Annotated in this window: 46 protein-coding genes (1 of these 46 running past the window's edge); 13 read left to right on the top strand and 33 right to left on the bottom strand. The window is 75.9% G+C overall.

What is annotated here, in order from left to right:
- A protein-coding gene (gene miaB, locus AAHH18_RS13115) for a tRNA (N6-isopentenyl adenosine(37)-C2)-methylthiotransferase MiaB (protein ID WP_343301918.1) crosses the window boundary here: on the bottom strand, positions 1 to 618 show its 5' end (the start). Its footprint begins 993 nt before the window's first position; the window shows 618 of its 1611 coding nt (coding positions 1-618); it begins with the start codon at positions 616 to 618; its stop codon lies off the left edge, out of view.
- A gap of 155 nt (positions 619 to 773) precedes the next feature.
- Here miaB and AAHH18_RS13110 point away from each other — a divergent pair, with 155 nt between their 5' ends.
- From AAHH18_RS13110 to AAHH18_RS13095, 4 genes are all read left to right on the top strand, one after another.
- Entirely contained in the window at positions 774 to 1562 is a 789-nt protein-coding gene (locus AAHH18_RS13110; RefSeq protein WP_343301917.1) for an amino acid ABC transporter ATP-binding protein, read from the top strand.
- A gap of 149 nt (positions 1563 to 1711) precedes the next feature.
- Positions 1712 to 2587 carry a glutamate ABC transporter substrate-binding protein gene (locus AAHH18_RS13105; protein ID WP_343301916.1) on the top strand — a complete coding sequence of 292 codons (876 nt, stop codon included), beginning with the start codon at positions 1712 to 1714 and terminating at the stop codon, positions 2585 to 2587.
- Between the two features lie 75 nt (positions 2588 to 2662).
- A complete protein-coding gene (locus AAHH18_RS13100) occupies positions 2663 to 3313 on the top strand; it encodes an amino acid ABC transporter permease (protein WP_283320016.1) in 651 nt (216 codons plus the stop codon).
- Between the two features lie 49 nt (positions 3314 to 3362).
- Positions 3363 to 4259, top strand: a complete 897-nt coding sequence (locus AAHH18_RS13095) for an amino acid ABC transporter permease (RefSeq protein WP_343301915.1) — start codon at positions 3363 to 3365, stop codon at positions 4257 to 4259.
- 38 nt (positions 4260 to 4297) lie between these two features.
- Here AAHH18_RS13095 and rny read toward each other — a convergent pair whose 3' ends face one another.
- The 6 genes from rny to AAHH18_RS13065 all read right to left on the bottom strand — a co-directional run bounded on the left by rny (position 4298) and on the right by AAHH18_RS13065 (position 12002).
- The gene (gene rny / locus AAHH18_RS13090; RefSeq protein ID WP_343301914.1) at positions 4298 to 5851 is read right to left on the bottom strand and encodes a ribonuclease Y; all 1554 of its coding nucleotides are present in this window, start codon (positions 5849 to 5851) and stop codon (positions 4298 to 4300) included.
- A gap of 197 nt (positions 5852 to 6048) precedes the next feature.
- Complete coding sequence (locus AAHH18_RS13085) at positions 6049 to 7329, bottom strand: RecX family transcriptional regulator (protein WP_343301913.1); 1281 nt, start codon at positions 7327 to 7329, stop codon at positions 6049 to 6051.
- Positions 7329 to 8369: a recombinase RecA gene (recA, locus tag AAHH18_RS13080; RefSeq protein ID WP_283320013.1), complete on the bottom strand. Its 1041-nt coding sequence runs from the start codon at positions 8367 to 8369 to the stop codon at positions 7329 to 7331. The genes AAHH18_RS13085 and recA overlap by 1 nt, the downstream gene beginning before the upstream one ends.
- 238 nt (positions 8370 to 8607) lie before the next feature.
- The gene (locus AAHH18_RS13075) at positions 8608 to 9432 is read right to left on the bottom strand and encodes an MBL fold metallo-hydrolase (RefSeq protein ID WP_343301912.1); all 825 of its coding nucleotides are present in this window, start codon (positions 9430 to 9432) and stop codon (positions 8608 to 8610) included.
- The gene (locus AAHH18_RS13070; protein WP_343301911.1) at positions 9429 to 11702 is read right to left on the bottom strand and encodes a phage holin family protein; all 2274 of its coding nucleotides are present in this window, start codon (positions 11700 to 11702) and stop codon (positions 9429 to 9431) included. The genes AAHH18_RS13075 and AAHH18_RS13070 overlap by 4 nt, the downstream gene beginning before the upstream one ends.
- 66 nt (positions 11703 to 11768) lie before the next feature.
- Positions 11769 to 12002: a DUF3046 domain-containing protein gene (locus AAHH18_RS13065; RefSeq protein ID WP_283320010.1), complete on the bottom strand. Its 234-nt coding sequence runs from the start codon at positions 12000 to 12002 to the stop codon at positions 11769 to 11771.
- A gap of 124 nt (positions 12003 to 12126) precedes the next feature.
- On the opposite strand from AAHH18_RS13065, the gene AAHH18_RS13060 reads away from it, so the two are divergent.
- Both AAHH18_RS13060 and AAHH18_RS13055 read left to right on the top strand, forming a co-directional pair.
- On the top strand, positions 12127 to 17211 hold the full coding sequence (locus tag AAHH18_RS13060) for an Lhr family ATP-dependent helicase (protein WP_343301910.1): 5085 nt from the start codon (positions 12127 to 12129) through the stop codon (positions 17209 to 17211).
- Positions 17212 to 17355: 144 nt separating this feature from the next.
- Positions 17356 to 18165: a DNA-formamidopyrimidine glycosylase family protein gene (locus AAHH18_RS13055; RefSeq protein WP_343301909.1), complete on the top strand. Its 810-nt coding sequence runs from the start codon at positions 17356 to 17358 to the stop codon at positions 18163 to 18165.
- A 93-nt stretch (positions 18166 to 18258) separates the two neighbouring features.
- Here the strand turns inward: AAHH18_RS13055 and AAHH18_RS13050 are convergent, their stop codons facing one another.
- The 11 genes from AAHH18_RS13050 to AAHH18_RS13000 form a co-directional block, all read right to left on the bottom strand.
- The gene (locus AAHH18_RS13050; protein WP_222172749.1) at positions 18259 to 18597 is read right to left on the bottom strand and encodes a helix-turn-helix domain-containing protein; all 339 of its coding nucleotides are present in this window, start codon (positions 18595 to 18597) and stop codon (positions 18259 to 18261) included.
- 170 nt (positions 18598 to 18767) lie between these two features.
- A complete protein-coding gene (locus AAHH18_RS13045) occupies positions 18768 to 19316 on the bottom strand; it encodes a CinA family protein (RefSeq protein ID WP_343301908.1) in 549 nt (182 codons plus the stop codon).
- A complete protein-coding gene (pgsA, locus tag AAHH18_RS13040) occupies positions 19313 to 19969 on the bottom strand; it encodes a CDP-diacylglycerol--glycerol-3-phosphate 3-phosphatidyltransferase (RefSeq protein WP_343301907.1) in 657 nt (218 codons plus the stop codon). The genes AAHH18_RS13045 and pgsA overlap by 4 nt, the downstream gene beginning before the upstream one ends.
- A 58-nt stretch (positions 19970 to 20027) precedes the next feature.
- Positions 20028 to 22589 (bottom strand): FtsK/SpoIIIE family DNA translocase, encoded by a 2562-nt coding sequence (locus AAHH18_RS13035; protein ID WP_343301924.1) that lies wholly within the window; start codon positions 22587 to 22589, stop codon positions 20028 to 20030.
- A gap of 214 nt (positions 22590 to 22803) precedes the next feature.
- Positions 22804 to 24942 (bottom strand): acyltransferase family protein, encoded by a 2139-nt coding sequence (locus AAHH18_RS13030; RefSeq protein ID WP_343301906.1) that lies wholly within the window; start codon positions 24940 to 24942, stop codon positions 22804 to 22806.
- Positions 24943 to 25018: 76 nt separating this feature from the next.
- On the bottom strand, positions 25019 to 26704 hold the full coding sequence (locus tag AAHH18_RS13025) for a ribonuclease J (RefSeq protein WP_283320004.1): 1686 nt from the start codon (positions 26702 to 26704) through the stop codon (positions 25019 to 25021).
- 15 nt (positions 26705 to 26719) lie between these two features.
- Positions 26720 to 27640, bottom strand: coding sequence for a 4-hydroxy-tetrahydrodipicolinate synthase (dapA, locus tag AAHH18_RS13020; protein ID WP_283320003.1), 921 nt, complete (start codon positions 27638 to 27640; stop codon positions 26720 to 26722).
- A 58-nt stretch (positions 27641 to 27698) separates the two neighbouring features.
- Entirely contained in the window at positions 27699 to 28523 is an 825-nt protein-coding gene (locus AAHH18_RS13015) for a glycerophosphodiester phosphodiesterase (RefSeq protein ID WP_343301905.1), read from the bottom strand.
- Positions 28520 to 29890 (bottom strand): ABC transporter substrate-binding protein, encoded by a 1371-nt coding sequence (locus tag AAHH18_RS13010; protein ID WP_283320001.1) that lies wholly within the window; start codon positions 29888 to 29890, stop codon positions 28520 to 28522. Before AAHH18_RS13010 ends, AAHH18_RS13015 begins: the two co-directional genes overlap by 4 nt.
- Before the next feature lie 111 nt (positions 29891 to 30001).
- Positions 30002 to 30973 (bottom strand): carbohydrate ABC transporter permease, encoded by a 972-nt coding sequence (locus AAHH18_RS13005; protein ID WP_343301903.1) that lies wholly within the window; start codon positions 30971 to 30973, stop codon positions 30002 to 30004.
- Positions 30970 to 31929, bottom strand: coding sequence for a carbohydrate ABC transporter permease (locus AAHH18_RS13000; protein ID WP_459349132.1), 960 nt, complete (start codon positions 31927 to 31929; stop codon positions 30970 to 30972). The genes AAHH18_RS13005 and AAHH18_RS13000 overlap by 4 nt, the downstream gene beginning before the upstream one ends.
- 222 nt (positions 31930 to 32151) lie before the next feature.
- Here AAHH18_RS13000 and AAHH18_RS12995 point away from each other — a divergent pair, with 222 nt between their 5' ends.
- Entirely contained in the window at positions 32152 to 33024 is an 873-nt protein-coding gene (locus AAHH18_RS12995; RefSeq protein ID WP_459349133.1) for an AzlC family ABC transporter permease, read from the top strand.
- Complete coding sequence (locus tag AAHH18_RS12990; protein WP_343301902.1) at positions 33021 to 33341, top strand: AzlD domain-containing protein; 321 nt, start codon at positions 33021 to 33023, stop codon at positions 33339 to 33341. Before AAHH18_RS12995 ends, AAHH18_RS12990 begins: the two co-directional genes overlap by 4 nt.
- A 26-nt stretch (positions 33342 to 33367) precedes the next feature.
- Here AAHH18_RS12990 and AAHH18_RS12985 read toward each other — a convergent pair whose 3' ends face one another.
- From AAHH18_RS12985 to AAHH18_RS12970, 4 genes are all read right to left on the bottom strand, one after another.
- Positions 33368 to 34186 (bottom strand): thymidylate synthase, encoded by an 819-nt coding sequence (locus AAHH18_RS12985; RefSeq protein WP_283319998.1) that lies wholly within the window; start codon positions 34184 to 34186, stop codon positions 33368 to 33370.
- Between the two features lie 362 nt (positions 34187 to 34548).
- The gene (locus tag AAHH18_RS12980; RefSeq protein ID WP_343301901.1) at positions 34549 to 35691 is read right to left on the bottom strand and encodes a P1 family peptidase; all 1143 of its coding nucleotides are present in this window, start codon (positions 35689 to 35691) and stop codon (positions 34549 to 34551) included.
- Positions 35692 to 36046: 355 nt separating this feature from the next.
- Complete coding sequence (locus AAHH18_RS12975; protein WP_343301900.1) at positions 36047 to 36721, bottom strand: DUF6518 family protein; 675 nt, start codon at positions 36719 to 36721, stop codon at positions 36047 to 36049.
- A gap of 168 nt (positions 36722 to 36889) precedes the next feature.
- On the bottom strand, positions 36890 to 38320 hold the full coding sequence (locus AAHH18_RS12970) for an HNH endonuclease signature motif containing protein (RefSeq protein WP_343301899.1): 1431 nt from the start codon (positions 38318 to 38320) through the stop codon (positions 36890 to 36892).
- 739 nt (positions 38321 to 39059) lie between these two features.
- Here AAHH18_RS12970 and AAHH18_RS12965 point away from each other — a divergent pair.
- From AAHH18_RS12965 to AAHH18_RS12955, 3 genes are all read left to right on the top strand, one after another.
- Entirely contained in the window at positions 39060 to 40532 is a 1473-nt protein-coding gene (locus AAHH18_RS12965; protein WP_343301898.1) for an NAD-dependent succinate-semialdehyde dehydrogenase, read from the top strand.
- Positions 40533 to 40538: 6 nt separating this feature from the next.
- Entirely contained in the window at positions 40539 to 41099 is a 561-nt protein-coding gene (locus AAHH18_RS12960; protein WP_343301897.1) for a GNAT family N-acetyltransferase, read from the top strand.
- A 225-nt stretch (positions 41100 to 41324) separates the two neighbouring features.
- Positions 41325 to 43103 carry an EAL domain-containing protein gene (locus AAHH18_RS12955; RefSeq protein WP_343301896.1) on the top strand — a complete coding sequence of 593 codons (1779 nt, stop codon included), beginning with the start codon at positions 41325 to 41327 and terminating at the stop codon, positions 43101 to 43103.
- A gap of 75 nt (positions 43104 to 43178) precedes the next feature.
- Here AAHH18_RS12955 and AAHH18_RS12950 read toward each other — a convergent pair whose 3' ends face one another.
- The 7 genes from AAHH18_RS12950 to AAHH18_RS12920 form a co-directional block, all read right to left on the bottom strand.
- Positions 43179 to 43637: a hypothetical protein gene (locus AAHH18_RS12950; protein WP_283322012.1), complete on the bottom strand. Its 459-nt coding sequence runs from the start codon at positions 43635 to 43637 to the stop codon at positions 43179 to 43181.
- A gap of 95 nt (positions 43638 to 43732) precedes the next feature.
- Complete coding sequence (dapB, locus tag AAHH18_RS12945) at positions 43733 to 44500, bottom strand: 4-hydroxy-tetrahydrodipicolinate reductase (RefSeq protein WP_343301895.1); 768 nt, start codon at positions 44498 to 44500, stop codon at positions 43733 to 43735.
- Positions 44501 to 44511: 11 nt separating this feature from the next.
- Positions 44512 to 45348 carry a helix-turn-helix domain-containing protein gene (locus AAHH18_RS12940; protein WP_343301894.1) on the bottom strand — a complete coding sequence of 279 codons (837 nt, stop codon included), beginning with the start codon at positions 45346 to 45348 and terminating at the stop codon, positions 44512 to 44514.
- Between the two features lie 114 nt (positions 45349 to 45462).
- A complete protein-coding gene (locus AAHH18_RS12935; protein ID WP_283319989.1) occupies positions 45463 to 46791 on the bottom strand; it encodes a M16 family metallopeptidase in 1329 nt (442 codons plus the stop codon).
- 1 nt (position 46792) lies between these two features.
- Positions 46793 to 49027 (bottom strand): polyribonucleotide nucleotidyltransferase, encoded by a 2235-nt coding sequence (locus AAHH18_RS12930; protein WP_343301893.1) that lies wholly within the window; start codon positions 49025 to 49027, stop codon positions 46793 to 46795.
- A gap of 216 nt (positions 49028 to 49243) precedes the next feature.
- Complete coding sequence (gene rpsO, locus AAHH18_RS12925; protein WP_154730160.1) at positions 49244 to 49513, bottom strand: 30S ribosomal protein S15; 270 nt, start codon at positions 49511 to 49513, stop codon at positions 49244 to 49246.
- 93 nt (positions 49514 to 49606) lie between these two features.
- Entirely contained in the window at positions 49607 to 50611 is a 1005-nt protein-coding gene (locus tag AAHH18_RS12920) for a bifunctional riboflavin kinase/FAD synthetase (RefSeq protein WP_343301892.1), read from the bottom strand.
- A gap of 195 nt (positions 50612 to 50806) precedes the next feature.
- On the opposite strand from AAHH18_RS12920, the gene AAHH18_RS12915 reads away from it, so the two are divergent.
- Positions 50807 to 51247, top strand: coding sequence for a YdeI/OmpD-associated family protein (locus tag AAHH18_RS12915; protein ID WP_343301891.1), 441 nt, complete (start codon positions 50807 to 50809; stop codon positions 51245 to 51247).
- A gap of 64 nt (positions 51248 to 51311) precedes the next feature.
- On the opposite strand, the gene truB is transcribed toward AAHH18_RS12915, so the two are convergent.
- Together truB and AAHH18_RS12905 are read right to left on the bottom strand one after the other, a co-directional pair.
- Positions 51312 to 52268 (bottom strand): tRNA pseudouridine(55) synthase TruB, encoded by a 957-nt coding sequence (gene truB / locus AAHH18_RS12910; protein WP_343301890.1) that lies wholly within the window; start codon positions 52266 to 52268, stop codon positions 51312 to 51314.
- Positions 52265 to 52894, bottom strand: a complete 630-nt coding sequence (locus tag AAHH18_RS12905; protein ID WP_343301889.1) for a TetR/AcrR family transcriptional regulator — start codon at positions 52892 to 52894, stop codon at positions 52265 to 52267. The genes truB and AAHH18_RS12905 overlap by 4 nt, the downstream gene beginning before the upstream one ends.
- A gap of 74 nt (positions 52895 to 52968) precedes the next feature.
- Here AAHH18_RS12905 and AAHH18_RS12900 point away from each other — a divergent pair, with 74 nt between their 5' ends.
- Positions 52969 to 54441 (top strand): DHA2 family efflux MFS transporter permease subunit, encoded by a 1473-nt coding sequence (locus AAHH18_RS12900; protein WP_343301888.1) that lies wholly within the window; start codon positions 52969 to 52971, stop codon positions 54439 to 54441.
- Between the two features lie 164 nt (positions 54442 to 54605).
- On the opposite strand, the gene rbfA is transcribed toward AAHH18_RS12900, so the two are convergent.
- Both rbfA and infB read right to left on the bottom strand, forming a co-directional pair.
- The gene (rbfA, locus tag AAHH18_RS12895) at positions 54606 to 55052 is read right to left on the bottom strand and encodes a 30S ribosome-binding factor RbfA (protein ID WP_283319982.1); all 447 of its coding nucleotides are present in this window, start codon (positions 55050 to 55052) and stop codon (positions 54606 to 54608) included.
- Positions 55053 to 55145: 93 nt separating this feature from the next.
- A partial coding sequence (gene infB / locus AAHH18_RS12890; RefSeq protein WP_343301887.1) for a translation initiation factor IF-2 occupies positions 55146 to 57671 on the bottom strand: 2526 nt, incomplete at its 5' end.

Raw genomic sequence — 57671 nt, 5'->3', positions numbered from 1 at the left:
GCCCGGACGCCGGTCGCGCTCCTTGCCCCGCAGGTGCGGCACGATGCAGAACGTGCACGTGTTGTTGCACCCGACGCTGATCGACACCCAGCCGGCGTAGACCGACTCGCGGCGGGTGGGCAGCGTCGAGGGGAAGACCTTGAGCGACTCCTCGATCTCGACCTCGGCGGCCCGGTTGTGGCGCGCCCGCTCCAGCAGCACCGGGAGCACGTCGAGGTTGTGGGTGCCGAACACGACGTCCACCCAGGGCGCGCGCTCGACGATCCCGGAGCGGTCCTTCTGGGCGAGGCAGCCGCCCACGGCGATCTGCATCCCGCCCGGGCGGGTGCGCTTGGCCCCCGCGAGCCGGCCGAGGTTGCCGTACAGGCGGTCGGCGGCGTTCTCGCGCACCGCGCAGGTGTTGATGACGATGACGTCGGCGTCCTCCGCGGCCGCGGCCTCCGGCGACGCGGCGACGTAGCCGGCCTGCTCGAGCATGCCCGCCATGTGCTCGGAGTCGTGCACGTTCATCTGGCACCCGAGCGTCTTCACGAGGTAGGTGCGCGGGGCGGCGCCGGCGGTCGGGACGGCGAGGTCCGCGAGGCCGGTCGCGGCGGGGGGCGTGGTCGTCGTGCTCATCGCGGACAAGGGTACGTCCGTCCCCCGCGGGCCCTCGCGAGCGGCGGCGAGCCAGTGCGCGGACGCCGCCCGACGGACCCGGTCACGGCGATCCTGTGACCGTCCCGTGACCTGAACGGGTGGCGGCTGTCACATCCGCCGCCTAGGTTCCGAGGATGGCGCAGCCCGACCCGGCCCCGGCCCCCGCAGCAGCACGCCCGCACGGCGGCGAGCCCCTCGTCGTCCTGGACCACGTCAACAAGCACTTCGGCGACCTGCACGTGCTGCAGGACGTCAGCCTCACCGTGCACCGCGGCGAGGTGGTCGTCGTCATCGGCCCGTCCGGCTCCGGCAAGTCGACGCTGTGCCGCACGATCAACCGGCTCGAGACCATCGAGTCCGGCACGATCACCCTGGACGGCCAGCCGCTGCCCGCGGAGGGACGCGACCTCGCGCGGCTGCGCGCCGACGTCGGCATGGTGTTCCAGTCGTTCAACCTGTTCGCGCACCGCACGGTCCTGCAGAACGTCACGCTCGGCCTGCGCAAGGTGCGGCGCCTCGGGGCGTCCGAGGCCCGGGAGCGCGCGATGGAGCTGCTCGAGCGCGTCGGCGTCGCGAGCCAGTCCCGCAAGCTGCCCGCCCAGCTCTCCGGCGGGCAGCAGCAGCGCGTCGCGATCGCCCGGGCGCTCGCCATGGAGCCGAAGGTCATGCTGTTCGACGAGCCGACCTCCGCCCTCGACCCCGAGATGATCAACGAGGTGCTCGACGTCATGGTGTCCCTCGCCGGCGAGGGCATGACCATGGTCGTCGTCACGCACGAGATGGGGTTCGCCCGCCGTGCGGCCGACCGGGTCGTCTTCATGGACGGCGGCGCGGTCGTCGAGGAGGCCGACCCCGAGACGTTCTTCACGGCCCCGCGCAGCGACCGCGCCCGCGACTTCCTGTCGAAGATCCTCACCCACTGACCGGCCACCGCGTCCTGCGCGGCCCGGCAGCCCGTCCCCCGCCCCTGCGACCCGACCACCACGGCACCACCGCACCGACCGCACCGAGAGCACCGACCGGAACCGACACGACACCGACCGACACGCACGCGACGCAAGGAGACAGCCCGATGAGAACCCGCACCGCAGGACCGATCGCCCTCGCCGCCGCCTCCGTCCTCGCCCTAACCGCCTGCGGCGGCTCGGACGACGGCGACGGGGCCAGCCCGGAGGTCTCCGACGTCGAGGCCGCCGACTTCCCCGAGGGGTCCACGATGGCGGAGCTCGCCGAGGCCGGCTCCATCACGATCGGCACCAAGTTCGACCAGCCGCTGTTCGGGCTGGTCGGGCCGGACGGCACGCCCGAGGGCTTCGACGTCGAGATCGGCCGGATCATCGCCGGTGCGCTCGGCATCCCCGAGGACGGCATCCAGTGGACCGAGACCATCTCCTCCAACCGGGAGTCGTTCATCCAGTCCGGCCAGGTCGACATCGTCATCGCGACGTACACGATCAACGACGAGCGCAAGGAGGTCGTGTCGTTCGCCGGCCCGTACTACGAGGCCGGGCAGTCGATCCTCACGCTCGCGGAGAACGAGGACATCCAGGGCCCGGACGACCTCGCCGGGAAGAAGGTCTGCACCGTCTCCGGCTCGACGCCCGAGGCGAACCTGCTCGAGAACTTCCCGGACACCGAGGTCGTGCCGTTCGGCGCGTACTCCGACTGCCTCGAGCCGCTGCGCGGCGGCCAGGTCGACGCGATGAGCACGGACAACGTGATCCTCGCCGGGTTCGCGGCGGACGACCCCACCTTCGAGGTGCGCGGCGAGCCCTTCACCGAGGAGCCGTACGGCATCGGGCTCGCGCTCGACGACACCGACTTCCGGATGTGGATCAACGACGTGCTCGAGGAGTCGTACGAGGACGGCACGTGGACCGAGGCGTGGGAGGCCACGGCCGGCACCGTCCTGCCGACGCCGGAGCCGCCGGCGGTCGACCGGTACTGACGCCGCGGGTGGCGCCGGGCGACCCCGCCCGGCGCCACCCGGCCCGCTCCCCGACGCCTCCCTGGAGGGCACTGCGTGGACCTGATCGCCGACAACCTGCCGGCCTACCTCAGCGGCTTCCGGCTGACGCTGCAGCTCACGCTGCTGGCCGGCGCCCTCGCGCTCGTGGCCGGCACCGTCCTCGCCGCGCTGCGCGTGTCGCCGCTGCCGACCCTGCGGGGCGCGGCCGTCGCCTGGGTGGAGCTGCTGCGCAACACGCCGCTGACCCTCGTGTTCTTCTTCCTCGTGTTCGTCGCACCGCAGTTCGGGATCCTGCCGCCGCTCGGGTTCTGGACGGCCGTCATCGCGCTGTCCGCCTACACGTCGGCGTTCGTCTGCGAGGCGGTGCGGTCCGGCATCAACGGGGTCCCGGTCGGGCAGGCGGAGGCCGCCCGCGCCATCGGGCTGACCTTCGGGCAGACCCTCGGGCTCGTGGTGCTGCCGCAGGCGGTGCGGACCGTGGTGCCGCCGCTGATCAACGTCCTCATCGCGCTCGCGAAGAACACCTCCGTCGCGGCCGGGTTCGCCGTCGTCGAGCTCACCGCCGCCGGCCGCCGCGTCGCCCTCGCGAACCCCGCCGAGGCGATCCAGGCGCTCGCCGGGGTCGCGGTGTTCTACCTCGTCATCACCATCCCGGCCGGCTACCTCGCCGGGGTGCTCGAGCGGAAGGTGGCGTTCGCCCGGTGACCCCGACCCGCCACGACCGCCGCACCCACGAGCCCGAGAGGGGCCCGCGATGAGCTCCGTCCTGTACGACCAGCCCGGCCCGCGCGCCCGCCGGCGCGAGCGCATCGGCTCGGTCGCCGGCGCGCTCATGCTGATCGTCCTGCTCGCCCTGGCCTACCGGTACGCGGAGCAGCGCGGCCTGTTCGGGGCCGACCGCTGGGACGTCCTGTACGACCCGCCCAAGAACCAGACCGCCGAGGACGTGTGGCGCTCCATGGTCGTCGTCGGGCTCGGCGCGACCCTGCGCGCGGCGGTGGTCGCCGCGCCGCTCGCCCTGGTGCTCGGGCTGCTGCTCGCGATGTGGCGCACCACCCGGATCGGCTGGCTGCGCGCGCCCGCGACCGTCGTCATCGAGCTGTTCCGCGGCCTGCCCGTGCTGCTGATGATGCTGTTCGCGCTGCTCGGCTTCGGGTGGGACGCGTTCGCCGCCGTGGTGTTCGGCCTCACCGTGTACAACATGGCCATCATCGCCGAGATCCTGCGGGCGGGCCTGGCGTCGCTGCCGCGCGGCCAGTCGGAGGCGGCCGCGGCGATCGGGCTCTCGCGGTGGCAGACGATGCGCCTCGTGCTGCTCCCCCAGGCGGTGCGGACCATGCTCCCGAGCCTCGTCGCCCAGCTCGTCGTGCTGCTCAAGGACTCGTCGCTCGGGTTCATCGTCGGCTACCCCGAGCTGCTCAAGGCCATGCAGAACAACGCCCAGTACTTCGGGAACCGGTACTACGTGGCGCTGTTCGTGCTCGGCGCGGGCACCTACCTCGTGGTCAACCTGTCGCTGACGCGGCTCGCGGTGTGGCTGCAGGGCCGCAGCACGCGCACGGCCGGACGCGCGGGCGCGGACCCGGCGCTCACCGCGGCGGCGGCCGCGACCGCCGGCGGGGGCCGTGGGGGCACCGGGTCGGCGGTCTGACGACACCGCGGCGCGGCCGTCCGGCACCCGTCCGCCGTTCAGCCGGCGGTCGCGCTCGCGCGCACCTCGCGCACCACCGTCACCGTGATCTCGCCCGGGTAGGAAAGGTCGCGCTCGATGTGCCGGGCGATCTCCACCGCGAGCCGCCCGAGGTCGGTGTCCGGGACCTGCGACGGCTCCACGACGACCCGCATCTCGCGCCCGGCCGCCATGGCGAGCGCCCGACGCACGCCCGCGTGGCCGGCGACGAGCTCCTCCAGCTTCTCCAGCCGCTCCACGTGCTGGTCGACGTCCTCGCGGCGGGCACCCGGGCGGGACGCGGACATCGCGTCCGCCACCTGGACGAGCACCGCCTCCACGGTCTCGGCCGGGACCTCGTCGTGGTGGGCGGCGATGCCGTTCACGACCGCGGGCGACTCGCCGTGACGTTCCGCCAGCGCGGCGCCGACCGTCGCGTGCGTGCCGGGCACCTCCCCGGTGAGCGCCTTGCCCACGTCGTGCAGCAGCGCGGCGCGGCGCGCCACCTCGACGTCGGCGCCGAGCTCGCCGGCGACCTGCGCGGCCAGCAACGCGGTCTCCACGACGTGGTCCAGCACGTTCTGCCCGAACGAGGTCCGCAGGCGCAGCCGGCCCAGCACGCGCACCAGCTCGGCGTCCAGACCGCGGACGCCGGCGCGCTCCGCGGCCGCGAGGCCGGCCTCGTCCGCGCGGTCGTCGGCGCCGGCGACCGCCTCGGCGTACGCCGCCTCGATGCGCTGCGGGTTGATCCGCCCGTCGGCCATGAGCGCCTCGAGCGCCACCTGGGCGACCTCGCGGCGGTCCGCGTCGAAGCACGACAGCACCACGGTGTCCGGGGTCTCGTCGACCAGCACGTTCACCCCGGTGAGGGCCTCGAACAGCCGGATGTTGCGACCCTCCTTGCCGATGATCCGGCCCTTCATCTCGTCCGACGGCAGCGGGAGCAGCGTCACCGTGCTCTGGCTGCTCGTGGCGACCGCCGTGCGCTGCGCGGCCGTCGCGAGCACCCTGCGCGCCCGGGCGTCCGCGGTGCGTCGCGCCTGCGCCTCGACGCGGCGGACCGTCGCCGCCGCCGCGGCCTGGGCCTCCGCCGTGAGCCGCCGCACCAGCTCGGCGCGCGCCTCCTCGGCGGTCAGCCCCGACGCCGCCTCCAGCTGCTCGAGGGCGTCCCGCTCGGTGCGGGACCGCAGCTCCGCCGCCTCGCGCGCGGCCGCGTCCCGCGCGCCCGCGAGCTCGCGCTCTGCGGTCCCCCGCGCGTCCGCCGCGGCACGCCGGAGCTCCTCCGCGGCGTCCCGCGCCGCGGCCGCCGCCCGCTCCTTCTCGGCGGCCGCCCGTTCGCGCGTCGTGGCCGCGCGCTCCGCGGCCGTCGCGGACTCCTCACGCTCGGTGGCGCGGGCCTCGCGACGCTGCGCGTCCGCCAGGGAGGCGCGGGCCTCGTCGCGGATGGACTGCACGTCCTCGAGTGCCTGCCGACGGACCGCCGCGGCCTCCCGGCGGGCGACGAGCACGAGCACCAGGGCGACGAGGCACGCCAGCAGGAGGCCGATGACGACCGCGACGTCCTGCACGGGCACGCTCCTCGTCCGGGACGGGCCGGGGCCGGGAGGCCCTGGCGGTGGGGATCGGTTCGGTCCGCGGGCCGTCGCGCACCGCTCGTCGCGGCGCGCCCGGCTGCCGGGACGACGGTCCATTCTCCACCTCGACCCGCGCGTCCCGGTGCGCGACGCACGGGCGGGCGCGGTGTCGACCCTCGACGTCCGCGGGGACGGCGTCAGTCGTCGAGGTCCGCCCCCTCCGCGGCGAGCTCCTCGCGCACGACCCGGGCGACGAGCTCGCCGCCGTAGCCCTTGCGGCCGAGCGCGCCGTACGCACGCCGCAGCCGCGTCTCCCGGTCGAGCCCGCGGGTGGCGGAGAGCTTCTTGCGGGCGAGCGCCCGTGCCGCGCGCTCCTCGTCCTCGTCGTCCACCTGCGCGAGCGCGTCGCGGGCCGTCACGTCGTCGACCCCGCGGCGCCGCAGCTCCTGCGCGATGCCGCGCCGCGACATCCGCCGCTCGGCGTGCCGCGTGCGGACGAGCATCTCGGCGTACGCGCCGTCGTCCACGAGCCCGACGTCCGTGAACCGGTCGAGCACCCGTTCGGCGACCTCCTCCGGGACGTCCTTGCGGGCCATCGCCTCGGCGAGCTGCGCCCGACTCCGCGGAGCCCCGGTCAGCAGCCGCAGCGCGAGGGACCGCGCGACCGACTCCGGGTCGGGTTCCGCGTCCGTCGCGGCAGGGCCGTCCTGCGGGGGCTCGCTCGCCGGTGCCCTGCGCCGCCCGCGCGTCGGACGCCGGCCTCCCGCGCCGTCCCGGCGCCGGGTGTCCCCGGCAGCGGGCTCGGCGTCCTCCTCCGTCGGCGGGACACCACCAGTGCCCTGCGATCCGACCGCGCCCGCACCGCGTGCGGACGCCCGGGCGGTCGACGCCTGACCGTCGCCGGCCGGCCGGGCCAGGATCTCGGCCACGCGCGCCGCGAGCTCGGCCGTCGTGGCCACCACCTCGGACCGGTCACGCGCGCGTTCCGGGCGGGGGGCCGTGTCCGGCCCCACCGGTCCACCGACGCCGGCGATCTCGCCGACGTCGGCCGGCTCGCCGTCGGCGTGCGCCCCGGCGGCGGCCGGCTCGACGTCAGCCGAGTCGGCGTCGCCCTGCGCCCCGGCGATGACGGGCCCGGCGGGCGTCCCCTGCGAGGCCCCCGGCTGCGCAGCCCGTCCGGGCGTCGCCGGGGCCGTCGACCCCGGCGACCCCACCTCGGCCCAGGCGGACGGCACGGGCCGGTCGTCGTCCCACACGGACGTCTCGTCGTGACGCCCGAACGCGTCCGGTGCGGCGGCACCCGTGACAGCCGAACGGCCGTCGACGGGGGCGACCTCGTCGTCCCAGGCCGACGTGTCGGACGCGGAGAGGTCGTCCCACGCCGATCCGCCGGCCTCCCCCGGGACGTCCCACGCCCCGGACCGGCCGGACGGGGTGCGTCCGGCCGGCCGCGCGACCTGGTCGTGCTCGGCCGACATCAGAAGTCGACCTTCACCTCCGCGCCGGCCGGAGCGTCGACCTTCGCGCCGATGCCGAGCTTCTCCTTGATCTTCTTCTCGATCTCCGCCGCCAGGTCCGGGTTGTCGCGCAGGAACCCGCGCGCGTTCTCCTTGCCCTGACCGAGCTGGTCGCCCTCGTAGGTGAACCAGGAGCCGGACTTGCGGATGAAGCCGTGCTCCACGCCCATGTCGATGAGGCCACCCTCACGGGAGATGCCGACGCCGTAGAGGATGTCGAACTCGGCCTGCTTGAACGGCGGCGCCATCTTGTTCTTGACGATCTTGACGCGGGTGCGGTTGCCGACGGCGTCCGACCCCTCCTTGAGGGTCTCGATGCGCCGGATGTCCATGCGCACGGAGGCGTAGAACTTGAGCGCCTTGCCACCGGTCGTCGTCTCGGGCGAGCCGAAGAACACGCCGATCTTCTCGCGCAGCTGGTTGATGAAGATCGCCGTCGTCCCGGAGGCGTTGAGCGCACCGGTGATCTTGCGCAGCGCCTGCGACATGAGGCGGGCCTGGAGGCCGACGTGGCTGTCACCCATCTCGCCCTCGATCTCCGCCTTGGGCACGAGCGCCGCGACGGAGTCGATGACGATGATGTCGATCGCACCCGAGCGGATCAGCATGTCCATGATCTCGAGCGCCTGCTCACCGGTGTCCGGCTGGGAGACGAGCAGGGCGTCGGTGTCGACGCCCAGCTTCTTCGCGTAGTCCGGGTCCAGCGCGTGCTCGGCGTCGATGAACGCCGCGATGCCGCCGGCACGCTGCGCGTTGGCGACGGCGTGGAGCGCGACGGTCGTCTTGCCGGAGGACTCCGGGCCGTACACCTCGACGACGCGGCCCTTGGGCAGGCCACCGATGCCGAGCGCGACGTCGAGGGCGATCGAGCCGGTCGGGATCACCTCGACGGGGGCGCGCCCCTCTTCGCCGAGGCGCATGATCGAGCCCTTGCCGAACTGGCGGTCGATCTGGCTGAGTGCGGCCTCGAGGGCCTTCTCGCGGTCCTGGGGAGCGGGCATGTCACACCTCGTCGTCTCGTGCAGCGTCGCGCTGCGCCTGCGGGGGCTGGTCTCCGTGTCGTGCTGTGACGCTATGCCCGACCACCGACATGCACCCCGCGTCGTCCACAGGCCCCGCCGCCGTCCCACCTGTGGACGGCTCCGCGGCCCGCGCCCGACCCGCGGCGCGTCACGTCGGCCACAGTACCCGAACACCTGTTCGACTCGACATCCCCGCGCCACGGCGTGTCGCACGGCGTCAGACGAGGCCCGACAGCCCCTCCGCCTCCCCCAGCCGCACCGCCTGGCCCGGCGCCAGCAGCAGCGGCCGCACGCGCGCCCCGCGGTCCAGCGCCCGGGCGAACGCCGGGCCCGCGCGGTCCATCCACCCGGGCGGCAGCCGGCGCGATGCCGGAGCGTGCAGCGTCCCCCAGTGCACCGGGACCGCCCAGCGCGCACCGACCTGCTCGCAGACCTCGGCGGCCTGGACGGGGTCCATGTGCCCGCCCGACAACCGCGGCCCCCAGCCGCCGACGGGCACGAGCGCGACGTCGAGCGGACCGCCGGCCAGCTCCGGCAGGTGGCGCATGTGCGGGTAGGGCGCGGTGTCCCCGGCGAACCACACCCGCAGGCCGGGTGCTACCACGAGGAAGCCGTGCGCCGCGTTGGGCCGGTGCGGCATCGGCCGGTGCCCGTGCACCGCCGGGACCAGGCGGACCCGCACGTCCGTCCCGGGCACCGTCCACCACTCCTCCGGACCGAGCCCCACCGCGTCCAGGCCCTGGTGCGCGAGCCAGTGCGCGTTGGCCCCGGCGGCCAGCACCGGGACCCCCGGCAGCAGGCGCAGCGAGCCGAGCTCCGCGTGGTCGTGGTGCAGGTGGGACACCAGGACCGCGCTCGGGTCGGCCCAGTCCGCGGCGCGCGGGACGGGCGCCCGGCGGCGCAGCAGCCCGGCGTGGGGACGCAGCAGCGGGTCCGTGAGCAGCCGGGCGCCGCCGACGTCGAGCACGACCGTCGCGTGCCCGAGCCACCGCAGGGTCGCCCCGGCCGCCGGGGCGGCCCCGGGGGCGGCGCCGGAGCTCACGAGCCGTCCCCGGGACGGCGCCGCCCCGCGGGCCTCGCCGCCGGCGCGGCACCGTCCTCCCCGGCGGCAGCGGGGGGCGTGGCGTCCCGGCGGAGCCCGAGCGCGGTGGCCCAGCGCAGCAGCTGGAGGTGGACCCGGTCGGCCCCGACCGCGATGCGCTCGCCGTCGACGTCCTCGAGCAGGTCGTCGTCGACCGGCAGCTCCGCGGGGTGCAGGAGGACCGCCCGGTTCTGCGGGCCCCCGAGTCCGCCGTGCGAGCCGACCTGGCCCTCGAAGGCGTGCACCCGCCCGCCGGGCGTGACGTCGGAGAGGACCACGAGGTCCCCGACGTGGCCCAGGCGCCCGAGCCGCCGGAGGTCCGCCGCGGCGCGCGGCCCGTAGCGAGCCACCGGGTCGGTGCCGTCCACCGCGGGCAGGCCGTCCGCCTCGTCGGGCTCGAGCCACGCGATGCCACCGGTCCCCACCGCGGCGAGCCCGCGCGCGGCGGTGTCGACGAGCACGAGGCCGATGCCGGGCGTCGAGGCGAGCCCGCGGACCAGTCCCGGCCAGCGCGTCTCGACCTCCTCCAGCACCAGGCGCCGGGGCTCGCGCGGGAACCAGACCATGCCGAGGTTGCCGGAGCCCGTCACCGCGACCTCGGGGGGCGGGGCACCGTCCCCGGCCGTGGCGCGCTCGCCGTCGCGCCGGTCCTTGCCGGGAGGGCCGAGCACGACCGCGCGGTCCTCACCGTGGCGCGAGGCCGCGGAGGACAGGAAGGCGTTGAGCGGCCCCCACTCCTCGTCGGAGGCGGCCTGGACCGCGTCCACGTCCGTCGCACCGCCCGGACGGCCGGGTGCCGTGCCCGCGCGTCCGCCGCCCTCGGCACCGGTCGCCGGGCCCCGCGGCGGCTCCTCGCGGCCGGCCGCCACCCGTCGCCGCACGACCTCGACCAGCGGCTCGCCGGCGACCTGCGCGAACGTCGGGCCGAGCGCCTGCCCGTGGTCGGACAGCACCACCACCCGGTAGTCGCGCGGGGCGGCGTCGGCGACCCGCTGCAGCGTGTCGAGCACGCCGTCGAGGCCGTCGAGCGCGCGCAGCGACTCCGGCCGCGTCGGGCCGGCGTGGTGGGCGATCTCGTCGTAGTCGACCAGGTCCACGAACACCACGGGGGCACCGCGGACGAGCTGCTCGGCGACGAGGGACGTCGCCAGGTCGCGCAGCAGCACGTTCGTGACGCCGCGCAGCACGACGTACCAGCCGCGGCGCGGCACCCGGGGCCGGACGTCGCGCACCCGCTGGCGGCGGCCCTGGTACAGCTCCTTGACCATCTCGCCGACCGTGAGCGTCACGGCGCGCGCCAGCACGAAGGGGCTCGCGAAGAACCGGAGGTAGGACGTCCCCGGCCCGATGCCGCGCCGGGCCTGGCTCATGACGAGGAGCTGCCGGGTCGCGTCGCCGGAGAACATCGTCGAGACGGCCGCTCCCCCGTCCGCCAGCAGCCCGCGGCCGTCGGACAGCCGCCGCTCGACCATCGCGGCGTCGTCCGGGTGGTTGGTGACGACGAGCCGGCCCGCGTCACGGTCCCACCAGCGGAACGACGGGATCGCGTCGGCGGCGCCGTGCAGCAGGCCCGCCTGGCTCGCGGGCGTGGTCGAGGGTGCCTGCGCCCACCAGCTCGTCAGCCGGTGGCTGCCGGACTCGAGCCAGCGCGCCATCGTGGGGGCCAGCCCCGCGTCGAGCGCCTGCTCCAGCACCGCCGTGCCCACGCCGTCGAGCTGGACGACCAGCAGGCCGGGAGGCCGGTGGTCCGGGACGGCGCCGCCGCCCTCCCCCGCGCGGCGGGCCCGCGCCCGGGCGCGCCGCAGCACGTCCCCGACGACGTAGTCCGAGTCGGACGCGCCCCACACCCAGCGGCCCACCGCCATGACGCAGGCCGTGATGACGAGCACCTGCACGACGGCCCACGCGCTGCGCACCTCGAGGCCCGGGCCGAGCGAGAGCGCCAGCCACACGACCGCCACCTGCGCGCCGAGCCCGGCGACCAGCGCCCCCATGGCACCGCCCACCCGCGCGAGCACGCGCAGCGGCGGGCGCAGCACCAGGTCCCCCGCGCCGACCAGCAGCGCGGCGAGCACGACCGCGCCGGGGTTGGTCGCCCGGACGCCGTCCACCACCGCGATGGCGACCCCCAGGCCGACGGCCGTCGTGACCAGCCCGAGCAGCGCGTCGCCGACGTCGCTGAGCGTGACCGACCACCAGCCACGACGCGGGCGCGGGTCGTCGGACGGCACGGTCCCAGCCTGCCACGTGGGCCCCGCCCGCGGACCTGTCCCGCCGCCCTCCGCGACAGCGTGGGGTCAGCGGCGCGGCGGTGCCTGCCGGTGGCGGTCGGCGCCCCAGCGCTGCGGGTCGGGGACGTCCAGCTCGTCGCACAGCGCGTGCCACACGTCCCGCGGCTCCACGCCGGCGTCGAGCGCCTGCTCCGCGGTGCGGCCGTCCAGCCGCGGCAGGACGAGCTCGTGCACCAGCGCCCGGCCGTGGGCGCTGCCGAGCACCTCGTCGACGAGCTGCCAGAACTCCCGGTACCGCACGGCGCCTCCCGTCGCTCCGCCGGGCGGACCACCGGACCGCCCCCGGCCGAGCGTACGTGCGCGGAGCGCCCGGCTCACACCGGCCGGCAGGGCGGCTGTCGGTGGCCCGCGCCAGAATGACGGGGTGACGCCACCCCCGCCGCCGGACGCCCCCACCGGCACCGACGTGCTCGACCGGTTCTCGGCGCCGACCCGGGACTGGTTCCGCGGAGCGTTCGCCGGCCCGACCGCGGCGCAGGCCGGCGCGTGGGACGCGGTGTCGACGGGACGGCACGCGCTGGTGGTCGCCCCGACCGGCTCGGGCAAGACGCTCGCGGCGTTCCTCTGGGCGCTCGACCGGATCGTCGCGGAGCCCTCCGGCGGCCCCGACGGCGCGCCTGACCCGGACGCCGACCCGCTGCAGCGCTGCCGCGTGCTCTACGTCTCGCCGCTGAAGGCGCTGGCCACCGACGTCGAGCGCAACCTCCGGTCGCCGCTGGTCGGCGTCCGGCAGGCCGCGACGCGGCGCGGCGTGACGCTCCCGGAGGTGCGCGTCGGCGTGCGCACCGGAGACACCCCGCCGAACGAGCGCCGGGCGTTCGCGACCAAGCCGCCCGACATCCTCATCACCACGCCCGAGTCGCTGTTCCTCGTGCTGACCTCCGGCGCGCGCGCCGGGCTCGCGGGCGTACGGACCGTCATCCTCGACGAGATCCACGCGGTCGCGGGGACCAAGCGGGGTGCGCACCTCGCGGTGTCGCTGGAGCGGCTGGACGCGCTGCTCGACCGGCCCGGCGGGCCCGGCCCCGCGCAGCGCGTCGGGCTGTCGGCCACCGTCACGCCGGTGGACCGCGTCGCCGCGTTCCTGTCGGGCGGGCGGCCCCCCGCGGAGGGCGGGCGCGAGGTGGTCGTGGTGCAGCCCCCGGCCACCAAGGAGATCCGGGTCGACGTCGTGGTGCCCGTGCCGGACCTCACGGACCTCTCCGCGCCGCTGCCCGACGACGGGTCCGGCCGGCGGCCCGGTGCCCCCGCGGGCGGCGACGGCGTCGCCCCGCTGGCACCGGGCGAGCGCGACCTCACCGGGCAGGCGGCGGCCGAGGGCGGCACCCGCCCCTCGATCTGGCCGCACGTGGAGGAGCGGGTCGTCGACCTGGTCGCGGAGCACCGGTCGACGCTGGTGTTCACCAACTCGCGCCGCGGCGCCGAGCGGCTGACCGCCCGCATGAACGAGGTGTGGGCGGAGCGCCAGGGCGAGGACGTGCCGGACCCCGGCACGCTGTGGGCCGCGCAGGTCACCGCCCAGTCCGGCACCGCCGTCGGCGTCGACGTGCGGGACGCCACGACGATCCTCGCCCGCGCGCACCACGGCTCCATGAGCCGTGCCGAGCGCACCCGGACCGAGTCGGAGCTCAAGGCGGGCCGGCTGCCCGCGGTCGTGGCGACCTCGTCGCTGGAGCTCGGCATCGACATGGGCGCGGTGGACCTCGTCGTCCAGGTCGGCGCGCCGCCGTCCGCCGCGAGCGGGCTGCAGCGCATCGGCCGTGCGGGCCACCAGGTCGGCGCCGTCTCCCACGGCGTGGTCTTCCCGACCTTCCGCGGGGACCTCGTGCCCGCGGCGGTGACGGCGCTGCGGATGCGGGCCGGCCAGATCGAGCCCGTCGCGGTGCCCGCGAACCCCCTCGACGTGCTCGCGCAGCAGGTCGTGGCGATGGTCGCCACCGAGGACTGGACCGTCCACGAGCTCGCCGCGGTCGTGCGCCGGGCGGCCCCGTTCGCGACGCTGGGTGACGCCACGCTGCGCGCGGTGCTCGACATGCTCGCGGGCCGGTACCCCAGCGAGGAGTTCGCCGAGCTGCGTCCCCGCATCCTCTGGGACCGCGCCACCGACGTGCTCAGCGCGCGACCGGGCGCGCTGCGCCTCGCGGTCACCAGCGGCGGCACCATCCCGGACCGCGGGCTGTACGGGGTCTTCCTCGCGTCGGGGTCGGAGACCGCCGACGTGCCGGTGGACCCGGAGCGCTCGGGCGGGCGGACCCGCGGCGGCAAGCGGGTCGGCGAGCTCGACGAGGAGATGGTCTACGAGTCGCGCGTCGGCGACACGTTCACGCTCGGGTCGAGCACCTGGCGCATCGAGGACATCACTCCGGACCGGGTGCTGGTCACCCCGGCGCCGGGGGTGCCGGGCCGCCTGCCCTTCTGGAAGGGCGACTCGCAGGGGCGCCCCGCGTCGCTCGGCCGGGCGATGGGCGCGTGGGCGCGCGAGGTCGCCGACCTGCCCGACGCCGACGCGCGTGCGCGGGTGCGGGAGGCCGGACTGGACGACTGGGCCGCGGACAACCTGCTCGGCTACCTCCGGGAGCAGCGCGCCGCGACCGGTGCGCTGCCCAGCGACGTCACCGTCGTCGTCGAGCGGTTCCGGGACGAGCTCGGCGACTGGCGCGTCGTCGTCCACTCCCCGTTCGGCGCCCGGGTGCACGCGCCGTGGGCGCTGGTGCTGGGGGCGCGGCTGCGGGAGCGGTTCGGCGTGGACGCCGCCGCCATGCACGCCGACGACGGGATCGTGCTGCGCCTGCCCGACGTGCTCGCCGCCGCGTCCGACCCCGTGGGCGACCTGCTCGGCTGGTCCGCGCCCGACGCGTGGTCGACGGACGGCACCGCGGCGAGCGCGCCCGGAGGCCTCGCGGACCCGGCACCGGTGGATGCCGGCGACCTGCTCATCGAGCCCGACGAGGTCGCCGACGCCGTCCGCACCGAGCTCGGCGGCTCCGCGATGTTCGGCGCCCGGTTCCGGGAGGCGGCGGCCCGCGCGCTGCTGCTGCCGCGCCGCCGGCCCGACCGGCGCCAGCCGCTGTGGCAGCAGCGCCAGCGGTCCGCGCAGCTGCTGAGCGTCGCGTCGCGGTACCCCGACTTCCCGATCCTGCTCGAGGCCGTGCGCGAGTGCCTCCAGGACGACTTCGACATCGACGCGCTCGTCGAGCTGATGCGGGACGTCTCGGCGGGGCGGGTGCGCGTGGTCGAGGTCACGACCACCCGGCCCTCCCCCTTCGCCCAGTCGCTGCTGTTCGGGTACACCGCCCAGTTCCTCTACGACGGCGACGCCCCGCTGGCCGAGCGGCGTGCGGCGGCGCTCACCCTGGACCCGACGCTGCTGGAGGAGCTGCTCGGCGGGGGCGGCGGGTCGCAGGTGGCGGACCTGCTCGACCCCGACGCCGTGCTGCGCACCGAGGCGGAGCTCACCGGCACCGACCCGGACCGGCAGGCGCGCACCGCCGAGCAGGTGGCGGACGTGCTGCGCCGGCACGGCCCGCTGCCGCTCGCCGGCGTCGAGGCCCGCACCCGGGAGGACGTCCGCGGCGAGGTGGCGGGCTGGCTCGCGGACCTGGAGCACGCCCGGCGGCTCATCCGGGTGCGGATCTCCGGCGTGAGCGGCGGCGACGCCGAGCAGTGGGCCGCGGTGGAGGACGCGGGCCGGCTGCGCGACGCGCTCGGCGTCGCCCTGCCGGTGGGCGTCCCGGAGGTGTTCACCGAGGTCCTGCCCGACCCGCTCGGCGACCTGCTGCGCCGGCACGCCCGCACGCACGGCCCGTTCACGGCGGCGCAGGCGGCGGCGCGGTTCGGGCTCGGCAGCGCCGTCGTGCAGTCCGCGCTGCGGCCGCTGGAGCGCGCCGGCGTCGTCGTCCAGGGCCGGCTGCGACCGGACGCCCTCGGCGGCGTCGGCGACGAGTACTGCGACGCCGACGTCCTGCGCACCCTGCGACGCCGGTCGCTGGCGGCACTGCGCTCGGAGGTCGAGCCGGTGCCCCAGGTGGCGCTCGGCCGGTTCCTGCCCGCGTGGCAGCACGCGACCGCCCGGGCCGACCGTCCCGCGCCGGGCGCCCTGCGCGGGGTCGACGGACTCGCGCGGGCCGTGGAGCAGCTCGCCGGCGCGGTCGTCCCCGCGTCGGCGCTGGAGTCCCTGGTGCTGCCCGCCCGCGTGGCGGACTACTCCCCGGCGCTCCTGGACGAGCTGACCGCCGCCGGCGAGGTGCTGTGGGCGGGTCACGGGACGCTCCCCGGCCGGGACGGCCTGGTCAGCCTGCACCTCGCGGGCACGGCCGACCTGACGCTGCCGCCGCTCGCCGCCCCGGACGACGACGACCCCGCCGCCGCCCACCTGGCCACCCCGCTGCACCGGGCGCTCGTGGCCGCGCTGCAGGGCGGTGGCGCGTACTTCGCCGGGGCGCTCGCCTCCCGGGTGGCGGGCGACCTCGAGGAGCCGGCGAGCCAGTCCGCGGTCGTCGACGCCCTGTGGGACCTCGTCTGGGCGGGGCTGGTCACGAACGACGGCCTCGCCCCGCTGCGGGCCCGGCTCGCCGGCGGACGGACGGCGCACCGCGCCCCCGCCGGGCCGGGGGCGTCCCCGCGGGCCCGCGCCCTGACCATGGGCCGCTACGGCGGGCGACCGGGCCTGCGCGGCTCCGGCCTCGGGCTGCGCAGCCCGGGTCTCGCCGGCGTGCCCGCGCCGGGCGTCCCCGCGGCGGGCGAGGGCGGCGGACGCTGGTCGATGCTGCCCCCGCGGGAGACCGACCCGACGCGGCGCGCGCACGCGCTCGCGGCGCAGCTGCTGGACCGGCACGGCGTGCTGACCCGCGCCGTGGCGCCCGCCGAGGGCATCTCTGGGCAGTTCGCCGCCGTCTACCGCGTGCTGGCCGCGCTCGAGCAGGCGGGACAGGTGCGGCGCGGCTACTTCGTGGAGCACCTGGGCGGCTCCCAGTTCGCGCTGCCCGGTGCCGTGGACCAGCTCCGCGCCGACGCCCGCACGCTGGAGCGGCTGGCCGAGCAGTCCGCGCCGCCCGACGCCGACCGGGCCGTCGCGCTGCTCGCCGCGACCGACCCCGCGAACCCGTACGGCGCCGCGCTCGCCTGGCCCGCGCGCGCGGACGCGTCGAGCGGTCACCGGCCGGGGCGCAAGGCGGGCAGCGTCGTCGTGCTGGTGGACGGGGAGCTCGCGCTGTACCTGGAGCGCGGCGGCCGCACCGTGCTGACCTTCACCGAGGACGACGACGTGCTGCGCCTCGCGACCGCACGCCTCGCCGACGCCGTGCGGGAGGGGCGGCTCGGTCGCGTCACGCTCGTGCGAGCGGACGGCGAGGAGCTGCTCGGCGCCTCGGGCACACCGCTCGGACGGGCGCTCGCCGCCGCCGGGTTCGGGGCCACGCCCCGGGGGCTGCGGCTGCGCGGTGCACGGTGACCGGCGAGGCGCCGCCCGCAGCGGGCGCTCCCCACCGCGGGCACAGCGGGCACAGGGGGCACAGCGGGCACAGGGGGCACCGCGGGCACCGGGGACACAGCCGGGGTCACCGGTGGCAGCACCGGCAGCACCGGGGGCACCGCCGTGCCTGAGGGCGACATCCTGCGCCGCACCGCCCGGAGGCTCGACGAGGCGCTCGCCGGCCGCGAGCTCGTGCGCGCGGACCTCCGCTGGCCGACCGCCGCCACCGTGGACCTCGTGGGGCGCACCGTGCTCGGCACCGCGTCGTACGGCAAGCACCTCCTGACGCGGTTCGACGACGGCCGCACCCTGCACACGCACCTGCGGATGGACGGGTCCTGGCGGGTGGCCCGCACCGGCACGCCCGGCGCTCGCGCGGCCGGCCCGGCCGTCCGGGCGGTGCTCGGCAACGCGACGTGGACGGCGGTCGGCGAGCTGATCGGGATGCTCGACGTCGTGCCGACGCGCGACGAGCACACCCTCGTCGGTCACCTCGGACCCGACCTGCTGGCCGACGACTTCGAGACGACGGGTCTGCCCGAGGCGCTGCGGCGCTGGGAGGCCCGCGGCGCGACCCCGGTGTGCGAGGTGCTGCTCGACCAGGCCGTCGTCGCCGGCATCGGGACGATCTACATGGCCGACTCGCTGTTCCTCGAGCGCATCTGGCCGTGGACCCCCGCCGACGAGGTGCCGGACCCCGGCCGGCTGCTGCGCGTCGCCCGGGCGATCATGCTCCGGTCCGTCGGCACCGCGCTCCCCAGCACGACGGGCGAGACGTACCGGGGCCGCACGACGTGGGTCCACGGACGCCTGCGCGAGCCGTGCCGCCGCTGCGGCGCACCGGTGCGCCGGGGGCTTGCGGGGGCCCCGCCGCGGGAGCGTCCGGCGTACTTCTGCGGGGTGTGCCAGCGCCCCGCGGCGCCCCACCGCTGAGCGCCCCGGACGCGACGACGCCCGGCCGTCCCGCCGAGCGAAGGGCGGGAGCGACCGGGCGTCGCGTGTGCATGGGGGTTCGTCCCCGCGGGTTCAGCCGACCGGTGCGAGCTCCGGGCGGTGGCGGGTCCAGGAGCTGTCCTGGCCGCCGAGCGCCGACGCGAGGTCGACGGGGACCGTGTCGGGGATCAGCAGACCCTCGGCGACGGCGATGCGGTCGCTCACCTCGCGCAGCACGAGCGACAGAGGTACGTCGAGCGCCTCGCAGATGCTGGCCAGCAGCTCCGACGACGCCTCCTTCTGACCGCGCTCGACCTCGCTGAGGTAGCCCAGCGAGACCCGGGCGGCGGAGGACACCTCGCGCAGGGTCCGACCCTGCCGCTGGCGGGCATCCCGCAGCACGTCACCGATCTCTCGGCGCAACACGACCATCCGGCGTCCTCCTCTCATGTCCCGATCCTGCTCCTGCCGCACCGCCGGGGCGCCCGCGGGCGCGGTCCGGACGAGTGCGACACCCTTGTGGCCCCGCGTGGGGAGGCTCCCACCGTACATGTCGCTGCCACGACGGGCAGCGCCGGGACGGGTGGACGGCCTGGTGTTCATCACGTGGGGTCCAACGTCGGTGCGGGGCCTCGTGTTCCCGGGTCGCCGGGCGCGGGCGCCTCCCGCACCACCCGGAGCGCCTCCGCGAGGACGGCGTCGCAGGTCGCGGCGCGGATCGCCGCGCGACCGCCCACCAGCGCGAGCGTGCGCACCACCGTGCCCGCGGGGGTCGCGACCGCGACGTGGACGGTCCCGGGTGAAAATCCGTCCTGCGGCTCCGGGCCGGCGACGCCGGTGGTCGCGAGCCCGACGTCGGCACCGAGCAGCGCGCGCACCCGCTCCGCCATCTGCCGGGCGACCTCGGGGTGCACCGCCCCGTGCGCGGCGAGCAGCTCCCGGTCGACGCCCAGCACCGAGCCCTTCACGTCCGTGGCGTACGCGACGACTCCCCCGCGCAGCGACTGCGACGCCCCCGGGACGTCGACCAGCGCGGCGGCGACCAGCCCGCCCGTCAGCGACTCGGCGACGGCCACCGTCCAGCCGCGGTCCCGCAGCGCCGCGAGCAGCCCGGCCGCGTGCCCGTCGCGGCGTCCGGACCCGTCGCTCATCGCGGCGACGTCACCGCCCCACCGTCCCCGCGGGGCGACGTCGTGCCCGTCTCGGCGGCGCGGCGGGCGGCGTCCGGCGACCCGCCCGCGGCGTGCTCCCGGTGGACCCGCACGGCGGTGCGCACGTAGTCGGCGCCGGTGACGAGCGTGACCACGACGGCCGCCCCCATGAGCACGGCGGCCACCACGTGCACCCACACCGGCAGGGAGCCGAGCGGCAGCAGGTACAGGCCGACGGCCAGCGACTGCAGCACGGTCTTGATCTTCCCGCCCCGCGAGGCCGGCAGCACCAGGTAGCGCAGCAGGAAGAACCGCATGGCCGTGATGCCGAGCTCGCGCACGAGGATCGCGGCCGTCACCCACCAGGACAGCTCCCCGAGCCACGACAGCGCCACGAGCGCGGTCCCGATCAGCGCCTTGTCCGCGATGGGGTCCAGCAGCTTGCCGAGGTCGGTCACCAGCCCGAGCCGCCGGGCCAGGTACCCGTCCACGCGGTCGGTCGCCGCGGCGAGGGCGAACAGCGCCGTCGCGACCAGGCGCCACACCACGTCCTCGCCGCCGTCCACCAGCAGCGCCCACGCGACGAACGGCACCACGACGATGCGCAGCACCGTCAGGACGTTGGCGACGTTCCACGGCGAAGGGCGGCTCACCCCGACAGCCTACGGGCAGCGGTCCCGTGCCTCCGAGCGCACCGCCCCGGCGCGCGGGTCAGCGCAGGTCGTCGGCGTCGTCGAAGTAGTCGACGGCCTCCGGGGGCTCCCCCGGCATCCGGCCGTCGGGCGCCGCGTACCGGTCGCCCTCGCCGGCGGCCTCACCCCCGGGCTCGCCGCGGAGCATCGCCAGCGTGCCGGGCAGGTCGTCGGGCGTCACGAGCACCTCGCGCGCCTTCGAGCCCTCGGACGGGCCGACGATCTCCCGCGACTCGAGCAGGTCCATGAGGCGGCCCGCCTTGGCGAACCCGACGCGGAGCTTGCGCTGCAGCATCGACGTCGACCCGAACTGCGTCGTGACGACCAGCTCCGCGGCCTGCAGCAGCAGGTCGAGGTCGTCGCCGATGTCCTCGTCGACCTGCTTCTTGGCGGGCGCCGCCGCGACGTCCTCGCGGTACACGGGCTTGAGCTGCTGCTTCACGTGCTCGACGACCGCGTGGATCTCCGACTCCGAGACCCAGGCGCCCTGCGTGCGCATCGGCTTGGCGGCGCCCATGGGGAGGAACAGCGCGTCGCCCTGCCCGATGAGCTTCTCGGCGCCCGGCTGGTCCAGGACGACGCGGGAGTCGGTGAGCGACGACGTCGCGAACGCGAGCCGGGACGGCACGTTCGCCTTGATGAGGCCCGTGACCACGTCGACCGACGGGCGCTGCGTGGCGAGCACCAGGTGGATGCCGGCGGCGCGCGCGAGCTGGGTGATCCGCTGGATCGACGCCTCGACGTCCCGCGGTGCCACCATCATGAGGTCCGCGAGCTCGTCGACGATCACGAGCAGGTACGGGTACGGCGCGATCTTGCGCTCGGAGCCGGGCAGCGGCTTCACCTTGCCGACCTTCACCGCGACGTTGAAGTCGTCGATGTGCTTGAACCCGAACATCGCGAGGTCGTCGTACCGCGCCTCCATCTCCCGGACCACCCACTCGAGGGCCTCGGCGGCCTTCTTCGGGTTGGTGATGATCGGGGTGATGAGGTGCGGGATGCCCTCGTAGATCGTGAGCTCGACGCGCTTCGGGTCGACGAGCACCATGCGCACCTGGTCCGGCGTGGACCGCATGAGGATCGACACGATCATGGAGTTGACGAAGGACGACTTGCCCGCGCCGGTCGCGCCCGCGACCAGCAGGTGCGGCATCTTCGCGAGGTTCGCCGTGACGTAGCCCCCCTCGACGTCCTTGCCGACGCCGATGACCATCGGGTGCTCGGAGCGCCGGGCCGCGCTCGACCGGAGCACGTCACCGAGCGACACGGTCTCGCGGTCGGTGTTGGGGATCTCGATGCCGATGGCGGACTTGCCGGGGATCGGCGACAGGATGCGCACGTCCGCGGACGCCACGGCGTACGCGATGTTCTTGCTGAGCGCCGTGACCCGCTCGACCTTGACGCCCTTGCCGAGCTCGACCTCGTACCGCGTGACGGTCGGCCCGCGCGTGAAGCCGGTGACCTGCGCGTCGATCTCGAAGTTCTCCAGGACGCTCGTCAGCGCCTCGACCACGCGGTCGTTCGCGGCGGAGCGGACCTTGTGCGGCGCGCCCTTCGCGAGGGAGTCCTCCGACGGGAGCGTGTAGAGCACGTCGCCGCCGAGCATCGGCTGCTCGCCGCGGGGCACGCCCGTCGGCGGCGGCGGCACGGGCTCGTGCGAGGTGGACACCGCCGTGACGGCCTGGGTCGGGGCGGTCCCGGGCGCGACCGGGGCGCCGCCCGCCGCCGGGCCGGCGTCGGGCGCGTCGAGCTCGTCCGGGTCGAGGACGGCCGTCGCCTCCTCCTCGCGGCGGCGCGCCTCGACGTAGGCCGCGCGCTCGAACGCCTCGTCGCCCACGTAGCCGTCGAGGCGGCCGTCGTCGGGGACGGGCGCGGCGGCGGCACGCCGCAGCCTCCCGAGCAGCCCGCGGCGGGTCGGCCTCTCCGGCTCCTCGACCGCCGTGTGGCCGGCGTTGATCACCAGGGGCGCGTCGTCGTCCTCGGGCTCCTCGTCGCGGTGGTTGCCCGTGAGGCGGTCGTACAGCGCCCGCAGCCGCGGCCCGATCTGGTTCACCGGGGTCGCCGTCACGACCAGCACCCCGAAGAACGCGAGCAGGACCAGCAGCGGCACGGTCGCCCACGCGGTCACGAGGCTGACCAGGGGCGTGCCGACCAGGTAGCCGACGATGCCGCCCGCGTCCCGGACCGCCTCGAACCCGCCCGACGGGGCCGGCAGGCCCTGCTGGACGTGCACCAGCCCGCAGGCGGCCAGCGTGATCGCGGTCAGGCCGATCGTGATGCGCGAGTTCGCCTGGTTGCGGTCGGGGTGCCGCATGAGCCGCACCGCGATGCCGACGAGCACCACCGGGACCGCAGCCGCGACGCGCCCGAACGTGCCCGCGACGACGACGTGCACCGCGTCGCCGGCCATGCCGTCGAGCCCCCACCACTCGCGCGCCGCGACGACGATCGCGAGCGCGAGCAGGAAGAACGCCGCGCCGTCGCGCCGCAGCGCCGGGTCGAGGTCGCGGGCACCGTGGCCGATGCGCCGCGCCGCGCCGCCGACGACGTGCGCGCACCCCATCCAGATCCCCCGGACCATCCGGACCGGCAGCGCGGGTCGGGGGGCGGGCGCGGGGCCGCGCGAGCCGGACGAGCGCCCCGCCGGCGCCGCGGCGCGGGCGCGCGACGACGGCGCAGCCGCACGGGTGGCGGTGGAGGACGGACGTGCGGCCATGTTCCTCACGGTAGCCGCGCCGGGGCGTCCGGCGCGGCAGGCGCCTCGGCGTGGCCCTCGTCGGACCCCGGCTGCGGGCTCAGAACGCGCCGAGGTCGGCCATCGCGGCGGAGATCCTCGGCGCGAGCGTGGCCGCGAAGGTCGGGGTCATGTGGTTGGTGTCCTTGTGGGTGACGACCCCCCCGACGACCGAGTGGCAGGTGTCCGGGTCGCAGAACGCGTCGTAGAGGTCGAGCGCCTCCAGCCGCGGGTCCTGCACGCCCTGCGCGGCGACCATCGCCAGGTCCGGGCCGACGAGCTGGTCGCGCGGCCGCGTGCACGGGTCGTCGGACGGTCCCGACGCCTCCACGCACTCCGGGACGGAGACGTCCCACAGCGGGACGTCGCTGACGACCAGCAGGCGGTGTCCGGCGTCGAGCCACTGCTGCCACGTCGCGCGGTAGGCGGAGACGACCTGCGCGTCCACCTCCTCGCCGAGGCCGCGGTAGCCCTGCGCCGCGCCCGAGGTGATGACCACCGAGGCGTCGAGGCCCGCCACGTAGTCGAACACCTGCGACTTCCAGGTGGTGCACGGCTCCTCGTGCTCGCGTGCGACCGGCGAGTCGAACTGCGGCAGGACGGGGCGGCACGAGGTCAGGAACACCTCGACGACCGCCATCCCCCGGTCGGCCGCGAGGGAGACGACGGGCGCCATGAGGTGGTTCGCGTGCGAGTCCCCGACCACCACGACGACTCCCCCGCCGGTGTCGCGCCCGACGTCGCAGCGCTCGACGACGAGCCCCGGGACGACGGCGCAGGTCCGGCGGAACCGGTCGTCACGCTCGGCGCGGGTGCCGAGGAAGTCCTCCTGGGTGTCGGCGGCGGCCTCCACCGGCCCGTAGTCGTCCCGGACGGTGTGGCTGCCCGGGCAGGACGCCCCGGGCAGCGCAGCCGCGGCGCCGAAGCAGGGCTCGTCGCCCGCGACCGCCCGGTCCACCACGCCGGCCAGGCTCGAGCCGTGGCGTTCGACCTGGGCGTTCGTGATGGCCACCGGCGCGAGGACCGCGCCGGCCAGCACCGCACTGGCCCCCACACCGGCCAGCACCACCCGACCCGACCGCCACCCCCGCGGCGACCACCGCCGCACCGGGTCCTCCACCCACCGCGTCGTCGCCCACGCCAACGGCACCAGCCCCGCGAGCACCACCAGCTTCTCCGCCCACCACAACGGACGACCCAGCACGTACGGCGCCAGCACCACCACCGGCCAGTGCCACAGGTACAGCGCGTAGGAGATCCGCCCGACCAGCTGCACCGGCGCCAGCTCCACCACCCGCGCCACCACCGACCCCTGCGGATACCCGAACGCGATCACCAGCACCGCACCGACCACCGGCACCACCGCCACCCACCCCGGGAACGCCGTCGCACCGTCCAGCACCACCGCCGACCCCACGACCAGACCCACCCCGGCCACCATCGCCACACCCGCCAGCACCGGACGCGCCGCCCGCCGCGCACCCAGCCCCAGCACCGCGACCAGACCACCGGCCACGAACTCCCACACGTGCGTCGGCGTCGCGTAGTACGCCACCACCTGATCGGCCGCCGTCCACCACACCGACACCACGAACGACACCGACCCCAGCAGCACCAGACCGGCCAGCACCACCCGCCGACCCGCCACACCCACCCGCGCCGCCACCGCCAGCAGCACCAGCAGCAACAACGGCCACACCAGGTAGAACTGCTCCTCCACCCCCAAGGACCAGTAGTGCTGCACCGGCGAGTCCGCGTTGTCCGCTGCGAAGTAGTCCACCGACCGCGCCGCGAACAACCAGTTCCCCGCGTACACCGCACTCGCCGCGACACCCGTCAGGAACTGCTCCCACAGGCTGCGCGGCACCACCACCACCGTCGCCACCGCCGTCACCAGCAGCACCAGCAACGCCGCCGGCAGCAGACGACGCACCCGACGCGCGTAGAACGGACCCAACCGGATCCCGCCCCCACGCTCCGCCGAACGCAGCAGGTGATCGGTGATCAAGAACCCCGAGATCACGAAGAACACGTCCACACCGACATAGCCACCCGTCAACCGCGACGGCCACAGGTGGAACACCACCACCAACGACACCGCCACAGCCCGCAACGCCTGGATGCTCGGCAGGAACGTCAACGCCCCCCGCACCCGCGCACGCCGCACCACCGGCCGCGCGGCAGCCACCTCGTTGAGCACCGCGGCAGGCTAGCAGCAGCTGACCGGCGCACCTGTCACGACAGGTGCGCCGGTCAGGGGCGTACGCGGGCCGGGGTCAGGCCTCGACGACCACCGGGATGATCATCGGCCGGCGGCGGAGCCGGTTCGAGACCCAGCGTCCCACGACGCGCCGCACGACCTGCTGGAGCTGCTGCGTGTCGACCGCGCCGGAGCGCGTCGCGTCCTCGAGCGCCGCCACGACGTCCGGGAGGATCGTGTCGAACACCGCGTCGTCCTCGGCGAACCCGCGTGCCTGGATGGTCGGCGTCGCGAGGACCTTGCCGTCCGTGGAGCTGACGACCGCGAAGATCGAGATGAACCCCTCGTCCGCGAGGATCCGGCGGTCCTTGAGGTCGGTCTCGGTGATGTGGCCGACGCTCGAGCCGTCCACGAACACGTACCCGCACGGCACCGCGCCGACGACGCTCGCGCGCCCGTCGACCAGGTCCACGACCACGCCGTCCTCGGCGAGCACGACCCGGTCCGCCGGGACGCCCGACTTCACGGCGAGCGCACCGTTCGCCACGAGGTGGCGGACCTCGCCGTGCACCGGCATCACGTTGCGCGGCCGCAGGATGTTGTAGCAGTACAGGAGCTCGCCGGCGCTCGCGTGGCCGGAGACGTGCACCTTCGCGTTCCCGCCGTGCACGACACGCGCGCCGAGCCGCGTGAGCCCGTTGATGACGCGGTACACCGCGTTCTCGTTGCCCGGGATCAGGGACGACGCGAGGATCACCGTGTCACCGGGGCCGACCGAGATCTTGTGGTCGTTGTTGGCGATCCGGGACAGCGCGGCCATCGGCTCGCCCTGCGACCCGGTGCACATGAGCACCAGCTCGTCGTCGCGCAGGTCGCCGAGACGCTTCGCGTCCACGAGGACGCCGTCGGGCACCTTGAGGTACCCGAGCTCGGCGGCGATCGTCATGTTGCGGATCATCGAGCGCCCCACCAGCGCGACCTTGCGGTCGTGCGCCGCGGCGGCGTCGAGGACCTGCTGCACGCGGTGCACGTGCGAGGAGAACGACGCGACGACGATCTTGCGGGCGGACGTGGCGAACACGCTGTCGAGCACCGGCCCGATCTCCCGCTCCGGGCTGACGAAGCCCGGCACCTCGGCGTTGGTGGAGTCGACCATGAACAGGTCGACGCCCTTCTCCCCCAGCCGCGCGAACGCGCGCAGGTCGGTGATCCGCCCGTCGAGCGGCAGCTGGTCCATCTTGAAGTCGCCGGTGTGCAGGACGGTGCCGGCGGGCGTCGTCACGGCGACGGCGAGCGCGTCCGGGATCGAGTGGTTCACCGCGACGAACTCGCAGGAGAACGCGCCGACCTGCTCGGTCTGCCCCTCCTTGACCGCGAGGGTCAGCGGGGTGATGCGGTGCTCCTTGAGCTTCGCCTCGACGAACGCCAGCGTGAGCTGCGAGCCGATCAGCGGGATGTCCTGCCGCAGGCGCAGCAGGTACGGGACGGCGCCGATGTGGTCCTCGTGCCCGTGGGTCAGCACGATGCCGTCGATGTCGTCGAGCCGGCCGGAGATGTAGTCGAAGTCCGGCAGGATCAGGTCGACGCCGGGCTGGTGGTCCTCCGGGAACAGCACGCCGCAGTCGATGACGAGCAGGCGACCGCCGTACTCGAGGACCGCCATGTTGCGTCCGACCTCGCCGAGGCCACCGAGGGCCACGATCCGCAGACCGCCCTCCGGGAGCGTGGGCGGGAGGGCGAGGTCAGGGTGCGGGTGGGACATTCTTCTCCTGGTCTGTCACTGCGTGGTGGCGAGGACGTCGGCGAGGCCCGCGGCGCGCAGTCCCGCGCGGACGACCTGGACGTCCTCGTCCGACGCGGCCACGTTCGGCAGCCGCAGGTGTCGGGACGGGATGAGACCGAGGGACCAGACCGCGGCCTTCGCCGCGACCGCCTGGAACCCCTGTCCGTTGAGCGCGTCGACCGCCGGTGCGATCGACAGGAAGACCTCGAGCGCGCGGGCGTGGTCCCCGGCGTCGTGGGCCGCGGTGATCGCGGCGAGCTGCGGGCCGGCCACGTGGCCGACCACCGAGACGATGCCGGCGGCGCCGTGCGCGAGGAACGGCAGCAGCAGCGAGTCGTCGCCGCTGTACCAGGCGAGCCCCGTCCGGGCGGCGGCCTTCGCGGCGGCGTACACGTCGCCGGTCGCGTCCTTCACGGCGACGACCCGGTCGTGCGCGGCGAGCGCGTCGAGCGTCGGCTGCGCGAGGCGGACGCCCGTGCGGCCCGGGACGTCGTAGAGCATCACGGGCAGCGGCGTGGAGTCCGCGACCGCGGTGACGTGGGCGACCACGCCGGGCTGCGACGGGCGCGAGTAGTACGGGCTGACCACGAGCAGGCCGTCGGCGCCCGCCTCCGCGGCCTGCTCCGCCATGCGCACCGCGTGGAGCGTGTCGTTGGAGCCCGCGCCCGCCACGACGGCCGCGCGGTCGCCGACGGCGTCGACGACGGCGCGCACCAGGTCGGCCTTCTCCGGCGCGTGCGTGGTGGGCGACTCGCCCGTGGTGCCGTTGAGCACCAGGCCGTCGTGCCCGTGGTCCACGAGGTGCGTGGCGAGGGAGACGGCGGCGTCCAGGTCGACCGAGCCGTCGTCCCGCATGGGCGTCACCATGGCGGTGAGCACCGCGCCGAACGGACGCGACGGGGTGGCGGGGAGCATGGGGTCACGGTACCGCCCCACACCCCCCGCCCGCGCTCCGCGTCCACCCGCTGCCGGGTCAGGACGGGTGCGCCGCCAGCCAGCCGGCCAGCCTGTCGGGGCGGTCGGTGATCACCGCGTCGACCCCCAGCGCCGCCGCGACGGCCCAGTGCTCGGGCTCGTCGAGCGTCCACACCATGACCTGCAGCCCGGCCGCGTGCAGCCGCGCGACCAGCTCCGGGTGCTGCACCAGCAGCGGGCCGTACGGGTTGCAGGTCACGACGCCCAGGCCGGTGCAGACCCGCACCAGCTCGTCCACGCCGTCCGGCACCTCGAACACCAGCAGGCCGCGGCGCAGCGCGGGGTCGGCCTCCGCGAGCGCCGCCACCGACTCCGGCCAGAAGCTCTGCCCGACCACCCGCCCGGTCAGCCCGGCCTCACGGATCGCCGCGGTGACGGGGCGCACCTGCTCGGTCGTCCACGCGCCCTTGAGCTCCAGCAGCAGCTCGATGCCCGGCCGCCGCACCAGCAGCTCCAGCACCTCGTCGAACGTCGGCACCCGCTGGCCCCGGTAGGCCGCGGCGAACCACGAGCCGGCGTCGAGGGCGCGCAGCGCGTCGAGCGGCAGCTCGGCCACGCTCCCCTGCCCGTCCGTGGTCGCGTCCACCGTGTCGTCGTGGATCACCACGACGTGGCCGTCCGCGGTGCGCTGGATGTCGATCTCGATGCTGTCCGCCCCGGCGCGCCACGCCGCCTCGAACGCCGCGAGGGTGTTCTGCGGGGCGACCGCCGAGTTGCCGCGGTGGGCGACCACGCGCGGGCGCGACACCAGCACCGCCGGCGCCCCGGCACCGGGGCCGCCCGCGAGGGCGACCCCGGTCCGGTCCTGCGACGCGTCGGTCACAGGTACGGCTCCACGTTCTCGCGGTACGCCGTCTCGATCTGCGGCGTCACCGAGGCGAACGCCTCGGCCGGGTCGGTGCCCTCGAGCACGATCTGCTCGATCGCGTCGGTGAGCAGCGCGTCGGCACCGGGCACGAACACGCGGATGTAGTCCTGCGCGCGGGCCTTCTCGGCGAGCTGGTCGACGGCGGTGCGGAACTGCGGGAACTGGTCGTACACGGCCTTCATGGTGTCGGACTCGACCGCCGAGGTGCGCACCGGCATGTAGCCGGTGGCCTGGGAGAACGTCGCGGTGTTCTCGGTGTTCGTGAGGAACTCCAGGAACATCGCCGCGGCGAGCTGCTCCTCCGGGGTGCTGGAGGACGAGATCGCCAGGCCGGTGCCGCCGGTCGGCGTGCCGCCGCCCGCCGGGCCGTCGGGCAGGTAGGCCGTGCCCACCTCGAACGACGCCGCGTCGAGCGCGCCCTTGAGGGAGCCCGTCGAGCCGATGGTCGACGCGATGAGGCCGGACGCGAAGTCCGCCATCGAGTCGTCCGCCGAGACCGTGGCGATCGCGTCGTCGCCGTGGAACAGGCCGCGCAGGAACTCCCCGCCCGCGAGCGCCTCGTCGGAGTCGAGGGTCACGTCGAACTCGTCGGAGTACTCGCCGCCCTGGCCCCAGATCATGTTCTCGAACCACCAGGCCGACCACGACGTGCCCAGGCTCAGGCCGAACGGCGAGCCGCCGTCGGGCACCTGCTCGGCGAGCGCGGTGCTCCACTCCTGGAGCTGCTCCCACGTCTCCGGGCCCTGGTCCGGCAGCCCCGCGGCCTCCCACATCGACTTGTTGTAGTAGAAGAGCGGCGTCGACCGGGCGTACGGCGCCGCCCAGTGCTGCCCGTCGTACTCGTAGTCGCCGTACAGGCCGGGCTGGAAGTCGTCGGCGTCCGCCTCGAGGTACTCGAAGACGTCGTCGAGCGGCATGATCTGGTCGTTCAGGTGGTACCGGAACCACCAGACGTCGGACGCGATGACCAGGTCCGGCTTCTCGTCCGTCTGCGAGGCGGCCTGGAACCGCTGCGCGACCTCGTCGTAGTTGGCGCCGGCGGTCACGAGGTTCACCGTGATGTCCGGGTTCTCGGCCTCGAAGGCCTCGATGAGCTGCTCCTCGACGGCCTGCGACTGGCCGGGGTGGTTCGACCACCAGGTGATCTCGGACGCCGGCTCGACCTGCGACCAGTCGGTCGAGTCGGCCGAGGCCTCGCCGGACGAGCCGGCGCCCACGGCGGGGCCGCCGCAGGCGGTCAGGGCGAGCGTGGCGCCGGCGACGGCAGCGGCCAGTCCGACGGTGACGCGGCGGTCACGCAGGAGGCTGCGGGGGTGGGACACGTGAGTGCTCCTTCAGGGGGTCGTGCACCGGGGGCCGGTGCTCGGGGGACGGGCGCGCAGGGGCGCACCCGCCGGTCAGGGGGGTGGGGGGTGACGGGCGGCGCGACGGGCTCAGCCCGTGACGGCGCCCGCGGTGAGGCCGGCGACGAGCCGGCGCTGGAGGAGGAGGAAGACGAGGAGGATCGGCAGCGTCACGACGGTGGTGGCGGCCAGCAGCACGCCCCAGTTGGTCATGCCGTCGATGTTCTGCAGCAGGGTCAGGCCGATCGGCAGGGTCATGCGGTCGGCCCGGTCGATCACGAGGAACGGCCACAGGTAGTCGTTCCACTCGGTGACGACGGACACGAGCGTCACGGCCGCGATGGTCGGCGCGCTCATCGGCACGACGAACCGCCACAGGCGCCGCCAGTGCCCCGCGCCGTCCAGCTCCGCGGCCTCGAGGATCGACCCGGGGAGCGTGAGGAAGTGCTGCCGGAACAGGAACGTGCCGAACGCGCTCGCCAGGCCCGGCACGAGGATGCCCTGGTAGGTGTTCAGCCAGCCGAGGCTCGCCACCAGGGTGTAGTTCGGGATGATCGTCACCTGCGGCGGGATCATCAGGGTCGCGATGACGAGCCCGAACACGACCTTCTTGAATGGGAAGTCGAGGAACACCAGGGCGTAGGCGCAGGCCAGCCCGAGCACGACCTTGAGGCCCGCCCCGACCACGGTGATCCCGATGCTGTTCGCCAGCAGCCGGCCGAGCGGCACGGTGCTCGCCGCCTGCGCGTAGTTCTCGAGGCTCGGCGCCTCCGGCAACCACTGCAGCGGCACCTGGTAGAGCTCGCCCGACGACTTGACGCTCGCGAGCAGCATCCACACCAGCGGGGCACCGAGCACCACCGTGGCCAGCACCATCGTCAGGTAGCCCGCCACCGGAGGACGCCGGCGGCGGCCCGGCCGGGACCCCTGGGGCGTGGGGCGGGGCCGACCGCCGGCCGGCGGCTCGGCGTCCGGCGCGGCGGACGTGCCCGGTCCCCCGGGCGCGGGGGTCCGGCGCGGGTCGCCCTCGGCCACGGGGCGGCGGGTCGTCAGGACGCTCATGCGTAGTGCACCTTCCGCTGGACGAACCGCATCTGCACCGCCGTGACGGCGAGCAGCACGACGAACAGCACCGTCGCGACCGCGGACGCGTAGCCGGCCCGGCCGTTGACGAAGCTCTCCTGGTAGACGGAGTACATGAGCGTCGTCGTCGACCCGAGCGGACCGCCCTGGGTCATGGCCTTGATGAGGTCGAAGGACTGCAGCGACGCGAGCATCATCGTCACGAGCAGGAAGAACGACGTCGGCGTGAGCAGCGGGAGCACGATCGACCGCAGCGTCCGCGCCGGGGACGCCCCGTCGAGCGCCGCCGCGTCCCTGAGGTCCTGCGGCACCGACTGCAGCCCGGCCAGGTAGATGAGCGCGACGTACCCGAGGTTCTTCCAGAGGTACACCACGATCACCATGACCAGCGGCCAGGGGCGCTCGGTGTACCACTGCGGGGAGCTCGCCCCGACCCAGCTGAGCACCTCGCGCATCAGGCCGTAGCGCGGGTCGAAGATGAACAGCCAGAGGATGCCCACCGCGAAGCCGGACAGCACGTACGGCGCGAACGCCACCGTCCGCGCGAACCCGCGGCCGCGCAGCCGCTGGTTCAGCAGCAGCGCCAGACCGAGGCCCAGCACCATCGCGCCGCCGACGGTCGCGACCGTGAACACCACCGTCGTCCCCGCGACCTGGGCGAAGCCGCGCGAGGTGAACAGCTCGACGTAGTTGCCGAGCCCGATCTGGCGGGCGACCGGGGAGCCGAGGTTCCACTGGAGGGTGGACAGGTAGAACGACTGCACCAGCGGCCGGTACACGAAGACGAGCAGCAGGGCCACGTTCGGCCCGGCGAGCAGCAGGAACCAGAGCAGCGCCGACCGTCGGCGGCGGGAGCGCAGGGCCCCGGTGCGCGCGACCGTCGCGCGGGCCGGCGCGGCGGCCGGCGGCGGGGCGAGGACATCGGCAGTGGTCACGAAGGAGTCCGTATCGGGTCGGGATCAGGTCACGGCCCGCGCCCTTGCGGCCCTCGCCACTCTGCGTCGTGCCCCACCGCCGGCGACAGGGGTCCGCGCCGACGTTCGGCCAGCCTTGTCCCCCCGTTCACCTGCGGCGACGGGCGTCCACCCGCCGGTCAGTCCGGCGCCGCCGGCGGCGCGGCGTCCTACTCTCGGCTCGTGCGTCCCCGATCCCGCCTGCTGCGCCGGCCCGTTCGCGCGCGCACCGGGGCCCCCGATCCGGCCGTGCGCGCCGCCGTGCGGACCGCGCTGTCCGTGTCGCTCGCCACCGGGCTGTACGGGGTGTCGTTCGGGGCGCTGTCCGTCGCCGCGGGGCTGGACGTGCCGCAGACCATGGCCCTGAGCCTGCTGATGTTCAGCGGCGGCTCGCAGTTCGCCGCCGTCGGCGTGCTGGGCGCAGGCGGCGGGGTCGGCGCCGTGGTCGCGACCGCCGGGCTGCTGGGGGCGCGCAACGGGCTCTACGGCGTGCAGGTCGCGCCCCTGCTCGGCGTGCACGGGTGGCGCCGGCTGCTCGCCGCGCACCTCACCATCGACGAGTCCACCGCCGTCGCCACCGCCCAGCCGGGCCCGGCGTCGACCCGCGCCGGGTTCTGGTGGACGGGCGCCGGGGTGTTCGCGCTGTGGAACGCCTTCACCCTGCTCGGGGCGCTGCTGGGCGACGCCCTCGGTGACCCCCGGCGGTACGGCCTCGACGCGGCCGCCGGCGCGGCGTTCCTCGCCCTGCTCTGGCCCCGCCTCGCCGGGCCCCGGACCCGGACCGTGCGGGTGGTGGCCGTGGCGGCGGCGGTGACCGCGCTCGCGCTGACACCCGTCGTCCCGGCCGGCGTGCCCGTGCTCGCGGCGGCTGCGCTGGCGGTCGTGGTCGGCGTCCTCGGGGACCCCGACGGGGAGGGCCCCGGCGCCCGCGGCGGCGGCGGCGCGGACGGGGACTCGCGCGGGTCCGGCGGCCGGCCCGGAGGCGTGTCCGGTGCGACGGCCGGCGGCGGGTCCGGCGGTGCGGCTGCGGGGCGCGGACTGCCCGACGGGACCGTGGGGCCGGTGGTGCAGCCGTGAGCCGCCTCACCGTGTGGGTGGCGGTGCTCACGTCCGCCGCCGTCGTGCTGGCGACGAAGGTCGCCGGCCACCTGCTGCCCGCCCGCGTGCTCGCCCGCCCCCGCGTCACCCGGACCGCCGCGCTCGTCACCGCCGCGCTGCTCGCCGCCCTGGTCGCCGTGCAGGTCGGGACCACCGACGGCGTGCTCATCCTCGACGCCCGGCTCGTGGCGCTCGTCGTGGCCGCCGTGGCGCTGCTGCTGCGGGCGCCGTTCGTCGTCGTCGTGCTGCTCGCCGCGGCGACCGCCGCGCTGCTCCGCTACCTCGGGGTGCCCTGACCCGCGTCGGACGGCGACCGGGCGCGTCAGACGGCGACCGGGGCCTTGATGGCCGGGTGGTGCTGGTAGTCCTCGACCACCACGTCGTCGAACGAGTAGTCGAACAGGGAGTCCGCGCGCCGCAGCCGCAGCGTCGGGAACGGGTACGGCTCGCGCGTCAGCTGCTCACGCACCTGCTCGACGTGGTTGTCGTAGATGTGGCAGTCGCCGCCGGTCCAGATGAAGTCCCCCGGCTCCAGGCCCACCTGCTGCGCGACCATGTGCGTCAGCAGCGCGTACGAGGCGATGTTGAACGGGACGCCCAGGAACAGGTCCGCGGAGCGCTGGTAGAGCTGGCAGGACAGCCGGCCGTCCGCGACGTGGAACTGGAAGAACGCGTGGCACGGCGCCAGGGCCATCGACGGGATGTCCGCGACGTTCCACGCGGAGACGACGTGACGCCGCGAGTCCGGGTCCCGCCGCAGGTTCTCGAGCAGCTGGGCGAGCTGGTCGACCGTGCCGCCGTCCGGCGTCGGCCACGACCGCCACTGCACGCCGTACACCGGCCCGAGCTCGCCGTCCGCGTCGGCCCACTCGTCCCAGATGCGCACGCCGTGCTCCTGGAGCCAGCGCACGTTCGAGTCGCCGCGCAGGAACCACAGCAGCTCCCCCACCACCGAGCGGAGGTGGACGCGCTTCGTCGTCACGAGGGGGAACCCCTCCGAGAGGTCGAAGCGCATCTGGTGCCCGAAGACGCTCCGCGTGCCCGTGCCAGTGCGGTCCGCCTTCGGCGTGCCGGTGTCCAGCACCAGCGCGAGCAGGTCCTCGTAGGGCGTGCGGGTCACGGCGCGGTGCTCGACGGTCATGCGGGCCATCGTAGGCGCGGCCACCGACGCCCCGGGAGCGGCACGCGGCCGGCCCGCCGGGTGCCCGACGGACCCGCCACAGGCCCGCACACGGGTCTGCGACCGTACCGGCGCGAGGGGCTGGTGCGGCTCACCGTCCTCCCGGCACGGGACCCGGTCACCGCCCCTCATGAACCGCACGTGCGACCCGAGGTCGTCCCGCCACGGGGCCCGACCCCGCCCCCGGAGCCGCACGTGTGCCCACGCGCCGCCCCGCGCGCCCCGCGCTCCCCGCCGCAGCGGCACCGCAGCGGCGTCGCGGCGGCGTCGCGGCGGTGGCGCAGCGGCGTCGCGGCGGTATCGCAACGGCGTCGCGAGCGCCCCTACCGGAGCGGCCCGTCCCACGCGGGGAGGTCGACCGCCGGGGTGCGCACGGCCGTCGCGGAGGCGATGCCGTCGACCACCGCCAGCTCGAGCGCGTGCGCGGCGGCCGCCTGCAGCTGCACGAGGGCCACCACGCGCTCCGGCCGGGACGCGGGCAGCGACACCTGGCCCGTCGCGAGCGAGAACACCGTGTCCCCGTCGACGAGCGTGTGGACCGGGTCGAGGGCCCGCGCCAGCCCGGCGTGCGCCGCCGTCGCCGTGCGTGACGTCTCCGCCGGGTCGAGGGCCGCGTTCGTCGCGACCACGGCGATCGTCGTGTTCAGGGGTGCGGGCGGGCCCTGGGGCCCGGGGAGCCGCGGCGCCACGGGGCTTGCGCCCGGTCCGGCTCCGGCCGGACCCGAGGCGTCGGTGGAGACCGTCGGCGGCCCGGCGGGCGCGCCGGCTGCGTTGACGACCGCGAGCGCCCCGACGACCACGTGGTCCCACGGCGGCGGCAGCCGGACGGACGCCGTCCCGACGCCGCCCTTGCGTGACTGCATGGCGATCGCCGCGCCGGTGCCCGCCCCGACCGTGCCGCGGTCGACCGGGCCGTGCTCCGCGGCAGCGGCGGCCGCGACGGCTGCCTCGTACCCCATCGCCTCGTCCGGCCGGGCGTCGAACCTCCCGCCGCGGCCGAGGTCGAACACGGCCGCCGCGGGCACGATCGGCACGACCTCCCCGGGCGATGCGCCGACGCGGTATCCCCGGTCGTGCTCGGCGAGCCACCGCTGCACCCCGTGCGCCGTCACGAGCCCGAACGCCGATCCGCCCGTCAGCACCACGGCGTCGGCCGTCGGGACGAGGGTGCGGGGATCCAGCGCGTCGGTCTCGTGCGTGCCGGGTCCGCCCCCCCGCACGTCCACGCCGGCGACGGTGCCGGCCGGCGGCAGCACCACCGTCACGCCGGTGAGCCAGCCGTCACCCGCCCGCGTCACCTGCCCCACCCGGACACCCGTGACATCCGTGATGCTGCCCGAGGACGTGGCGGCCCCGCCGTCGCCGCGGGGCGGAGCGGGAGCGGCGACGGGCGCCGCCGGGGAGTCCTCGGTGGCGCGCGCGGGGCGGGAGTCGTCGGGCGCGGCTGCCTGCGCTGACTCGGTCATGGCTCCACCGTGCCACGTGCGCCGACCCGGCGTGCCGGACGTCGCTGGGGCGGACGCGGACGACGCCGGGCGACAGCGCCGGACGACGACCCGGCCGCGGCTGAACCGTCGGTGCACGGCGCCGTCCCGCGACCCTCCCTCGCACCCCGGGCCGCGGTGTCACGCGGACCAGCCACCCCGTCCGGGCCGCTGTGTCACGCGGACCAGCCACCCCGTCCGGGCCGCTGTGTCACGCGGACCAGCCACCCCGTCCGGACCGCGGTGTCACGCGGACCAGCCACTCCGCCCGGGCTGCGACGTCAGGAGGGCCTGCCAGCGCCTGTCCCGCTCGTCGACCACTCGCTGGGGGCACCGGTCAGCCGACCACGGCGTGCAGCACCGCGAACCCCGCGGCTCCCGCTGCGACGGCGACGGGCAGCCGGATCAGCAGCGCCCGGTGGCCTCCCCTGCGACCGAGCAGCGCGACCAGCAGCCCGGCGACGAGGGCGAAGACCAGTGCCTCGTCCGGGCGGCGCAGCACCACCAGGTAGGTCACCAGCGCCTCCGCGAGCCAGCAGCCGGCGAGCAGCGCCGCGCCGGCACCCGCCCACCGCGGGTCACCGGACCGGGTCCTGCGCCACAGCGGACCCGCTATGCCGAAGACCGGGCCGCCGATCACACCGGCGATGCTCCACAGCAGGATCGACGCCGAGCCGACCGCGAACCCCCGGAGGTCTGCGGCCACGTAGTACCCGGCGACCTGCGCGGCGCAGGTCAGGAGACCGGCCAGCGCTGCGGTGGCCGACCGGCGGGCCGTCGCGCCGACGAGGAACGGCGCGACGAGCCAGGGGCTGACGGCGTTGGCGAGCCCCTGGAACGGGGTGTCGCCGAGCAGTGTCTGCCCGAACGAGGTGAGCGCCCCGGCGAGCAGACCCGCGGCGACCGCGAGGGCGAGCGCGGCGGGCCACCCCACCGTGCGGAGGGCACCGGAGGGCTGGGCGGCGGAGGGCTGGGCGGCGGTCGCGGGGGCGTGCGGGCTCGTGGTCGTCACGCCCCCATCCGACCGCACGGGGGCACGCACGTCGTCCGACCTCGGCCGGACAGCGACCGACCGGGCTTCCCACCGCAGGCGTACGAGCCGAGCCCGTCCAGGAGGGCGGCGGTGGCCGGCGGCGGCCACCGTCCGAGCGGGAACCCGACGCGGACACCTGTGGTCGGTCTAGAAGGGTGGCGGTGACGGCCACGGGTCCCTCGGCGGCGGGTGCAGGGCGAGCGCGGGGTCGAGGCCGGGCACGCAGCGGTACCGGTGACCGGTCGGCGTGAGCCACTCGAACACGCCGGGGCGCACCTGGCGCAGGACGAAGCCTCCGTCGGTCTTCAGCCGGTGGTCCCGCCGGCACAGCGGGCCGAGGTTCCCGGCCCCCGTCGAGCCGAGCGCGGGTCTCTCGTCCGGATCGCTCCCGGGCCGGGCGTGGAACTCGAGCGTGTGGTCGAGGTCGCAGGACTCCGCCGGCACGCCGCATCCCGGCCGGGCGCAGGTGCGGTCGCGCGCGACGACGTGCTCGGCGAGCTCCGTCGTGGGTCGGTAGCGGGTCCGGCCCAGGTCGAGCACCGCGCCGGACAGCGGGTCGGTGACGAGCCGCCGCCAGACCCCTCCCGCGGCGAGGGCCCGGGCGGTCCCGGCGTCGACCGTTCCGCAGCCGGCGAGGTGCGCCGGCTCGTCGTCCTCACCCATGAGGGTGCTCAGCGGGACGGTGACGCGGATCTGGGCGCTGCCCCGTCGCGCCGGGCACCGCGGTCGACCGTCCGGGTTCGGGTCGTCCGGTCGTGCGCCGGTTCCCGCGGATCCCGGTGACGACTGGACCGCGGTCCGGTCGTCCGGCTCGGCACACGCGGTGTGCAGGACGAGGTCCACGAGACCGTCCGCGCGGAGCTGGTCGAGCGTGCGCGGGTCGCCGGCACCGCGAGCCGTCCGCGCCGCGGCCCCGAGCACGGAGTCCAGCCGCATCGCGTCAGCGGCCGGCAGCACCGCCCAGAGACCGGCCATGCCGTCGGGCAGCGCCCGGGGCCGGTCGACCCGCCGTCGGGTCCGCGCGAGTTCGCGCCGTGCGGCGGCGTCGCGGGCGTCCACGGCGATCGCCGCACGCTCGACGTCCGCGCGGAGCTGGGCGGCGGTCCGGGAGTGCGCCCGGGTGAGCACCGCCTCCTGGACGTCCAGGGCGACCACGAGCGGGAACTCGTCGAGCCGGTCGACGAGGACGCGGGCGCGGACGGCATCGAGGTCACCGCGAGCGAGGGCGTCACCCGTGGCCCCGAGGTGGTGGCCGAACGCGCGCCCGTCGCGGACCAGGCGGCCGGCCGCGCGTGAGGACCACGAGAGCCTCATCGCGAGCTCGTCGCCCGCGACGGACGCCTCGGCCGGCGGGCGCGTGAGGCGCGACCACGGCGGGTTCATCGACGGCCGCTCGGCCAGCAGAGCCGCGTACCGCGCCGCCACGGCGTGCGCCCAGGAGGTGAGGCGCACGGCGGCGGCCGTGAGCTCGACGAGGCCGTGGTCGGAGACGCCGTCCGGGTCCAGGCCCGCCAGGAGCGCGGCGAGCTCGGGCCCCGGGGCCATCGCCGCGACCGGTGGGTCGGTGGCCGGGAGCACCGCCGCGTCCCTCTCCCCACCTGCCCCCGGCCGGAACGGGAAGCGCGCCACGGGGTCGAGCACGGGGACCGTCGGAGGAACGGCCGCGGCCGGACCCGCAGGCGTCCCCGCGCCATGGGCGCCGGTGCCGGACCGACCGCGCGCGCGTCCGCCGTCCGGCACGAGGGCGCGTGCGCGGGACGAGGGGCGGGCGGACGGGTCGGCCAGCGGGATGCCGCTCGCGGTGCGGACCGACACGTCCACCCGCCGTGCCCGGACCGACCGCAGGACCCGGCTCCGAGGACCCGTGGCGCGCCCCGGCGCACCTCCCGGGGGGACACGCCCGCCACCGGTGCCGGGCGGAACCCCCCGCGCACCGACATCACGCCGGAGCACCCCGCGACCACCCGCGCCGCCCGCGCCACGGGTGGTCCGCGCAGGGCGGTCCGGAGCGGATGCCGTCCGCGCGCCGGCGGTCCCGGGCACGCCGCCGACGGTCCCGGGCAAGCCGGCGGTCCCGGGCGCGCCGGTCGAGGCACGCCGCGCACGCGCCGCCGGAGCGCGTCCTCGCAGGTCAGATGGCATACGGCGACGCTACCGGCGACCCCCGACACCTCCCGCTCCCCCTCCACAGCCGAGCCCGAGCCGCCACCTGTGGAGGACCGCACGGACCGTGGCTGCCCCACGCCCGACACCCGCGCGGCGGCTCGCAGGGGGTCCCGCAGGTGCCCGCGCGTCCCTCCGGATCCACACTGGACGCATGACGACCTCCCCGCTGCCGCCGTACGTCGCGGCGCACACGCCGACCGGCCTGCTGATCGGCGGCGAGTGGCGCCACGCGCGCGGCGGGGGCACGTTCCCGGTGGTCGACCCGTCCACCTCGGACGTGCTGTTCGAGGTCGCCGACGCGACGCCCGAGGACGGGCTGGCGGCGCTCGACGCGGCGCACCGCGCGTTCCCGGCGTGGCGCGAGGTCGCCCCGCGCACCCGCTCGGACCTGCTGCGGGCGGTGTTCGACGCGATGACGGCGCGGGCGGAGGACCTGGCGGCGCTGATCACCGCGGAGGGCGGCAAGCCGTTGGCGGAGGCGCGCGCCGAGGTGCAGTACGCCGCGGAGTTCGTGCGCTGGTACTCGGAGCAGGCGGTGCGCCTGGACGGCCTCGCGCGTCGCGCACCGGCGGGCACGCACCACCAGCTCGTGCTGCGCCGCCCCGTCGGCCCCGCGCTGCTCATCACGCCGTGGAACTTCCCGATCGCGATGATCACCCGCAAGGTCGCGCCGGCCCTGGCGGCGGGCTGCCCGGTCGTCATCAAGCCGGCAGGGCTGACTCCGCTGACGACGGCGTACTTCGCGGAGCTGGTGCGCGCGGAGCTGGACGCCCGGGACCTGCCGACCGGCGTGGTGAACGTGGTCCCGACGTCGTCCTCGGCGGCGGTGACCGGACCGGTGATCGCCGACCCGCGGCTGCGCAAGCTCTCGTTCACCGGGTCCACGGAGGTCGGGCGGACGCTGCTCAAGCAGGCCGCGGACGGCGTGCTGCGGACGTCGATGGAGCTCGGCGGCAACGCGCCCTTCCTGGTGTTCGAGGACGCCGACCTGGACCTGGCCGTGGAGGCGGCGGTGCAGGCGAAGATGCGCAACGCCGGCCAGACCTGCGTCGCGGCGAACCGCTTCCTGGTGCAGGAGCCGGTCGCGGCCGAGTTCACGGACCGCCTGACCGCGGCGTTCGAGCGCCTGGTCGTCGGCCGCGGGACCGACCCGGACGTGACCGTCGGCCCGCTGATCGAGCGCTCCGCGGTGGACCGGGTCGACGAGCTCGTGGCGGACGCCGCGGACGCCGGGGCGCGGGTCCGCACCGGCGGCGAGCGCCCCGGCGGGCGCGGGTACTTCTACCGGCCGACCGTGCTCGACCGGGTGCCGGAGGACGCCCGGGCGGTGCGCGAGGAGGTGTTCGGCCCCGTGGCGCCGGTGGTGACGTTCGGCTCGGAGGACGACGGCGTCCGGCTGGCGAACGCGACCGAGTTCGGCCTGGTCGCCTACGCGTGCACCCGTGACGTCGGCCGGGTGATGCGCCTGGCCGAGCGCGTCGAGACGGGGATGCTCGGGATCAACCGCGGGATGGTGTCCGACGCGTCGGCCCCGTTCGGCGGCGTGAAGTCCTCGGGCATCGGCCGCGAGGGCGGCGAGGCCGGCATCGAGGAGTACCTGGAGCCGCTGTACGTGGCATTGTGAGGCGCCATGAGCCCCCTCACCTCCGCGACGTCCGACGTGTCCGTGCGCCCCGCGATCCCCGGCGACGAGACCGCGATCGCCGCGGTGCAGCTCGCGGCCTGGCGCGCGACGCACGCCGAGACGCTGGGCGCCGAGGTGCTGGACGCGGTCGACCCGGCGCGTCTCGCGGCGCAGTGGCAGACCGCGATCGCGAGCCCTCCGGGGCGCGGGTACCGCGTGCTCGTGGCGATGCACGGGCCGCGGCTCGTGGGCTTCGCGTCCGTCGCCCCGGTGGTCGCGCCGCCGGACTCCGGTGACGACACCCCCGGCGGCGAGATCCTCGCGCTCGAGGTGGAGCCGTCCGAGCGGCGCCAGGGTCACGGCTCGCGGCTGCTCGCCGCGGTCGTGGACCTGCTGCGGGACGAGGACCGCGCGACGTCCGTCCAGACCTGGGTGATCCAGGGCGACGCCGCCCGGGAGCAGTTCCTGGGCTCCGCGGGTCTCGGCGACGTCGGGGGACGCCGGGTGCTCGGCGAGCAGGACGACCCCCGCGAGATCACCGAGCACCTGTGGGGTGCCGCGATCTGACGGCGCCGGCGCGTGCCGCGGCGCGCGGCTCGACGCACGGCGCGGCACGCGGCGATGCACCCGCACCCGCACCCGCACAGCCTGCTCACCCGCCCGCGCGCCCGTCACCCTCCCGTGGCGCACGGCGGGTGTCCGGGTGGACGTCCCGGTGAACGGTGCACGAACATGTGCCGTCGTCGCAGGTCGGGGCCTCATGCCGGTCCGCGCGGCGACGATCGTGCAGGCGTGGCCCCTCCCCCGACGCTCGCCGCCTGGCGGCGGGTCGACCGTGGTCGCGCGCTCGCCGACCTCGCGTCCGAGCCCGTGGTCGTCTCGCCGACCGATCCCTGCGAGGCCGTCGACGTCGGCTTCCGCACCCGCTGGACCGTGTCGTCCGTGCTGGTGGCGCCCCGTGAGCCGGGCGGACCGCACGGCATGGTGGCGCGCAAGGACTTCCTGACGACGATGACGGGCCGCTACGGCTTCGGCCGGTCGCTGTGGGGGCGCCGGCCGGTCGCGGAGGTCGCCCGCTGGGACGCCCCGCGGGTACCGGTGTCCGCGTCGCTCACGGAGGCCGCCGAGCGGCTCGCCCAGGGCGACGGCTACTCCGACATGGTGGTGCACGGCCCGGACGGCGAGCCCGTGGGCGTGCTCGACCCGACGACGCTGATGGAGGCGCTGGCCGCGGAGCTCGCGCACGAGGCGTCCCACGACCACCTGACCGGTGTGCCGTCACGCGCCTGGTTCGTCGACGGCCTGCGGGACCTCTGCGGCCGGGCGCGCCGCGGCGAGGGGGCCGTGGTGCTCGCCTTCGTCGACCTGGACCGGCTGAAGGAGGTCAACGACTCCCTGGGCCACGCGGCCGGTGACGCCCTGCTCCACTCGGTGGCCGGCAGGCTGGCGGCGGCCGCGCTGCCGGGGGACGTCGTCGGACGTCTCGGGGGCGACGAGTTCGCGCTCGCCCGGTTGCTGGAGCCGCAGACCGCCGCCGCGCCGTGGCGGGCGTCGGCGCTCGGGCTGGGCGAGGTGCTGCGGGCGACGCTCGCCGCGAGCGACCCCGCGCTGCCCGCCGCGGCGCACTCGCGGGCGAGCGTCGGACTGGCCGTCGGGGCCGGGCCGCTCGTGGACAGCGACCGGCTGCTGCGGGAGGCGGACCTGGCGATGTACGGGGCGAAGAAGGCCGGCGGGGACCGCGTGCGGCTCGCGGGCGCCGACCTCGGGACCGTGACGGCACGGGTCCCGAGCCAGGGACGCTGCCCGGACGGCGACCGGGGGCGCGCGGTCGGCGCCTCGGTGTGGCACGGGCTCGAGGTCCACTACCAGCCCATCGCCCGGACGGCGGACGGCGTCGCCCGCGAGGTCGAGGCTCTGCTGCGCTCCCGCGACGACGACGGCGCGCTCGGCGGCCCCGCGGAGCCCCTCGCCCGGGCCGCCGGCGCGGGTCGCGCCCTGGACCTCGACCTGTGGGTGCTGGCGGAGGCGTGCCGCGACCTGGCGGGGTGGCGGACGGCGCTCGGCGACCGGGCGCCGCAGACGGTCAACGTCAACCTGTCCCCCGCCGCCCTGGACGAGCCCGGGCTCGCCGACCGCGTGCTCCGGGTGCTCGCGGAGACCGGCACGGCGCCGGGTGCGGTGCGGCTCGAGCTCTCGGAGGCCGCGACCGACGCCCAGCTGGTCCGCGCGCAGCCGGCGCTGCGGGAGCTGCGCGCGGCGGGGGTGCCGATCGCGCTGGACGACCTCGGCGGCGCGCTCGGCGCCCTGCGCCAGGTCACCCGCCTGCCGGTGGACGCGGTGAAGATCGACCGGGAGGTCGTCGCGCACATGCTGGACGACCCCGTGGACGCGCTGATCGTGGAGCTCGTGCACCGGCTGGCGACCGACCGCGGCCTCGCGGTCGTCGCCGAGGGCGTCGAGACCGCCGAGCAGGTGGAGGCGCTGCGCGCCGCGGGCGTGCCCCTGATGCAGGGCTTCCATGTCGCACGCCCGATGCCGCCGGACGCGCTCGCTGCCTACCTCACGCGCTGAGCGCCCCGCCGGCAGCCCCCGCACCGCCGGTCGAGCCCTGGCGAGCCCTCCGCACGCGACCGGCGGACGCCCACCTCAGCCGAGGCCGCGCGGCTCCCCGGTCCGCCCGCGGTGCAGCCGCGAGGCGTGCCGGAGCGCGGCGCGGGCACGCCGGCGGTCCCCCGCCGCGTCGTACGCGAACGCGAGCCGGTACCACGGCCCCCAGTCGCCGGCGGCCGCGGACTCCGCCTCGGCGCGCGCCAGCTCGAACGCCTCCGTGGCGGCCACCCGGTCGATGCGGCCGCCGGGGCTGCGCGGCAGCTCGTCGACCGGCAGCTCGCCGCGCGCCGCGAGCGTGTCGGCCATGCGCTGCACGTCGACGGCGAGCAGCCACTCCCGCGCGACGAGGACGAGCACGAGCAGCGGGAGCACCGCGAACGCGACCCCCAGCCCGACGCCCACGGGCTCGCCGGTACGCACGAGCGCGACGGCGCGTCCGGCGACGAGCCACACGTACAGCGCCAGCAGCGCCGTCAGCGCGAGCGCCGCGACCAGCGCGGTCCGGTTCCGCCGGGGCGGACCGTCCGCGCCGCCACCCGCAGCCGCGCCGTCCCGCGCGTCCGCGTCCTCCACCCGGTCGTCCTCCACGGTCACAGGTCCAGGTAGTGCTCGAGCCCGACCGTGAGCCCCGGCCGGGACCCGACGGTCCGGACGGCGTGCAGCACGCCCGGCATGAACGACACCCGGTCGAACGAGTCGTGGCGGATCGTGAGCTGCTCGCCGGCGTTGCCGAGCAGGATCTCCTCGTGCGCGACCAGGCCGCGCAGCCGGACCGCGTGCACCCGCACGCCGTCGACGTCCGCCCCGCGCGCCCCGTCGAGCGCCGCCGTCGTCGCGTCCGGGACCGGCCCGAGGCCCGCCTGCCGCCGGGCGCGGGCGACGGCCTCGGCGGTGTGCCGGGCCGTCCCGGACGGCGCGTCGACCTTGTCGGGGTGGTGCAGCTCGACGACCTCCACGGACTCGAACCACCGGGCCGCCTGCGCCGCGAACGTCATGGCGAGCACCGCGCCGAGCGCGAAGTTCGGGGCGACCAGCACCCCGACGCCGGGCTGCTCGGCGAGGTCGGCCTCGACCCGGGCGAGCGACTCGGGCGACCATCCCGTCGTGCCGACCACGGCGTGCACGCCCTGGCGGACCAGCGCGCGCACGTTGCCCTCGGTCGCGGCGGGCACCGTGAAGTCCACCGCGACGCGGGCACCCGCGGCAGCGACGCGGCCGACGTCGTCGCCGTGGCCGAGCGCGGCCACGAGCTCCAGGCCCGGGGCGGCCTCCACGGCCGCGACGACCGTGCGACCCATGCGCCCGGAGGCACCCAGCACGGCGACGGGGATCGGCTCGGGGTCACGGGTTCCGGTCACGGGACGCCACCCTAGACGGTCGCCAGGACCTCCTCCATGCCGCGCACGGAGCGCCGCAGGTCCAGCGGGCTGAGACCGGTGAACCGCTCGACCTCGCGCTGCGGGTAGCCGGCGTCGGCGTAGCTGCGCAGCACCTCCACGACGCGCCGGGCGTCCCCGCGGTCGTCGACGCCGAGCTCGCGCACCGCGCAGGACATCCGCACGCCCGCGAGGAACGCGGCCGGCGTGAGGCCGACGCGCTCGGCGAAGAGGGCGTGCAGCGACGCCAGCGACCGGTCGACGGCGCGGGCGAGGTCGATGGAGCGGACGAGTCCGCGCTCCTCGTCGGCGAGGCGGACGACGCGGTCCAGGTCGGCGCGCTCGCCCGCCGGCACGGGGCGACGCACGGCAGCCACGAGCAGGTCCTCCAGCGCACGCGCGGCGGCCTGCTCGTCGGCCCGGTCACCCAGGCGCCCGGCCAGCTCGGCGGGCTCGAGGCCCAGGACCGCGGCCAGGCCCCGGTGGTCGTCCACCAGCAGCCCGCCGTCGGGGGCGAGCGCGGACAGCGCCCACGGGGCGAGCCGGGCCCCGACCTCGTACGACGGCGCCGCCGGGTCGGCCGCGAGCACGACCTGGGGCGCGGTGCGGGGTCCGCGCAGCACCGACCCGATGACCTCGGCATCCCGGGTCAGCGGGTCGATCCAGCGCACGGGGCCGCCGAGCCGCACCACCGCGGCCGGTCGCCCGTCCGGCAGGGCGACGCGCGGCGGCGCGCCGTGGGGACCGCGCGCCACCCAGAGCGCCTCGACGAGCCCCGAGGGTCCCGGGGCGACGGACACGGAGCGGCGGGCGGACGTGACGGCGACCATGCGCCCATGATCGCCCCGGGACGGCGCCAGGGGAACGGGACCTCGGACCCGGTGCGTCCCCGGGACGCGCGACGGGCCCGGCACCGCGTGGTGCCGGGCCCGTCGCGAGGGCCGTCAGTCGCCGAACGGGCCGACCCGCACCACGGAGCGCGGGCGCGACGCGAGGTCCGCGGCCAGCTCCTGCACGTCCGCGGCCGTGACCGCGCGCACGCGGTCGAGCGACTCCTGCGTCGACAGCAGCTCCCCGTGCACCAGCTCGGACTTCCCGAGCCGGCTCATGCGCGACCCCGAGTCCTCGAGACCGAGCACCAGGCTGCCGGACAGCTGGCCCACCGAGCGCCGCAGCTCGGCGTCGGTGATGCCCCCGTCCGCGAGCCGCTCCAGCTCGGCCACCAGCAGGTCGGTCACCTCGTCGACGCGCCCGGGGGTGCATCCGGCGTAGAGCCCGAAGACGCCGGTGTCGGCGTGCCCGGAGGCGAACGAGTAGGTGGAGTACGCCAGGCCCCGCTTCTCGCGGATCTCCTGGAACAGCCGCGACGACATGCCGCCGCCGAGCACCGCGTTCAGCACGGACAGCGTGAAGCGTCGCGGGTCGGTCGCCGTGAGGCCGGTGCCGCCGACGATGACGTTCGCCTGCTCGGTGGCGCGGCGCACCGTGACCCGGGACGGGCCGGCGGTGACGGGCTGCGCCTCGGCGGAGCCCCGGCGGGCGGCGGGAGCCTCGCCGTCGGCGAGCGGCCAGCCGCCGTCGTGCAGGGCGCGCACGACCTGGGCGGCGAGCGCGTCGTGGTCGACGTTGCCGGCCGCGGTGACGACCAGGGTCGCCGGGCGGTAGTGCTGCCGGTAGTGCGCCCACACGGCGTCGCGCGGGACGGCGCGGATGGTGTCCGGCGTGCCGCCGATCGGGCGCCCGAGGGGGTGGTCGCCGAGCACGACGGTGGCGAAGCGCTCGTGGACGACGTCGCTCGGGTCGTCGTCGTTCATGGCGAGCTCCTCGAGGATCACGCCGCGCTCGGTCTCGAGCTCGTCGCGGTCCAGGCGGGCGGACGTCACCATGTCGGCGATGACGTCGACCGCCATCGGGAGGTCCTCGTCGAGCACCCGGGCGTAGTAGCACGTGTGCTCCTTGCCCGTGGCGGCGTTCGCCTCGCCGCCGACCTCGTCGAACGCCTCGGCGATGTCCATCGCCGTGCGCCGCGCCGTGCCCTTGAACAGCAGGTGCTCGAGGAAGTGCGTCGACCCGTGGTGGCCGTCGGACTCGTCGCGCGAGCCGACGCCCACCCACGCCCCCACGGACGCGGAACGCATCCCGGGGACGTGCTCGGTGAGCAGACGCACCCCGCCGGGCAGGACGGAGCGACGGAGCTCGCCGTCGCCCGCCTGCCCGGCGGTCAGGTCGCTGCCCGGCTGCCCGGGTGCGACCAGAGGGAGGTGCAGGGGCACGTCAGGCGTCGGCCGGCTCGGCCGCAGCGGAGTCGGCACCCTCGGCGGGCGCCTCGTCCTCGACCACGGCGTGGAGCGACAGCTTGCCGCGCGGGTCGATCTCGCCGATCTCGACCTGGACCTTCTGGCCCACACCGAGGACGTCCTCGACCTTCTCGACGCGCTTGCCGCCCACCAGGCGACGGATCTGCGAGATGTGCAGCAGGCCGTCCTTGCCCGGGGAGAGCGAGATGAACGCGCCGAAGGTGGTCGTCTTGACGACCGTGCCCACGAAGCGCTCGCCGATCTCCGGCATGTGCGGGTTCGCGATCGCGTTGATCGCGGCCCGCGCCGCCTCGGCCGAGGGGCCGTCGGTCGCGCCGATGTAGACGGTGCCGTCGTCCTCGATGGAGATGTCCGCGCCGGTCTCCTCCTGGATCTGGTTGATCATCTTGCCCTTCGGGCCGATGACCTCGCCGATCTTGTCGACCGGCACCTTCACCGTGATGACGCGCGGGGCGTTCGGGGACATCTCGTCGGGGACGTCGATGGCCTCGTTCAGCACGTCGAGGATCGCGAGGCGCGCCTCCTTGGCCTGGGTCAGCGCGTCGGCCAGCACGGAGGCGGGGATGCCGTCGAGCTTGGTGTCGAGCTGGATGGCCGTGACGAACTCGCGGGTGCCGGCGACCTTGAAGTCCATGTCGCCGAACGCGTCCTCGGCGCCCAGGATGTCGGTCAGCGCCGCGTAGCGGGTCTGGCCGTCGACCGTGTCGGACACCAGGCCCATGGCGATGCCGGCGACGGGCGCGCGCAGCGGCACACCCGCGTTCAGCAGCGACAGGGTCGAGGCGCAGACCGAGCCCATCGACGTCGAGCCGTTGGAGCCCAGCGCCTCGGAGACCTGGCGGATCGCGTAGGGGAACTCCTCGCGCGACGGCAGCACCGGCAGGATCGCCCGCTCGGCGAGCGCGCCGTGGCCGATCTCGCGCCGCTTCGGCGAGCCCACGCGGCCCGTCTCACCGGTCGAGTACGGCGGGAAGTTGTAGTTGTGCATGTAGCGCTTGCGCGTCTCGGGCGACAGCGAGTCGATCTGCTGCTCCATCCGGAGCATGTTCAGCGTGGTGACACCCATGATCTGGGTCTCGCCGCGCTCGAACAGCGCCGAGCCGTGCACGCGGGGCAGCACCTCGACCTCGGCGGACAGCGTGCGGATGTCCCGCAGGCCGCGGCCGTCGATGCGGAAGCCGTCGGTGAGGATGCGCTGGCGGATGACCTTCTTGGTCACGGAGCGGACCGCGGCGGACAGCTCCTTCTCGCGACCCTCGAAAGAGGCGGCCAGGGCGTCGAGCGTCTCGGCCTTGATCTCGTCCAGGCGGCCCTCGCGGGTCTGCTTGTCGGCGATCTGCATGGCCTCGCGGATCTTGCCCTCCGCGGCACCCTCGACGGCCTCGTACGCGTCCGGCTGGTAGTCCGGGAACGTCGGGAACTCGCGGGTCTCCTTGGAGGCCTGCGCGGCGAGCTCCTGCTGCGCCACGACGAGCGAGCGGATGAACGGCTTCGCGGCCTCGAGGCCCTCGGCCACGACGGCCTCGGTCGGGGCGACGCCGCCGGCGTCCTTGATGAGGTTCCAGGACTTCTCGGGCGCCTCGGCCTCGATCATCGCGATCGCGACGTCGTCGCCGACCACGCGGCCCGCGACGACGATCTCGAACGTCGCACGCTCGCGCTCGGTGTACCGCGGGAACGCGACCCACTGGCCGTCGATCAGCGCGATGCGCACGGCGCCGACCGGGCCGGAGAACGGCAGGCCGGAGATCTGGGTGGAGATGGACGCGGCGTTGATCGCGAGCACGTCGTACGCGTCGTCCGGGTGGATCGCCAGGACGGTGACGACGACCTGGACCTCGTTGCGCAGGCCCTTGACGAACAGGGGGCGCAGCGGGCGGTCGATCAGGCGGCAGGCCAGGATCGCGTCCGTCGAGGGGCGACCCTCGCGACGGAAGAACGAGCCGGGGATCTTGCCGGCGGCGTACTGCCGCTCCTCGACGTCCACCGTCAGGGGGAAGAAGTCGAACTGGTCCTTGGGGTGCTTGCCGGCCGTCGTGGCGGACAGCAGGGCCGTCTCGCCGTCGAGGTATGCCATCGCGGAGCCGGCGGCCTGCTTGGCGAGGCGGCCGGTCTCGAAGCGGACGGTGCGGGTGCCGAAGCGACCGTTGTCGATCACGGCCTCGGCGAACTGGATCTCGGGACCCTCCACGGGTGCCCTCCTTCGTCTCGAAGGCGCCGGACCGGTCACGGCGGTCTTCGATCGAGGGACCCGGACACGCGTTCCGGGAACCACTACCGAGGACCGGACGCGTCGACCGGCACCCGTCGTTGCTGGTGTCTTGCTGGGTGGGACGTGCGCGCCGGGCCCGGGGGCCCGACGCAGGACCAGCCCGGACCCTGGACGGGGTCCGGGCCGGTCAGGCGGTCAACGGCGCAGGCCGAGCCGCTGGATCAGGCTGCGGTAGCGGTCGATGTCGACCTTCTGCAGGTAGCCCTGGAGGCGACGACGCTGGCCGACCAGCAGCAGCAGCCCACGACGGCTGTGGTGGTCGTGCTTGTGCGTCTTGAGGTGCTCGTTCAGGTCGTTGATGCGCTGCGTCAGCAGGGCGATCTGGACCTCCGGCGAGCCGGTGTCACCCTCGTGGGTGGCGTACTCGGCCATGATGGACTTCTTGGTGGCGCTGTCGAGGGGCACGACTCTCCTGGATTGTCTCGTTGCGCGGTGCTCCGGGGCAGGTCCACCCGGGCGCTCTCGGTCCGCGGCCGTTCTGACGGCTGTGCGAGTCTATCAGCCGGCGGCGCCGGCGAGCACGCCCCGGACGCCCTCGACGTCCTGGTGCATGCGCGCGACCAGCGCGTCCACGGAGTCGAAGCGCAGCGTCGGCCGCAGCCGCTCGACGAACTCGACCACCACCTGCTCGCCGTACAGGTCGAGGTCCGTGCGGTCCAGCACGTAGGCCTCGACGCTGCGCCGCGCGCCGTCGAACGTCGGGTTGGTGCCGACCGACACCGCGGCGGGCAGCACCGCGTCGGGCGACCCCGGCGCCACCGCGGGCCGGCGCAGCCAGCCGGCGTACACGCCGTCCGCGGGGACCATCCCGTCGGAGTCCGGGTCCAGGTTGGCGGTGGGGAACCCGAGCTCGCGGCCCCGCTTCGCGCCGTGCACCACCGTGCCGCGCATCCGGTGCGGACGGCCGAGCACGCGCGCCGCCTGCCGGACGTCGCCGGCCTCGAGCAGCTCGCGCACCCAGGTGGAGGACCAGCGGCGGTGCAGCGGGTCGGCCAGGGCGTCCGCGAGCTCCTCGGCCTCGGTGCCGTCCGGGACGACGTCCTCGATCACCTCGACGCCGAACCCGTACCGCTCCCCCAGCTCCACCATCGTCGCCAGGTCGCCGGCGTTGCCGCGCCCGAACCGCACGTCGCGCCCGACGACCACCGTGCGGGCGTGCAGCCCGTCCACGAGGTACCGGCGCACGAACTCCTCGGCGGTCTGCTGGGCGAACTCCAGCGTGTACGTCAGCAGCAGCACGGCGTCCAGGCCGGTCTGGCCGAGCAGCTCCAGGCGGTCCTCGTCGCCCGTCAGCAGCGGCGGGGCGGTCTCGGGGCGGTGGACCTGCTGCGGGTGCGGCGTGAACGTCACCGCGACGGACCGGGCACCCGCGGCGCGCGCGTCCGCGACCATGCGGGTGAGCACGCCGACGTGCCCGCGGTGGACGCCGTCGAAGTTGCCGATCGTCACCACCGACGGCCCGAAGTCCGCGGGGACCTGCGCCAGGTCCGTCCAGCGCTGCACACGCACTCCCGTCCGTCAGCGCCTCACGGCGCATGTCGAGGGCGCCGGCGGTCGCGGCGCGGGGACAAGCCTGCCACGGCGCGACGGGTGCCCCGCGCGCGTCGGGGTGCCCAGCGCCCGACGGGTGCCCCGTGCTCGCGGCGCTACGCTCGGCCGGCCGGTGCACGACGCGCCCCACGACCCCCGGAGGTCAGGATGGTCACCCTGCACACCACGCTCGTCGCGACGGGCGGCACCACCACGGGCATCGAGGTCCCCGAGGACGTCGTGCTGGGCCTGGGGCGCGGCAAGCGCGTCCCCGTCTCCGTGACGATCGGCGCGCACACGTTCCGCGGCTCCGTCGCCCCGTACTCCGGCGGGTACTGGGTGGGGGTCTCGGCCGCGAACCGTGCCGCCGCGGGCATCGCCGCCGGCGACGACGTGGAGGTGGTGCTCGAGGTGGACGACGCGCCGCGGACGGTCGAGGTGCCCCCGGACCTGGCCGAGGCGCTCGCCGCCGCGGGGCCCGCAGCCGGCGAGGCGTGGGCGGCGCTGTCGTACTCGAAGCAGCGCGCGCACGTGCTGGCGGTCGAGGGCGCGAAGACCGACGCCACGCGCCGGCGCCGGGTCGCCGCGGTGGTCGACTCCCTGGGCTGACCCGCGGGTGGTCCCCGAGGGCGGTCCCCGGGGCCGACCCCGCCCCGGTCCCCGCGCGGAGACGTCAGGACGCGGCCGCGAACACCAGCACCGGGCGGGCGTGCGGCCCGCGGTCCTCGAGCAGCGCCGCGAGCTCCCCGTCGGGCGTCACGGCCGCGACCGTCACCCCCGCGCCGGTCCCGGAGGCCGGGACCCGCTGCCCGTACGACAGCGCGCGCGCCTCGTCGGGCGTGAGCTCGCGGACGGGGAACGTCGCGCGGGCGGCGTCGGCCAGGGGCAGCGTGCCGAGCGGGACGTCGGCCGGCCACGCGTCGAGCTGCTCCAGCGTCCGGGCGCCGGCCACCGGGTAGCCGCCGACGCGCGTCCGCCGCAGCGCGGTCAGGTGGCCGCCGACGCCGAGCGCGCGGCCGAGGTCGCGGGCCAGGGCCCGGATGTAGGTCCCGGAGGAGCACACCACGCTGACGTCCACGTCGACCGCCGGCACGCCCGCGTCGACGGCGGGCCGCACCGCGTGCACGTCGAACCGGTGGATCGTCACGGGCCGGGCGGCGAGCTCGACGTCCTCCCCGGCGCGGACCCGGGCGTACGCGCGCTGCCCGTCCACCTTGATCGCGCTGACGGCGCTCGGGACCTGCTGGATCGGGCCGGTGAGCGCGGCGACGCCCGCCTCCACGGCGGCTCGCGTCACGCCCGAGGCGTCCGCGCGGGTGAGCGGCTCACCCTCCGCGTCGTCCGTCGTGGTCGCGACGCCGAGGCGCACGGTGGCGGTGTACTCCTTGTCGGCGCCCACCACGTAGGTCAGCAGCCGCGTGGCCCGGCCGACGCCCAGCACGAGGACGCCGGTGGCCATGGGGTCGAGCGTCCCCGCGTGCCCGACCTTGCGGGTGCCGGCGAGGCCGCGGACCTTCGCGACGACGTCGTGGCTGGTCCAGCCCTGCGGCTTGTCGACGACGAGCAGGCCGTCCGGGGCGGTGGGGCGGCGGGGACGGTCGGGGCGGCGCTGCTCGCGCGCGGGGCTCATGCGCGCTCCCCCGCCGCGGCACCGGCGGCCGGCACCTCCCCGGCGGCCGCGGCCACCACCTCGGGGGCGAAGCAGCGCAGCAGGGCGTCGAGGCCGGGGTCCTCGCCGGCGTGCGCGAAGCCGTCCGAGCTGAGCAGCACGTTGATGAGCATGCCGTCGGCCACGAACCGGCGGGCGGTCTCGTCGGGGTCGGGGACGTCGGCCTCGACGCGCGCCCGGAACAGCCGGAAGACCTCGCCGAGGGTGTGCCGCGCGAGGTGGCCGACCTCGGCGTCGTCCGACGTGAAGCCGTGCATGAGCACGCGGAGCAGGTCGCGGTCGGCCATGAGCTCCATGTACGCGCGTCCGGTGCGCTCGACGGCGTCCGGGCCCGGGGCGACCGCGGCCATCGCCTCCACGACGCGGCCGGTGGTGTACCGGTAGAGCTCGAGGAACAGGCGCTGCTTGGAGCCGAACAGCCGCACGACGTACGGCTGCGACACGCCCGCGGCCCGCGCGACCTGGTCGGTGGTGGTCCCGGCGTAGCCACCCTCGGCGAACACGGTCATCGCGGCGGCGAGGATCTGCTCGCGTCGCTGCTCCCCCGACATCCGTGGCGGGCGGCTCGCACGCATCGCGCTGTCCATGCTTGACAGGTTATCAGTCGATAACTAGCGTCGCGGTCGTCTGAAGTAATCAGCCGATGCTTACAGGAGCTCCGATGTCGACGCAGATCCGCACCCCCGCCCCGGGAGGCGCCGTCGGCGGGACCGCCGGCCGTCCCGGCGCCGCCCGACCCGAGCCGGCTCGCCCGCGGACCCCCCGGGCCGTGCCCGTGGCCCTGGCGCTGCTCGCGGCGTCCCTGCCGATGTTCATGGCGACCCTCGACAACCTCGTGGTCACCAGCGCGCTGCCCGTGCTCCAGGCCGAGCTCGGCGCGTCCCTCACCGACCTGCAGTGGGTCGTCAACGCGTACACGCTCGCGTTCGCGACGCTGATGATCGCCGCCGCGACGCTCGGTGACCGCTGGGGACGGCGCCGGACGTTCCTCGGCGGCATCGCCGTGTTCACGCTCGGGTCGGTCGCCGCCGCCCTGGCCGGGTCCCCCGGGGCGCTCGTCGCGGCCCGCGCGCTCCAGGGCGTCGGGGCCGCCGCGGTCATGCCGCTGTCGCTCGCGCTGCTCGCCGCCGCCGTGCCCGCGTCGCGCCGCGCCATGGCGATCGGCGTCTGGGGCGGCGTCTCCGGCCTCGGCGTCGCCCTCGGCCCCGTGGTCGGCGGCGCGGTGGTCGAGGGCATCTCCTGGCAGGCGATGTTCTGGATCAACGTCCCCGTGGCGCTCGTCGCGGTCCCGCTGGTGCTCCGGGCCCTGCCCGAGCAGCGCGGCCGCGCCCAGCGGCTCGACGTCCTGGGCCTGCTCCTCGCGGCCGCCGGCGTGCTGGGCGTGGTGTGGGGCGTCGTGCACGGCAACGACGACGGCTGGACGGCGCCCGGCGTGCTCGGGCCGATCGTCGGCGGCGTGCTCGCGCTCGGCGTGTTCCTGCGTCACGAGTCGCGCACGCCGCACGCCCTCGTCCCGCTGCGCCTGTTCCGGTCGCGCAGCTTCTCGGTGGCCAACGCCTCCGGGTTCGCGTTCTCGCTCGGCGCGTTCGGCGCGGTGTTCCTGCTCGCCCAGTACCTCCAGGTCGTCCAGGGCTACTCGCCGCTGGAGGCCGGTCTGCGCACCCTGCCCTGGACGGCGGCCCCGATGGTGGTCGCCCCGCTCGCCGGGATCCTCGCGCCGCGCGTGGGCGTCCGGGTGCTGCTGACCGCGGGCCTCACCGCGCAGGCCGCCGGGCTCGCGTGGCTGGCGCTGGCCGCGGAGGGCAGCGGGTACGCGGCGCTCGTCCCCGGGCTCGTGCTCGCCGGGACCGGGATGGGGCTGACGTTCGCGCCCAGCGCCACGGCGGTGCTCGCCGACATGGCCCCCGACGACCACGGCACCGCCTCCTCCGCCAACTCGACGCTGCGCGAGGTGGGCGTGGCGCTCGGCGTCGCCGTGCTGACCGCGGTGTTCACGGCCGCCGGCGGGACGATCACGCCCGACGGGTTCGACGCCGGGCTGCGGCCGGCGGTGCTGACGGGGGCCGCGGTGATCGCGGTGGCCGCCGTCGCCTCGCTGGCGATGCCGCGCGGCACGGGCCGCACCGCGCCCTGAACCGCCCGGCCCCGGGGCGGCCGCGGCGGAGCCGGGAGCGCGTCCGGGGCTGACGCCGGGCCGCAGATGCGGCGAGGTCGTCAGTACGGCACGAGGTCGTCACCTGGGAGTGACGACCTCGTCCCGTACTGACGACCTCGTGCCCTGCGGGCCTGGACCAGGGGTCAGCGCGCGGCGTCGTCCTCGTCCTCGTCCGCCGGGCGGCGGTACGGGTCCTCGTCGCCGGCGTAGCGCGCGCCCTGCGCGAGCTGCGACACCTCGGCGTCACGCCGGGCGGCCTCGAGCAGCGCGGCGTCCAGGTGGGCCGCCGTCTCCGGGACGGCGTCCAGGTGGAACTCCAGCGTCGGCGTGAGCCGCACACCGGTCTGCTTGCCGACCTCCGAGCGGATCAGGCCCTTGGCGCTCTCCAGCGCCTTGGCCGTGCCCTCGCGGGCCTCCTCGTCGCCCAGCACCGTGTAGAACACGCTCGCGTGCTGCAGGTCGCCGGTCACGCGCACGTCGGTCACGGTGACGAAGCCCAGGCGCGGGTCCTTCACGCGGGTGTCGAGCATCTGCGCGACGATCTGCTGGATGCGGTCCGCCAGCTTGCGGGCACGGGGGTGGTCCACCATGTCGAACTCCTCTCAGCGCCCGCGTCGCGGGCGGACGACCGCGGGTCCGCCCCCACGCTCGGCGCGTGGGGGCAGACCCGCGAGCGGGACCGGTCAGGAACGCGGCTTCTCGCGCAGCTCCCAGGTCTCGATGACGTCACCCTCGGCGATGTCGTTGTACGACCCGAGGCCGATACCGCACTCGTAGCCCTCGCGGACCTCGGTGGCGTCGTCCTTGAACCGCTTGAGCGACTCGATGGTGAGGTTGTCACCGATGACGTTGCCGTTCCGGAGCACCCGCGCCTTGGAGTTGCGGCGGATCTCCCCGGACCGGACGATCGACCCGGCGATGTTGCCGAACTTGGAGGAGCGGAACACCTCGCGCACCTCGGCGGTACCGAGCTGCACCTCCTCGTACTCCGGCTTGAGCATGCCCTTGAGGGCGGCCTCGACGTCGTCGATCGCCTGGTAGATGACCGAGTAGAACCGGACGTCCACGCCCTCGCGCTCGGCGAGCTCCTCCACCCGCTCCGCGTACTTGACGTTGAAGCCGATGATGATCGCGTTGTCGACCGTCGCGAGGTTGACGTCGTTCTGCGTGATCGCACCGACACCGCGGTGGATGACCCGCAGGTCGACCTCGTCGCCCACGTCGATCTTGAGCAGCGCGTCCTCCAGCGCCTCGACGGCACCGGACACGTCGCCCTTGAGGACCAGGTTGAGGGTCTCGACCTTGCCCTGCTGGAGCGCCTGCGTGAAGTCCTCGAGGCTGATGCGCTTGCGGCGCTTGGCCAGGAGGGCGGCACGCTCGGCGGCCTCGCGCTTCTCGGCGATCTGCCGCGCGGTCCGCTCGTCCGGCGCCACCAGGAAGGTGTCGCCGGCGCTCGGCACCGACGCCAGGCCGAGGACCAGCACCGGACGGGCCGGGCCCGCCTCGGTGACGTTGTCCCCGTGCTCGTCGAACATCGCCCGGACGCGGCCGTGGGCCGTGCCCGCGACGATCGCGTCGCCGACGTGCAGCGTGCCGGACTGGACCAGGACGGTCGCGACGGCGCCGCGGCCCTTGTCGAGGTTCGCCTCGATGGCGACACCGCGGGCGTCCTTGTCGGGGTTGGCCCGCAGGTCGAGCGCGGCGTCCGCGGTCAGCAGCACGGCCTCGAGCAGGTCGTCGATGCCCATCCGCTGCTTGGCGGAGACGTCGACGAACATGGTGTCGCCGCCGTACTCCTCGGCCACCAGGTTGTACTCGGTGAGCTGCTGGCGGATCTTGGCGGGGTTGGCCCCCTCCTTGTCCACCTTGTTGACCGCGACCACGATCGGCACGTTCGCCGCCTGGGCGTGGTTGAGCGCCTCGATGGTCTGGGGCATCACGCCGTCGTCCGCCGCGACCACGAGGATCGCGATGTCCGTCACCTGGGCACCGCGGGCACGCATGGCGGTGAACGCCTCGTGACCCGGGGTGTCGATGAACGTGATGGCCCGGTCCTGGCCCTCGTGCTCCGTGCGGACCTGGTAGGCACCGATGTGCTGGGTGATGCCGCCGGCCTCGCCCGCGACGACGTCCGTGGACCGGATGGCGTCGAGGAGCTTGGTCTTCCCGTGGTCGACGTGACCCATGACCGTGACGACGGGCGGCCGGGGCATGAGGTCCTCGTCGGACTCCCCCTCGAGCTCGGCGTCCAGGTCGATGTCGAAGGCCCCGAGCAGCTCGCGGTCCTCCTCCTCGGCCGAGACCATCTCCACGACGTAGCCGAGCTCGGTGGCCAGCGTGCCGAAGGTGTCCTCGTCCAGGGACTGGGTCGCGGTCGCCATCTCACCGAGGTGGAACAGCACCGTGACCAGCGAGGCCGGGTTGGCGTCGATCTTGTCGGCGAAGTCGTTCAGCGACGAGCCGTGGCGCAGGCGGATGACGGTCGAGCCGTTCCCGCGGGGCACCTGCACGCCGCCGAGCGACGGCGCCTGCATCTGCTCGAACTCCTGGCGCTTCGCCCGCTTCGACTTCCGCCCGCGGACGGGACGGCCGCCGGCGCGCCCGAAGGCACCCTGCGTCGAGCCGCGGCCACCGGCACCGGGCCGGCCACCGCCACCACCGGGACGACCGCCGAAGCCGCCGCCGCCACCGGGACGGCCACCGCCGCCGCCGTAGCCGCCGCCACCACCGGGACGACCACCGCCGCCACCGCCCGCGCGGGCGGGACGGTCACCGGGTCGGCCGACGCCGCTGGTGCTGCGGCCCGGCATCATGCCGGGGTTCGGGCGCGGGCCGCCGGGACGCGGAGCCGCGGGACGCGGCCCACCCGGGCGGTCGCCGGCACCCGCGGACGCCGCCGGCGCCTCGGAGCGGCGCTCGCCGGGACGCGGCATGCCCTGCGAGGGCGCGAACGGGTTGTTGCCCGGACGCGGACCACCGGGACGCGGGCCGCCGGAGCGCGGCATGCCCTGCGAGGGCGCGAACGGGTTGTTGCCCGGACGCGGACCACCGGGACGCGGAGCGCCGCCGGGACGACCGGAGCGGCCGTCACCGCCCTCGGCCGGGCGCGACGGCGCCGCGGGACGCGGCGACGGGGCGGCAGGACGCGGGGCGGACGGACGGGCGGCCGGAGCCGCCTGCTCGGCGGGAGCGGCCGGGGCCGCGGGCTC

Source organism: Cellulomonas olei, assembly GCF_039548315.1.
In the GTDB taxonomy this organism is placed as follows: domain Bacteria; phylum Actinomycetota; class Actinomycetes; order Actinomycetales; family Cellulomonadaceae; genus Cellulomonas.
The sequence above is the reverse complement of the archived record's forward strand: the minus strand, read 5'-3'. Positions and strand labels throughout refer to the sequence as shown.

Bases quoted from the DNA above. Each gene is read 5' to 3' on its own strand.
- AAHH18_RS12960 (WP_343301897.1), top strand. From the start codon at position 40,539: ATGAGCCCCCTCACCTCCGCGACGTCCGACGTGTCCGTGCGCCCCGCG.
- recA (WP_283320013.1), bottom strand. From the start codon at position 8,369: ATGCCCGCTCCCCAGGACCGCGAGAAGGCCCTCGAGGCCGCACTCAGC.
- AAHH18_RS12985 (WP_283319998.1), bottom strand. From the start codon at position 34,186: ATGACCGTCGAGCACCGCGCCGTGACCCGCACGCCCTACGAGGACCTG.
- truB (WP_343301890.1), bottom strand. From the start codon at position 52,268: ATGAGCCCCGCGCGCGAGCAGCGCCGCCCCGACCGTCCCCGCCGCCCC.
- AAHH18_RS13050 (WP_222172749.1), bottom strand. From the start codon at position 18,597: ATGGTCGTGTTGCGCCGAGAGATCGGTGACGTGCTGCGGGATGCCCGC.
- AAHH18_RS12940 (WP_343301894.1), bottom strand. From the start codon at position 45,348: ATGGTCGCCGTCACGTCCGCCCGCCGCTCCGTGTCCGTCGCCCCGGGA.
- dapA (WP_283320003.1), bottom strand. From the start codon at position 27,640: ATGCTCCCCGCCACCCCGTCGCGTCCGTTCGGCGCGGTGCTCACCGCC.
- AAHH18_RS12980 (WP_343301901.1), bottom strand. From the start codon at position 35,691: ATGACCGAGTCAGCGCAGGCAGCCGCGCCCGACGACTCCCGCCCCGCG.
- AAHH18_RS12915 (WP_343301891.1), top strand. From the start codon at position 50,807: ATGGTCACCCTGCACACCACGCTCGTCGCGACGGGCGGCACCACCACG.
- AAHH18_RS13105 (WP_343301916.1), top strand. From the start codon at position 1,712: ATGAGAACCCGCACCGCAGGACCGATCGCCCTCGCCGCCGCCTCCGTC.
- AAHH18_RS13095 (WP_343301915.1), top strand. From the start codon at position 3,363: ATGAGCTCCGTCCTGTACGACCAGCCCGGCCCGCGCGCCCGCCGGCGC.
- AAHH18_RS13035 (WP_343301924.1), bottom strand. From the start codon at position 22,589: ATGGTCCGGGGGATCTGGATGGGGTGCGCGCACGTCGTCGGCGGCGCG.
- AAHH18_RS12905 (WP_343301889.1), bottom strand. From the start codon at position 52,894: ATGGACAGCGCGATGCGTGCGAGCCGCCCGCCACGGATGTCGGGGGAG.
- AAHH18_RS13005 (WP_343301903.1), bottom strand. From the start codon at position 30,973: ATGAGCGTCCTGACGACCCGCCGCCCCGTGGCCGAGGGCGACCCGCGC.
- rbfA (WP_283319982.1), bottom strand. From the start codon at position 55,052: ATGGTGGACCACCCCCGTGCCCGCAAGCTGGCGGACCGCATCCAGCAG.
- AAHH18_RS13025 (WP_283320004.1), bottom strand. From the start codon at position 26,704: ATGTCCCACCCGCACCCTGACCTCGCCCTCCCGCCCACGCTCCCGGAG.
- AAHH18_RS12900 (WP_343301888.1), top strand. From the start codon at position 52,969: ATGTCGACGCAGATCCGCACCCCCGCCCCGGGAGGCGCCGTCGGCGGG.
- AAHH18_RS12965 (WP_343301898.1), top strand. From the start codon at position 39,060: ATGACGACCTCCCCGCTGCCGCCGTACGTCGCGGCGCACACGCCGACC.
- AAHH18_RS13110 (WP_343301917.1), top strand. From the start codon at position 774: ATGGCGCAGCCCGACCCGGCCCCGGCCCCCGCAGCAGCACGCCCGCAC.
- AAHH18_RS13045 (WP_343301908.1), bottom strand. From the start codon at position 19,316: ATGAGCGACGGGTCCGGACGCCGCGACGGGCACGCGGCCGGGCTGCTC.
- AAHH18_RS13085 (WP_343301913.1), bottom strand. From the start codon at position 7,329: ATGTCGGCCGAGCACGACCAGGTCGCGCGGCCGGCCGGACGCACCCCG.